Here is a 46,242-nt window from a genome sequence, read left to right as displayed (position 1 = left end):
GGGGTGTATTATTTTTTACCATAGTTTGAATAAGGTTGATGGTTTATAAAGATTTAAGGTGCATTTTGTTAATATGAAAAAAACAGATAGGGTTTAAATTGGGTTGTCCCACAATTTAGTATTAATTAACACTGGCCTTTTTTGCTGTAGCCACGGCTACTAGACTTTTTTTGTATGGCTCATTGAGGACGCTGCAATTTAACTGGGTAAGTTTTTAGTTTGTTTCAGAGGGTGATAATATCGGTAGGCTGTAACTCTGGCTCTGTCTTTGCGGTAAGGACTGCCTGTATTTTGTTGCAAATAGTGGCATTGTGCTGTTGGGCTGGGTCTCCAGGACGGAGGGTAGACATCTGGTGTCAAAAGGCTAGGTTCGATTTGACCTTATAGTACAATGGTAGAGGATTCGAGAGGGATCAAACCAACCCGGTTGAGGTATATGGATAAAATACGTGTTTTTTTGCTAGGCCTACCTCGCAGACAAAAAAGGCTGATTCAGGTCTTTGCAGACATTGTCCTGGTTTGGGTTGCGCTCTGGTTGGCGTTTATAGTAAGGCTAGGCATTGATGAGATGGTCAACCCCTTAAAAATACATCTCTGGCTGTTCCTCTGCGCTCCTCTCGTTGCAATTCCACTTTTCATCCGTTTTGGTATGTACCGGGCCGTCATGCGCTATTTTGGTAATGATGCGCTTATTGCCATTATCAAGGCTGTCAGTCTTTCATCACTCATTTTGGCAGTCATTGTCTATTGGTACAGCAACCACTCGGCCGTAGTCCCTCGCTCCATCATCTTCAATTACTGGTGGTTAAGCCTCGTCATCATCGGCGGCCTACGCCTCTGCATGCGCCAATATTTTATGGGCGACTGGTTCACCGCAGCCCAACACGTGCCGTTTACCAATCGCGACGATGGTCTGACCAAGGTCGCCATTTATGGTGCTGGCGTTGCAGGCAACCAGCTGGTTGCGGCGCTGCGCATGGGGCGGGTAATGCGTCCTGTGGCTTTTGTCGATGATGATCCGAGTATCGCGGATCGCTCCATTTCCGGTTTGCAGGTTTACAAGCCCAAACACATCCAGCAGATGATTGAAGTAACCGGTGCCCAGGAGATTCTCTTGGCATTGCCGTCGTCGACTCGTGCGCGACGTCGGGAAATTCTCAACCTGCTTGAGGGCTTTCCGCTCCATGTGCGTAGTGTTCCGAACTTCACCGATTTGGCCAGCGGGCGGGTGAAGGTCGACGATATTCAGGAAGTTGATATCGCAGACTTGCTGGGGCGCGACGCTGTACCTGCTCAGCCTGACTTGCTGGCCCGTTGTATCAAGGGCAAGACGGTTCTGGTGACCGGCGCAGGTGGTTCGATCGGGGCCGAACTCTGCCGGCAGATTTTTTCGTTGGGGCCGACCACGCTCCTGTTGTTCGATCACAGTGAGTTCAATCTCTACAACATCCTGTCGGAACTCGAGCAGCGTCTCTCCCGCGAGTCGTCGCCTGTTCGGTTGCTGCCCATTCTTGGCTCGATTCGCAATCCGCATAAGCTGCTGGATGTGATGAAGACCTGGAATGTCGATACGGTTTATCACGCGGCGGCTTACAAGCATGTGCCGATGGTCGAGCACAATATCGCCGAAGGCGTGCTGAACAACGTGATGGGAACGCTCAACACTGCTCAGGCCGCATTACAGGCCGGGGTCGCCAATTTCGTGCTGATTTCCACCGACAAGGCGGTGCGCCCAACCAATGTGATGGGGAGCACCAAACGTCTCGCTGAGTTGACCCTGCAGGCTCTAAGTCGTGAAATCGCCCCGGTGTTGTTTGGGGACAAAGCCAACGTATCGCGTGTCAACAAAACCCGTTTCACCATGGTGCGTTTTGGCAATGTGCTGGGGTCTTCAGGCTCGGTAATTCCGTTGTTTCATAGCCAGATCAAATCTGGCGGCCCACTGACCGTTACCCATCCAAAGATCACTCGTTACTTCATGACCATCCCCGAGGCGGCGCAACTGGTGATTCAGGCCGGTTCCATGGGGCAGGGCGGCGATGTGTTCGTGTTGGACATGGGCGAGCCGGTGAGGATTGTCGAGCTGGCCGAGAAGATGATTCACCTCTCCGGGTTGAGTATTCGTTCGGAGAGGAACCCCCAGGGCGACATCGCCATCGAGTTCACGGGCTTGCGCCCGGGCGAAAAGCTTTACGAAGAGTTACTGATTGGCGACAACGTTTCTGCCACTCAGCATCCGATGATCATGAGCGCCAATGAGGATCATCTGCCTTGGGACTTGCTGAAAGCCAAGCTGGCGGAATTGCTGGCGGCCGTTGAGCAGGATGACTATTCCAGGGTTCGACAACTGCTGCGCGAGACTGTCAGCGGTTACACCCCGGATGGCGATATTGTCGACTGGATTTACCAGCAGCGTCGCCTCGAACCCTGAATTTACATACGTTGTAACCCAGTCACTTTTGACTTGCCCGTGGCACCGCCTAGGTTTGGAGAGCAGCTTTGGAAAAGCTGCTTTTCCTAATCGATGTCATGGAGTGTCACTTATGCGTATCGCTTATTTCCCTTCTCTGGTCTTCGCTCTGATGGCCAGTCTTTCTTCCATTACCTACGCAGCACCTGCGGTCAATACCGAGGCCAAGGCTCCGGCAGCGGCGCAGGTGGCCTCTTCGGAGCAAGCAGGCAGGATTGATTTGAACACTGCCGATGCAGCGGCCTTGCAGCGTGAGCTGTCCGGCGTTGGTGCGGTCAAGGCGCAGGCGATTGTTAAATATCGTGAGAGCAATGGACCTTTTACCTCGGTGGACGAACTGCTCGAGGTCAAGGGCATCGGCAAGGCGATTCTGGAAAGCAACCGGGAAAAGTTGAAGGTCAACTGACGCTTCAATTCATGCGCAAGGCCGATCAGTGATCGGCCTTGCGTTTTTCGGGTTCTAGCGCGCAAAACACCATAAGCAGGATTGCGCCATTCAATGTTGTCTATCGCTTCGATAGAATTATGATCGTAATATTTTATTGAATTATGACTATAATCAAATCGCTTCCCAAGCAGCGTATCAATTCCTTGTCTTTCCCTTCTCAAGCACTTTTCTGGAGAGCCGTTATGAACTCGATTTCCCCCAAGGGGCTGGCACTTGTCACCGGTGCTTCATCTGGCATCGGTGCGGTTTATGCCGAGCGGTTGGCCGCTCGTGGTTACGATTTGTTGCTGGTTGCGCGAGATGAGCAGCGCCTGCAGACCGCGGCTACCCGGCTGCGGGCCGAGCACAAGGTGCAGGTTGAAGTGTTGAAAGCCGATCTGACGCTCAAGGCTGATGTGCTGAAGGTCGAGCAGCGTTTGCGTTCCGACTCGAGTATCAGTCTGTTGCTGAACAATGCCGGTATCGCTGCCGACGGAAGTCTGGCCGTTGCCGACACGGATCAGTTGGAGGCGATGATCCAGCTCAATGTGATCGCGGTCACTCGTCTGGCTGCCGCTGCTGCCGCCAGCTTTTCGGCAGCGGGAAGAGGGGCGATCATCAATATCGCTTCGGTGGTGGCGCTGATTCCCGAGCGTTTTAATGCGACCTACAGTGCGACCAAGGCCTATGTCCTGAGCCTGACTCAGTCGCTTGCTGCGGAACTGGACGGTAAAGGCGTGCAGGTCCAGGCGGTATTGCCCGGGGTAACCCGCACTGAGATCTGGGAGCGCTCGGGCATCGACGCCCAGGGGATTCCAGCTGAAATGGTTATGGATGCCACCGAGATGGTGGATGCGGCTCTGGCCGGTTTTGATCAGGGTGAGTTGATCACCATCCCCTCGCTACCCGACTCGGCTGATTGGGACGACTTCGTGGCTGCGCGTTTTGCCCTGGGGCCCAACCTGTCGAAAAGCAGCGCGGCTGCTCGCTACAAATAACCGTGTCGAGGTCGGAGGGTGGTGCGGTTCACTCCGCCTGCCCATCCTGCTTTTTCAGATGCTCGCGTGTTACCTCCAGTATCCGTTTGGCCAGGTCGGGGTTCTCGACACTGCGTGACAGCACCAGGGCCCCGACCAGGGTCGACATGATCACCAGGCTCTGGTCGGCGGCATTTTCTCCTTCGAGATTGGCCTCTACCTGCGCGAGTCGGGCATTGAGCACTGCATCGGTGGTGGGACTGGCTTGCCCGCGCAGGCCCAGTTCCGAAGACATGGTGGGCAGCGGGCAGCCTTGACCGGGAGAGGTCTGATGCCACTCGGACAGGTAGCTGTCGATAAAGGCCTGCAGTGGCTGTTCCTGGGCAAACAGTGTGGCGCAGTGGGCATCAAGTTCTGTGGCCGCAGCCTGCAGGGCTTTTTCGACCAGATCATCCTTGGATTTGAAATGCGAGTAGAAACCGCCATGGGTCAGGCCCAGGGCTTTCATCAGTGGTTGCAGGCCTGTCGCACCGATACCGTCGCGCCGAAAGCGCTCGGCGGCTTCCTTGATGATGCGTTGATGGGTTTGGGCTTTATGGTCTTGCGAGTAACGCATCGGGGAAGTCTCCACAGCTAGGGAGTCATCTTACCCAAGGTTGACGGGAGGGGGATTGCACTTTTAACCCCAGAAACCTCATTTTCCCTACTGAATGACTAGAAAGTCATGGTTTGCCGGCGAGCCCAGTATCAGTTGGCATGAATAGTGATCATTGGATATCCATAGATTGTTCAACAATCGCAAGGCGATATTCATGAGCAACGTATTGTCCCTGGCTGACCAGATAACCCTGGAGTTACGTGCCGATATCATCGGCGGTCGCCTGTTGCCGGGCATGGCCCTGGTGGAAGGCGATCTGGTGTCCACCTACAACGCCTCGCGCAACACCATCCGCGAGGCCTTGCATCGTCTGGGGCAGGAAGGCCTGACGCGCTACGCACGCAACAAGGGCGTCACGGTGCGACAGTTGGGGATCGATGAAGTGCGTGACCTGTTCCAGGTGCGTCGTACCCTGGAGTTACAGGCCATTGCCTCCAGCAAACCGTTGCGCGACTACCAGTCCGATCGAATGCTCGAGGCTATCGAGGCCAGCGAACTCGCCCGTGAGCGCGAGGACTGGCGCTCGGTAGGTACCCACAGCCTGGCGTTTCATCAACACATCGTCGGGCTGATGCGTAGCCCCTTGTTCGACGAGTTCTTCACCAACGTCGTGGCGCAGCTGCGCCTGGTGTTCTGTGCCGCCCCTGACGAGCAGCATTTCCAGTCCCCCTGGTTGGCTCGGGACCGGCAGATCCATGACTTGCTCGCCGATGGCGACAAGCAGGCCGCCGGCGAGACCCTGGCGGTTTACCTGGACGATTCCGAACGGCTGTTGCTCGACATTCTCAGCCACTCTTCCCGCCACTGATCGAGGGTTTCAACCATGTACAAGGACTATCCCGCGGCTTATCAGGTCAGCAAAGGCTCGGCCCTGCAGGTGGACACGGCCTTTTATGAGCGGGTCCGCGACAGCAAGGACCAACGCACCTTGATCGAGCAATTCGAGGTACCGATCCGCACCGCGCGGGCCTGGCATGTGCCGGCCGGACATGTGTTCCGGGTGACCACGCCGGCCGGCCCACAGGTCGGGGACTTCAACGTTTGGAGTGCCAACGACCCGCGGGAGCGTTTGTGGGCGGCGCGTACCCGGCAGTTGCAGGGCGCGCATGTCAGTACTCATGATCGGTTGTGGTCGAACCTGCCGTTCCTGCGGCCGCTGGTGACCATTACCGATGACAGCCTGGCCGGTTACGGTATCGACGAGCATGGCGGGCGTTTGCACGACCTGCTCGGCACGCGCTGCGATCCCTACGTGAACCGCATGCTCACCGGGGAGGACTTCCATCACCATTGCCACTCCAACCTCACGCGCGCGGTCCTGCCCCACGGCCTGACCGAGTTCGATGTGCACGACGTGCTGAACATCTTCCAGTGCACCGGGCTCAATCACGACGACATGTATTTCATGAAGGCCTGTCCTGCGCAGAAGGGCGATTACCTGGAGTTCTTTGCCGAAATCGATCTGTTGTGTGCGCTGTCGACCTGCCCGGGCGGCGACCTGTCGTTGCCCATGTGGGGGCCGGAGGCCCAGGACCCGCTCAGTGTCTGCCGGCCATTGGGCGTGGAAATCTATCGGCTCGACGAGGCGTTGCTCGAAGGCTGGAGCCAGCCAGAGCGGGCTGCCTACAAAGGCTTGCATGGCCTGCAGATCACCAAGGCAGCCTGGGAGAAATAATGCCGTTGAGGAAATAAAAAGCCCCGCCATTGTGTGAAGGGCGGGGCTGTTCGATCGGGTTATCCAGTCAGCGGTCCTGCGCGTCCTTGGCGTCCGCTTCCGCGTTGCGCTCAGCAACGCGCTTGCGTTGCTCATCGGTCAGTTCCACCTTGTTGGCGGTGTCGCGCAACATCATCAGACCGCCGACGATCGAGCCGATTGCAACGATCAGAATCAACCAGGCATACCAGGGCATAGGGCTCTCCTTGAGGGCATACCGGCGGGCGAGGAGTTTCGCCCGTCAAGCTGCCATACCACTTCGAGTTACAGCGTTTCGCAGTGGTTCCATTGTAGGCCCGATCTGCCCCGGTAACCTCTCTTGCATCAATCTTCCGTGCGGCTACGCAAGCCAATTACAGAGGCATGCTACTCACTCAGAGCCCGGTCAGCATCGCATCCGCTGGCGCATTGGCACGCAGTTGTGCGGTCAGTTGGAAGTAGACGAAACCGGCGGCCATGAAACCGAGGAAGATCAGGCCGATCAGGCTGTTGAACCAGGCCATGGCCACCAGGCAGACCACGGCCAGCGCCAGGGCAATGGCCGGGACCAGCGGGTAGCCCGGGGCGCGAAAGGTGCGTTCCAGGTGCGGCTCGACTTTGCGCAGCTTGAACAGACTGAGCATGCTCATGATGTACATCACGATGGCGCCGAATACGGCCATGGTGATCATCGCCGCGGTCAGGGTCATGCCGCCCAGGTTGATCAGGCCATCGCTGTAGATGGCGGCGATGCCGATCAGGCCGCCGGCGATGATGGCGCGGTGTGGCGTCTGGAAGCGCGACAGCTTGGCCAGCGACGCCGGCAGATAGCCGGCGCGGGCGAGGGCGAAGAACTGCCGCGAGTAGCCAAGAATGATGCCGTGGAAGCTCGCCACCAGGCCGAACAGGCCGATCCATACCAGCATGTGCAGCCAGCCGGAGTTGTCCCCGACCACGGCTTTCATGGCCTGGGGCAGCGGGTCGTTGATGTTCGACAGGGTGCGCCAGTCGCCCACGCCGCCGGCGAAGAACATCACGCCCATGGCCAGCAGCACCAGGGTCAGAATGCCGCTGATGTAGGCCTTGGGGATGGTGCGTTTCGGATCCTTGGCTTCCTCGGCGGCCATGGCTGCGCCTTCGATGGCGAGGAAGAACCAGATGGCGAATGGAATCGCCGCGAACATCCCGGCAATCGCCGGCGCGCTGAAGGTGTCCGAACCCGCCCAGCCGTTGAGGGCGAAGTTGCTGAAGCTGAAGGCCGGCGCGACCACGCCCATGAACACCAGCAGTTCCGCCACCGCCAGTACGCAGACCACCAGCTCGAAGGTGGCGGCGAGTTTGACCCCGAGAATGTTCAGCCCCATGAACACGATATAGGCGCCGACCGCCGCATGCTTCGGGTCCAGGGCCGGGAACTGCACATTCAGGTAGGCACCGATTGCCAGGGCGATGGCCGGTGGCGCGAAGACGAATTCGATCAGGGTCGCCAGCCCGGCGATCAGCCCGCCTTTTTCACCGAAGGCCCGGCGGCTGTAGGCAAAGGGCCCGCCGGCATGGGGAATGGCGGTGGTCAGCTCGGTGAAGCTGAAGATGAAACAGGTGTACATGGCCGCGACCATCAGTGAGGTCAGCAGAAAGCCCAGGGTGCCGGCGACACCCCAGCCATAACTCCAGCCGAAGTACTCCCCGGAGATCACCAGCCCGACCGCGATCCCCCATAAATGCAGCGTGCCCAGCGTTGGTTTGAGTTGTGTGTTCATGCGTGGCTCCCGGAACGGAAAGAAGTGCTCGAGGCTGCTCACTGCACCGCTCATGCCAGAGCGAAAACGGGCGTCGTAAAGCGCCAGAAGCTGTCGTATCGAGGATGTTTCCAGTTGTTTCTGGGCTGAAGGTGTCTGGATTGGTGCACAGCCGTGCAACAGAGAAGGGCGGCGTCCGGGCATGTTCCTTCATGGATTGTGCCTGCCGTTGCAGCAAGACTTCCCGCGATGGCTGCCGTCTCCTCCCCAGGCCACGCCGATGGCCGGTGTAAATCCCGCGTAAAGCCTTTCTTTACGCTTTCTTTATGCGCCGCCCACGCCCTCGATCTCGTTCCTTTACAGCCTCCCTGCGGACAATGCCCCACACGCGGCGATTGCCGTACGACGGAGAGATTCCATGAGCGTTCTGGACGGGGTGTCCCTGCTGCTGGCAGTGGGGCTGTTCATTTATCTGCTGGTTGCGCTGTTGCGCGCGGATCGGAACTAGGAGCGGCTATGCACAGTTATGACTATTGGCTGATCCTCGGCTTCTTTGCCTTGGTGCTGCTGCCCGCGCCTTTCCTGGGGCGGTTCTACTACAAGGTGATGGAGGGCCAGCGTACTTGGCTGACGCCGCTGTTGGGGCCGGTGGAGCGCGCCTGTTACCGGCTTTCGGGCGTCGATGCGCAGAGCGAACAGAGCTGGCAGAAGTACACCCTGGCCTTGCTTGCGTTCAACCTGGCCGGCTTTCTGTTGCTGTTCACGATTCTGTTGTTCCAGGACCATTTGCCGCTCAACCCGCAGAACCTGCCGGGGCAGGAGTGGACGCTGGCGTTCAACACCGCGGTCAGCTTCATGACCAACACCAACTGGCAGTCCTACAGCGGTGAAGCCTCGCTGAGCTACCTGAGCCAGATGATCGGCCTGACCGTGCAGAACTTTGTCAGCGCCGCCACCGGCCTGGCCGTGCTGGTTGCCCTGTGCCGCGGCATCGGCCGGCGCTCGGCGCAGACCCTGGGCAACTTCTGGGTCGACATGACCCGCGCCACCCTCTACGGCCTGCTGCCGCTGTGCCTGCTGCTGGCATTGTTCCTGGTCTGGCAGGGCGTACCACAAACCTTCGCCCAGTATGTCCACGCCGTGACCTTGCAAGGCGTCGATCAGGTGATTCCACTGGGCCCGGCCGCCAGCCAGATCGCCATCAAGCAACTGGGCACCAACGGCGGGGGCTTCTTTGGCGTCAACTCGGCGCATCCGTTCGAGAACCCGACGGCCTGGAGCAACCTGTTCGAGGTGGCCTCGATCATCCTGATCCCGGTCGCCCTGGTGTTCACCTTCGGCCACTACGTCAAGGACCTGCGCCAGAGCCGGGCGATCATCGCCTGCATGCTGGCGCTGTTCCTGATCGGCGGCGCGACTTCGCTGTGGGCCGAGTACCAGCCCAACCCGACCCTGAACAATGTCGCGGTCGAGCAGACCGCGCCGCTCGAGGGCAAGGAAGCGCGCTTCGGTACCACCGCCACCGTGCTCTGGTCGGTGACCACCACCGCGGCCTCCAACGGTTCGGTCAACGGCATGCATGACAGCCTCAGCCCGCTGAGCGGCATGGTCGCGCTGATCAACATGATGGTCGGCGAAGTGATCTTCGGCGGCGTCGGCGCGGGCCTCTACGGCATGTTGTTGAACGTGCTGATCGCGGTGTTCCTCGCCGGCCTGATGATCGGGCGCACCCCGGAATACCTGGGCAAGAAGCTGCAGGCCAAGGAAGTGCAGTTGCTGGTGGTGACGCTGATGGTGATGCCGGTCGGCGTGCTGGTACTGAGTGCTATCGCCGCGAGCCTGCCGGGGCCGGTGGCAGCGGTGAGCAACCCCGGTGCCCATGGTTTCAGCCAGTTGCTGTACGCCTACACCTCGGCCAGCGCCAACAACGGTTCGGCCTTTGCCGGCCTGGGCGCCAATACCCCGTTCCACAACCTGATGCTGGGCCTGGGCATGTTGATCGGCCGCTTCGGCTACATCCTGCCGGTGCTGGCCCTGGCTGGCAGCCTGGCGCTGAAAAAGACCGCGCCGATCGGCCAGAACAGCTTCCCGACCCATGGCCCGCTGTTCGTCACGCTGCTGACCATGACCATTTTGCTGGTGGGCGGGCTGACCTTTTTGCCGACCCTGGCGCTGGGCCCGATTGCCGACCACTTGAGCTTGGCTGCCTTTGGAATGAAGGGCTGAGGACTTAATGATGAATATGCCTGTTCCTGCCTCCAAGAAGGCTGTAACTGAAAAAATGCCCGGCGCTAAAACCGTGGCCTCGAAACACACGACCGACGAGCAGCAGAAAACCTCGATCGCAGCCCTGTGGCGTCCGGCGCTGGTACAGGCCTTCGTCAAGCTCGACCCGCGCCAGCTGCAACGTTCGCCGGTGATGCTGGTGGTCGAGCTGACCGCGATCCTGACCACAGTACTGTGCCTTGTGCCGGACACTGCGGTGCCGACCTTCGTCGCCGCACAGATCGCTCTCTGGCTGTGGTTCACCGTGCTGTTCGCCAACTTCGCCGAAGCGCTGGCCGAAGGGCGTGGCAAGGCCCGCGCCGACAGCCTCAAGGCCGGCAGCGAAGGCCTGAGTGCACGCCTGAAGAAAGCCGATGGCAGCTTCCAGGTGATCCCCGCCGCCAATCTGCGCAAAGGCGACGTGGTGCGAGTCGAAGCCGGGGAGATGATCCCCGGTGACGGTGAAGTCATCGAAGGCATTGCCGCGGTCAACGAAGCGGCGATCACCGGCGAGTCGGCGCCGGTCATTCGCGAGTCCGGCGGCGATCGCTCGGCCGTGACCGGCAATACGCGTCTGGTGTCCGACTGGTTGCTGGTGCGCATTACCAGCAATCCGGGCGAATCGACCCTCGACCGCATGATCGCCCTGGTGGAAGGCGCCAAGCGCCAGAAGACCCCCAACGAAGTGGCCCTGGACATCCTGCTGATCGGCCTGACCCTGATCTTTCTGATTGTGGTCGTGACCCTGCAGCCGTTCGCTCACTTCGCCAATGGCAGCCTGCCGCTGGTGTTCCTGGTGGCGTTGCTGGTGACCCTGATTCCGACCACCATCGGTGGCTTGCTGTCGGCCATCGGGATCGCCGGGATGGACCGCCTGGTACGGCTGAACGTGATCGCCAAATCCGGGCGCGCGGTGGAAGCGGCGGGTGACGTGCATGTGCTGTTGCTGGACAAGACCGGCACCATCACCTTCGGCAACCGTCGTTGCGCGGCCATCCACTCGGCGCCTGGGGTCAACCATCAGGAAATGGCCGAGGCCACCTTGCTGGCCTCGCTGGCGGACGACACGGCGGAAGGCAAGTCCATCGTCGAATACCTGCGCGGGCTTTATCCACAGCCCGAGCCGGGCGCCGATGCGCTGACCGCCGTGCCGTTCAGTGCTGAAACCCGGCTGTCTGGTGTCGACTATCAGGGGCGGGTCTATCGCAAGGGCGCGGTGGATTCGGTACTGGCTTTCGTCGGTCTGCAACGTGGCGACCTGGCTCCGGCGTTGTCCCGGGAAATCGACAAGATCGCCCAGAGTGGCGGCACGCCGTTGCTGGTGTGCGCCGAGGGCAAGCTGCTTGGCGCCATTCACCTCAAGGACGTGGTCAAGCCCGGTATCCGCGAGCGTTTCGCCGAGCTGCGCAAGCTGGGGATCCGCACTGTGATGGTGACCGGCGATAACCCGCTGACCGCCGCCGCCATTGCTGCGGAGGCCGGGGTGGACGACGTGCTGGCCGAAGCCACGCCGGAGAAAAAGCTGGCGCGCATTCGCCACGAACAGAACGACGGCCGCCTGGTCGCCATGTGCGGCGACGGCGCCAACGACGCCCCGGCGCTGGCCCAGGCCGACGTCGGCATGGCGATGAACGATGGCACCCAGGCGGCGCGCGAAGCGGCGAACATGGTCGACCTCGACAGCGATCCGACCAAGCTGCTGGACGTGGTGCAGATCGGCAAGGAACTGCTGGTGACCCGTGGCGCCCTGACCACCTTTTCCATTGCCAACGACATCGCCAAGTACTTTGCGATCCTGCCGGCGCTGTTCGCGGCGATTTATCCACAGCTCGGCGTGCTCAACGTCATGCAACTGAGCAGCCCGCAGAGCGCGATCCTCTCGGCGATCGTGTTCAACGCCCTGATCATTGTCGTGTTGATTCCGCTGGCCCTGCGCGGGGTGCGGGTGCAGGCGGCCAGCGCGGCCCATCTGCTGCGCCGCAACCTGCTGATCTATGGCCTGGGCGGGATCCTGGTGCCGTTCCTGGGCATCAAGTTGATCGACATGCTGCTGACGGCTTTGCACCTGGTGTAACCGCATCCCTGGAGGCGCGAGCCTACTGGCGAGGCGGTGTCACTGATGCACCGCCAGCAGGCCGGCTCCTGCAGCGTTTGGGGTGAACTTGTTAACCGAATCGAGGATTTGATGATGTCCACTGTATTGCGTCCGGCCCTGAGCCTGATTGTGTTGATGACCCTGATCACGGGCGTGGCCTATCCGCTGGTGGTCACCGGCGTGGCCCAGGTGGCGTTCCCGAAACAGGCCAATGGCAGCCTGGTGCTCGATGGCGTGGGTCAGGTCCGTGGTTCGGCCCTGATCGCCCAGGACTTCAGCGGCGACAGCTGGTTCCACCCGCGTCCATCGGCCGGGGCCTTTGCCACGGTGTCCAGCAGTGCGAGCAACCTGGCGCCGAGCAACCCGGCGCTGGCCACCCGTGTGATCGACGACGCCAACAAGCTGGTGGTACCAGGGCAGGGGCCGGTACCGCTGGCGTTGCTGACGACTTCGGGCAGCGGCCTGGATCCGCACTTGCCACCGGCGGCGATTAACTATCAACTGGCGCGGGTCGCGGCGGCGCGTAACCTGCCGGTCGCCACGCTGCAGCAACTGGTGGACGCTCATGTCGAGCAGCCTCTGGTCGGCCCGCCGGTGGTGAATGTGCTGGCCTTGAACATGGCGCTGGAAAAGCTCGCCCTGTAGCCAGCTGCTACAAGTCTGTATGTCGATGATTTGAGTCCAGAGAGAAAAATGCATGAGTGATTCCGGCCGCGCCGATGCCCTGTTAGCCGATCTGTCCCACGACGGCCGCGGCCGGCTCAAGGTTTTCCTCGGCGCCGCGCCGGGCGTCGGCAAGACCTACGCCATGTTGCAGGCGGCGCACACGCAATTGCGCCAGGGGGTGAAGGTTTTGGCCGGGGTGGTTGAAACCCATGGCCGGGCGGAAACCGAAGCCTTGCTCGGCGGTTTGCCGCAACAGCCGCTGGTGCGTTCCGAATACCGCGGGGTGATGCTCGAAGAGATGGACCTCGACGGTTTGCTCAAGGCCAGACCCAAGCTGGTATTGGTGGACGAGCTGGCCCACACCAACGCCCCAGGCAGCCGGCACGCCAAGCGCTGGCAGGATATCCAGGAGTTGCTGGCGGCCGGTATCGACGTCTTCACCACGGTCAACGTGCAGCACCTGGAAAGCCTCAACGATCAGGTTCGCGGCATTACCGGGGTGCAGGTCCGCGAAACCTTGCCCGACTGGGTGCTGCAGGAAGCCTACGAATTGCTGCTGGTGGACTTGCCACCACGAGAACTGCTGGAGCGCCTGCGCGAAGGCAAGGTGTATGTGCCGGAGCAGGCCCGCGCGGCGATCGATGCGTTCTTCACCCAGACCAACCTCACCGCGCTGCGCGAGTTGGCGATGCAGGCCGCGGCGGCGCAGGTCGACGACGACCTGGCCCAGGGTTATCGCAAGCTCGGGCAGGCCGCGCCAGCGGTGCGCGGGCGCTTGCTGGTAGGGGTCGACGGCGATGCCCAGGCCGAGCGCCTGGTGCGCCATGCCAGCCATGTCGCCCGGCGGCGGCATCTGCCCTGGAGCCTGGTGCATGTGGATAACGGCCGAGTTCCCGACGAGCAATCCCGCCAGCGCCTGCAAAGCGCCCAGCAACTGGCCGAGCGCCTCGGTGGCGAGGTGGTCCTGCTGCGGGCCGGCGAGGTGGCGAAAACCCTGATCCAGCATGCCGCGGAGCGGCGCGCCAGCCTGGTGCTGGTGGGGCAGTCACGCAAGGGCCTGCGTCGCCGTTTGTTCGGTGGCGGTCTGGCGGCGCGCCTGCTGCGCAACGCCCAGGGTCTGGAAATCAACGTGCTCGACAGCGAGGATGAACCCGGCCAGCCGCGCCTGCGGGTGGAACGTTCGCTGGTCTGGTTCGACTACGCCCTGGCGGTGTTGGCGACAATCCTGGCGTCGGGGCTGTCGTGGGCAGTGGCGAGTGTGCTGGCGTTGCCGAATATCTCCCTGGTGTTCCTCGCCGCGGTGCTGCTGGTGGCAGTACGCAGCAGTCTCGGGCCGGCGCTGGTGTGCGCGGCCCTGTCATTCCTGACATACGATTTCCTGTTCATTCCACCGACGTTCTCCTTCGCCATCCAGCGCGAGGAAGACGTGCTGACGCTGTTGTTCTTCCTATTGATGGCGGCCCTGACCGGCAACCTGGCGGCGCGCCAGCGTCGGCAATTGCAGGCATTGCGCGATACCCAGGAAGAAACCAGCGAGCTGCTGGACCTGTCGCGCAAACTCACCGCCGCTACCGACCGGCAGGCGGTGGTCAGTGCCGCGGCGCAGCATCTCAATGGCTGGAAGGAATTGCAGCTGTGCCTGCTCAATCGCGACGGGCAGGGTGGCTGGAAGGTCGAGACGGGCGGGCCCTTGCAGTTTTCCGAGTCCGAGCGGGCTGCCGCCGACTGGGCCTGGCAACACGATCAACCGGCGGGGATGGGCACCGGAACCCTGCCGTTCGGCCGTTGGTGGTGGTGGCCGTTATCCGTCGATGAAGGTCCGCTGGGCTTGCTCGGGGTCTGCCCGAAGGAGGGCGAGGAACTCAACGCTCAGCGTCGACGCCTGTTGAGCGCCTTGAGCCAGCCCCTGGCCCAGGCCTTGGCCCGGGCACAGTTGGCCGAGGACCTGGAAGCGGCGCGCCTGCACGGCGAAACCGAGCAGTTGCGCAGTGCGCTGCTGGCCTCGGTATCCCATGACTTGCGCACGCCGCTGACCTCGATGCGCGGCAGCATCGACAGCCTGCTGGCACTGGGGGAGGCGATCCCCCTGGAAGACCGGCGCGAACTGCTCGAAGGCACGCGCGATGAGGCCGAGCGCCTGGATCGCTACATTCAGAATCTGCTGGACATGACCCGTCTCGGGCATGGGTCATTGAAGTTGGCGCGGGACTGGGTGGCGCCAGCCGATATCGTTGGCAGCGCGCTGAATCGCCTGCGGGTGGTGCTGGCGCCGCTGCGGGTCAGCACCGACCTGCCGGCCGAACTGCCGTTGCTTTTCGTGCATGCGGCGCTGATCGAACAGGCGCTGATCAATGTCCTGGAAAACGCCGCGCGTTTTTCGCCAGCCAACGGCCGCTTGCAACTGAGCGTCGGGACCAGCGACACCGAGTTGCTGTTTGCCGTGAGCGACGAAGGGCCGGGTATTCCGGTGGAGGATCGCCCACGGATTTTCGACATGTTCTACACCGCCGCCCGCGGCGATCGTGGCGGGCAGGGTACCGGCCTGGGGCTGGCGATCTGTCAGGGCATGGTCGGTGCCCATGGTGGGCGCATCACGGTGGGCGAGGGGATCGAGGGGCGTGGCACCTGCATCACCCTGTGCCTGCCGCTGCAGGCGCAACCCGAGCTTGAAGGAGAGGCCTGAGTGCCGGTAAAAAGCTTCAACCCAACGAGGCCAGGAGGGCCGCCCATGTTCTTTACAATCTACAGCGACGCCTGCGCTACTCTTGCGCCACTTATTTGCCTTGAACCGAAACCATGAGCCAGACCGCGACCATCCTGGTCATCGATGACGAACCGCAGATCCGCAAATTCCTGCGCATCAGCCTGGTGTCCCAGGGCTACAAGGTGCTTGAAGCCGGCACCGGCAACGAAGGCCTGGCCCAGGCGGCGTTGAACAAGCCGGACCTGCTGGTACTCGACCTCGGCCTGCCGGACATGGACGGCCAGCAGGTGCTGCGCGAGTTTCGCGAGTGGTCGGGTGTACCGGTGCTGGTGTTGTCGGTGCGGGCCAGCGAAGGGCAGAAGGTCGAAGCGCTGGACGGTGGCGCCAACGACTATGTGACCAAGCCCTTTGGCATCCAGGAGTTCCTGGCGCGTATTCGTGCCTTGTTGCGCCAGGCGCCCGTCGGCGAAGCGCAGGAAGCGGCCTTGAATTTCGGCCCGCTGACCGTGGACCTGGCGTATCGCCGGGTATTGCTCGACGGTGCCGAAGTGGCGCTGACGCGCAAGGAATACGCTGTGTTGGCGCAACTGGCGCGGCACCCGGGCCGGGTGATCACCCAGCAGCAACTGCTCAAGGATATCTGGGGGCCGACGCACACTGAGGACAGTCACTACCTGCGTATCGTGGTCGGCCATCTGCGGCAGAAGCTGGCGGACGATCCGACCCGGCCGCGCTTTATCGTGACCGAGGCCGGCGTGGGCTACCGGTTGCTGGGGGCGGAGGAGTGAGCGGGCTCGTGGCCCTCTTTCAATTCAGCTCGTTCTCGTAGCGGTCCAGGGTGTCGCTGGCAATCTCCCGTCCCAGTGCGATCAGCTCCGGAGCCTTGTAGAACTCGAAGAAGCGGCACACCCGCTTGGGCACGTTGATCAGGATGTCCGGCGGGTAGCCGGCGATCTTGTACTGCGCCAGCGAGGTCTGCATCACCTCGAAGCTCTGGTTGATCAGGTCCAGCAGGGACGCGGGGCCGACGTTATCGATAATGAACGAGCCGGTGGCCGATTTCGGGGCGCCGTCGGTTTCCGGAGCCGCGGCCGGTTGCTGGGCCTCGGGCTCGGCGGATTCGATCCAGGGGTTGCCGATGTCGGCCGCCTCGCTGCGCAGGGCTTCCTGTTCGAGCAGCAGCAGTTGTTCGGCTTGCTTGCGGCGAAAGGGCAGGTGCGAGCCCAGGGAGTTGATCAGGCTGTCGAAGCGGCTCTTGAAGGCGGCGGGGCGCTGGATCACCGGCAACTGGTAACGACGCTGGTTGGTCGAGTTGAGGTTGACGGCGATGATCAGGTCGCAGTGGCTGGAGACCACCGGGACGATCGGTAGCGGGTTGAGCAGGCCGCCGTCCACCAGCATGCGGTTGCCTTGCATGACCGGGGTGAACAGGCTGGGGATCGCCGCCGAAGCCCGCATGGCCTGGTGCAGGCAGCCTTCCTGGAACCAGATTTCCTGCTGGTTGGTCAGGTCGGTGGCCACAGCGGTGTAAGGGATGCGCAGGTCTTCGATATTGATTTCGCCGACGATCTTGCGGATCTGGCCGAATACTTTCTCTCCGCGTATCGCCCCCAGGCGAAAGCTGACGTCTACCAGCCGCAGCACATCCAGATAGTCCAGGCTTTCGATCCAGCTGCGGTAGTCGTCCAGTTTGCCGGCGGCGTAGATGCCACCGACCACCGCCCCCATGGAACAACCTGCGACACAGGCAATGTCGTAACCACGTCTTTCGATTTCTTCAATCACCCCGATGTGGGCGTAACCCCGGGCACCACCAGAGCCCAGGACCAGTGCGACACGCTTCTTCATGACCCGATCCTTCGCCAGACAGGTTTCCACAATGCACCCATCGAGGGTTTCGGTTCAATCACTGATGCCTGCCCGGGCCTTGGGCAAAGGGATTTTTCCACTGTCTTGCCGCATGAGGTTATGCTCGCGCGACTATATTTTCCCTTGACGGGCCAAGGCACTTTTAGCGGCGGCGATCGTCTTAGGTTCACGATTGTTTTTTTGTTCAAGACTGTTTCCCCCCTACTTTGAGGTGTCATTGATGAAAGCCTGGATCTGTCTGCCGTTGATTGCATTGGTACTTGGTGGTTGTGCTGGCAAGACCGCCTATCGCGACAGCTGCGGTACGCAACTGGATGCGGCCTGGCATGAACTGGATCTGGCCAAGGCCGAAGGTTTTGCGGGAACGGTCAGTTATTCCAAAGCCCTGTCGCTGCTGACCGGGGCCAAGACCCAGCAGCAATTCGAAGCCTTCGAGGGCTGCACCAGAAAAGCCGAGAAGGCCCGTTTCTATATTCGTGAGTCGCGCGCCGGCCGCTGATCGCAAGGTCGCCGTTTGCCGCTAGACTGAAGAGCGCTCTTCAGTTTCCGTCTCGCAGGCGCCTTGGTTGCGCCTGCCTGTCATGCCAGGGCCCGGCCGCAGTCTTTGTGCTGCGGGCCGGGCCATTCGTTTCGGGAGTCAATGATGTCTGCCTTGGTTGATCAGTTGGTGGCTCAGGTGTTGGGGCTGGAGGTGCGCTTGCTGGCGTGCCAGGCGCGTTTGCAGGCGGTGACCGACCCCGAGGCGCTGCATGATCTGCGTACCACGGTGCGCCGCTTGCGCAGCCTGTTGCGAGCGCTGCGCGGCTTGCCCGGTGTCGAGCAACTGGAAGCGGCCGCCTCGGCGGTCGGGCAATTGACGACACCGTTGCGCGACCGTGAGGTCCTGGCCGCGTATCTGCATCAGCATGACTACCATCAGGCCGCGGAGCGCCGCACCACGGGCCTGGCGGACGAGTATCGGACGGTGGCGGCGGGCGCCGAACTCAAGCAATTGCTGCTGGTGCTGGATGCCTTCCCGCGCTTTCTGCGGGCGGCGCAACGTCAGGAACTGTTGCGCGGTTTGCGCAAGCGCATCGAAAAGCGCCTGGCCAAGCAATGGAAGGCGCTGGACCAGGCCCTGCATGATCCGGCTCATGACCGGCACCGTTTACGCCTGCTGATCAAACGTGTGCGCTACGCCGCCGAGGCTTACCCCGAACTTGCCGGACTGTCGCCCAAGGCGGTCTCGCACTTGAAGGCTGCGCAGGGCGCGCTGGGCGACTGGCATGATTGCTGGCAATGGCTGGCCCAGGCCGAACGGCAGGCGGACCTGTTGCCTTGTGTTCCGGTCTGGCACGCCACCATGCACAAGGCCGAAGCCCGTGCCGATCGGGTACTCGACAAGCTGAGCGCGGCCTGCTTCCGGAGCTGAAAGGCGTCTGGCGGCTTATCTGTCAGTCTTTTTGGCGGGAATAAGTGCTTTACCCTTGTGCGCTGCTGGTTAAGATCCTCGAATCTTTCCTTTGACCAGAGGTGCTCATGGGCTTTTCCGATTTGCTCGATGCTGTCCGCCAACATCCGTTGGAGCTGTCGATTCCAACCGAGTGGGCGCAGGGGCGGGCCAGTTTCGGCGGATTGGTAGCGGCTTTGCAGTATGAAGCCATGCGCGCAAAAGTCCCCGCCGAGCGTCCGGTGCGTTCGTTGGCGATCACCTTTGTCGGTCCGGTCACCCCCGATGTGCCGGTCAGCTTTGAAGTTGAGGTGCTGCGCGAGGGCAAGGCCGTCAGCCAAGTGCTGGGGCGTGCGGTGCAGGACGGTCAGGTAGTGACTCTGGTGCAGGGCAGTTTTGGTGCCTCTCGGCCGTCCGAAGTGACGGTTGTCGCCGAGGAAGCGCCTGCCATGAAACATTGGGACGAATGCCCGGAGCTGCCTTACGTCAAGGACGTGACGCCGGAGTTCATGCGCCATCTGGCAATGCGCTGGAGCATCGGTGGCATGCCGTTCACCGGCAACAAGTCGCGAGACATGGGCGGCTGGGTGCGCCTGCGTGGCGACGTGAAGGAAGAACCCCTGACCGAAGCGCATATCCTTGCATTGGTGGACGCCTGGCCGCCGGCCCTGTTGCCGCATCTGACCAGTGTCGTTCCCGGCAGCACCCTGACCTGGACCATTGAATTCGTGCAGCCGCTGCTGGCGCTGAGCACCCTGGACTGGTGCAAGTACCGGGTGCATATCGAGCATGCCCGTGATGGTTATGGCCATGCGGCCGCGGCACTCTGGAGCGCGGAAGGTCAGTTGATCGCACTCAGCCGGCAGACGGTAACCATCTTCGGCTGACACCCTCTCAATGCCGGTGGCGTTCGCGCCAGGCACGCCACCAGGCGCCGCTGAGAACGAAGCGTGGAAAGGTCACGAATTGTTCCACCAGCAGGCGCTGGACTGCATCTTTACGGTCACTGAACGGTTCGGCGGCTTGCGCCTCCAGGCTGTGGCCGTGGCGCTGCAGGCCCAAGGCTGCAATCAGGCCAACCACGCCGATGGCGACGTTGGTGAAGCTCAAGCCGAATACCCCTGAAACCAGCAACAGGAAGCCGACGATGAACAGCGGCACCGCAATCAGGTGCAACACTAGGTTGGTCGGGTTGCGGTGGTTATGCGGGTAGGAGCGCCATTGCCAGGCGGGGAGGTTGGGGTGACATTTACCCATGACGGTGATCCTTGATTCGTAGAAAGCTATGTATCAAGGATAGGTCTCGCGTGGGGCTTCGGCGAATCAAGGCTGGCTATGGGGGCGATAGCTTGGCAAGGGTTTCGCCGCGGCAGGGAGGCTGATCCTGCCGCAACGAAACTCGCGGTTTTAAAGTTTCAACTGACCGATGGCCTTGCTCAACTCTCCGGCCAGGGTCGCCAGTTCGTTGCTGGTGGTCGCCGAGTCGACGGTCTGTTGCACGGTGTTTTCGGTGACGTCGCGAATACTCACCACGGCGCGATTCATTTCTTCCGCCACCTGGCTTTGCTGCTCGGCCGCCACTGCAATCTGGGTATTGCTTTCACGCATCTGCGCTACGGCTGCGGTGATTTCCGCCAGCGCTGCGCCGGCTTCCTGTGCCTGCTGCACGCAATCGTCTGCCTTGAACGAGCTTTCCTGCATGAAGTCCACCGCGTCGCGGGTGCCGGCCTGCAGGGCGGAGACCATCCGGGTGATTTCGTCGGTGGAGGTCTGCACCCGTTTGGCGAGGTTGCGTACTTCATCGGCGACCACCGCGAACCCCCGGCCCATTTCACCGGCGCGCGCCGCTTCGATCGCGGCGTTGAGCGCCAGCAGGTTGGTCTGTTCGGCGATGCTGTGGATCACGTTGACCACGCCATTGATCTTCTGACTGTCCTCGGCCAGGCGCTGGATCATCTCGGCGGTCTGTTGCACACCGGTGGAGAGCCCGGAGATGGATTTCTGTACGCGGCCCACCACTTCCTGGCCGCTGCCAGCGAGGGCGTCGGCGGCCTGGGAGCGATCCCGGGTGGCACCGGCGTGCTGGGCGATGTGATAGACGGTGGCGGACATTTCGTTGATCGCCGTCGCGGCCTGATCGGTTTCGCTTTGCTGGCCCAGCATGCCGTGACGCACGTCGTTCATGCTCGACGCCAGGCGCGCGGCGCCGATATCCAGTTGCCGGGCGGTGTTGGCGACGGTGTTGACCACCCGCTGGTAACCGGCCTGCATCGCGTTGAAGGCATTGGCCATCTGGCCGACCTCGTCGGTGCACGACAACGGCACGCGCGCCGACAGGTCGCCGGTTTTCTCCACATGCAGCATCACATCCTTGAGGGTGTTCAGTTGGCTGAGCAGGAAACGGATCAACAGTTGCGAAGCACCGAGCATCGCCAGCATCAGAATGAACACGGCCACCGCGTATTGGCTGAAGCGTTCGCTGAACACCTGTTGCAGGCTTGGCCCATGAGCAAGCACCGCAACCCGTTGGTTATCGGCCCGGGACAGCACGTACGCGCCGATCAGCGGGTTTTCGCCGAACAGCGGCATTTCATCGAAGGCCACCCACCCATTGGCGTTGCTCAACTCTGGCAGGGAGCGTTGGTCGAGGCTGGGGATCTGGCCGGCAGCGAAGCCCAGCAGGTTTTCAGCATTGGGTAGCGCTTGTCCGGAGGGCCATGCACCGAGCAGGTTGGCCTGGGCCCTGGCGTTGTTTTGTGAGGCCTGGCTACGCGCGTGTTGCTCCAGCTGGACGGCGTACAGGACCAGTAGCAGGGTGGTCACGAAGGCGACTGCATTGACCGCCCAGAACTTGTATTTCAGTGAGATATTGCTGAGCCAGGCACCCATGGAAGGTCTTCTCTGATTAAGCGGAACAGTATTGGCAAGGTGCCATTATTGTGCCGCTATGCAGAGCGTCAAATCTTGATATGCGTCAAGCAATCTCGGGCAAGGCGAAGAAGGCTCGGGCGCTGGCGGTACTGTGGGTTGCCAGCTCTTCCTGGCTCTCACCGCGATGCAGGGCCACCTCGCGCAATACCTCTGTCAGGTAGGCCGGTTCGTTGCGACCGTTCTTCGGTTTGGGGCGCAGGCTGCGCGGCAATAGATAGGGGGCGTCGCTTTCGAGCATCAGGCGGCCGCGGGGAATCTCTCGTACCAGAGGGTGCAAGTGAGTGCCGCGGCGTTCGTCGCAGATCCACCCGGTGATGCCAATGTGCAGATCGAGGTCCAGGTAGTTGAACAGCGCGCGCTGTTCACCGGTGAAGCAATGCACCACCGCAGCCGGCAAGCGGTCTCGGAAATCGCGGACTATTTCCAGCAGGCGCTGGCTGGCGTCGCGCTCATGGAGGAAGACCGGCAGTTGCAGTTCAACGGCCAGGGCCAAGTGTTCCTCCAGTACTTTTTCCTGTTGCGGGCGAGGGGAGAAGTCCCGATTGAAGTCCAGGCCGCATTCGCCCACGGCTTTGACGCTGCTTTCCTTGAGCAGGTTGCGCAGGCGCTGGGCACTGTCGGCATTCCAGTCGCTGGCGCAATGCGGATGAATACCGGCGGTAGAGAACAGTTGGCGGCCGCTTTCGTCCAGTTGCCGCGACAGCTCGAGCGCCTGTTCGCTGCCTTCGACGCTGGTGCCGGTGAGCACCAATTGGCAGACACCGGCGGCATAGGCTCGGTCCAGTACTGCGCGATGTTTTTCGGCGAAACTCGGGTTGGTCAGGTTGACGCCGATATCGATGAGTTGCATGGTGCTATCTCCGCCTGCGGCCGGAAAGCATATCAGAGCTGTAGATTTATAAGAAAAGCCAAGAACTACAACGAGTTGGAGCTGTCTCTTGATGCCGGGAGAAAGGCCGCGGTTGGTTTGCCCGCCGAGGTTGTGCCAGTCTTTCGCATCTTGTCGGCGCTCTAGGCGCTCTGTTTCTGTCGCCCGATTTTTCGCCAGTGCTCGAAAACTCGGACAGTATTCTTCCCGGAGAGCGGATGACGCGACCCTCGGTTTTGCTAGCGTTGTGCTTGTCGTTGCTGCTGCCCTTGCCGGCGGTCGCGCGCTTGGCCGGCCCTCCGGAAGCCGCCGTAGCGGGCAAGGTCCACGACCTGGCGGAAATTCGTAGCAGCCGAGTCCTGCGGGTGCTGGTCAACCAGAGTCGCAACAGCTCCGGTGAAGTCCAGGGCCAGGCCATCGGCGTCGAATACCACCGCCTGCGCGCCTTTGAGCAGTACCTCAATGGTCATGCCCGCGACGGGCAGGAAATCAGCCTCAAGATCATCCCCAAAGCCAAGGATCAACTGCTCGGTGCGTTGCAGCGCGGTGAGGGCGACCTGGTCGCTCCGGGAGAGTTGCTGGAGGCGCTACCAGGGCAAGCGGTGAGCCCCAGTGAACCGGTTGCCAGCAACGTGCCGATGCTGCTGGTGGGAATCAAGGGTGAGCGGCGTTACACCCGACCCGAACAACTCTCTGGCAAGACCCTGGCGCTGACCACCGGCAGCGCCGCCGGGGAGGCGGTGAGCCAGATCAATCAGAAGCTGGCGCTGCATAAGCTGGCGCCGATCAAGGTCGAGTGGGTCGATCCGAGCCTGGCAGTCGAAGATGTCCTGGAAATGGTCCAGGGCGGGATCTTTCACCTGACCATCGTCGAGAAACCCATTGCCGAGCGCTGGGGCAAGGTCCTGCCGAAGCTGCGTTTCGATCGGCAACTGGTCATCAGCGAGCCAGGCGAGGAGCACTGGTTCGTGCGGCGCGACGCCTCGATGCTGCGGGCGAGCATCGATCGTTTCCTGAAGGTCTACAAGGCGCCGGCGGATCAGGACGTTGCCTTCTTGCGTATCTATCGGCGCCTGTATCAGGTGCATAACCCTTTGACCCGGGCCGACCGCCAGCGCCTGGAAAAGCTGCGCCCGGTATTACAGAAGCATGCCGATGCGCAGAGCATGGACTGGTTGAACCTGGCGGCCCTGGCCTTCAAGGAGTCGTCGTTGCAACCCACTGCCAGGAGCGGCAGCGGCCCGACCGGCCTGATGCAGATCACCCCGTCAGCCGCCCAGCGGGTAGGGGTCAATAACATTCAGACTCTTGATAACAATGTGTTGGCCGGAGCCAAGTACCTGGCATTGATCCGGCGCAAGTTCTTTTCCAGCCCCAAGCTCAACGAACGCGAGCGCATGGCGTTCGTCTTGGCGGCCTACAACATGGGGCCGGAGCGTGTGCAGGGGATGCGCACCGAAGCCCGGCGGCGCGGGCTGAACCCCAATCAGTGGTTTTTCCAGGTCGAGCGCATTGCCATGGAACAGGTCGGAATGGGCGCCGTCAGCTATGTTAATAGCGTCAACAAATACTATTTGGCGTTTGACCGGGAACGCGAATCGTTGGAGCCGCAAGCGCGTAAGGTCGTCTCACGAAAATAATCGAAAAAATAGATTGTTATCTTGCTATTTTTGCACTTTTAACATGAATTTTTATGATTAATATAGCGACCCAATACCCAACACCACAAAGGACTACACAGCATGAGCACACTGATCAAAACCGTACTGAGCACCCGTGCAGGCTATGGCCTGACGGTCCTGCGAGTTTTTGTCGGCATCATTTTCGCCGCACACGGCGCGCAAAAGCTTTTTGGCCTGTTTGGCGGTTACGGATTGGCAGGGACGGCACAGTGGATGGAGAGCATCGGCCTGGCGCCGGGGCATTTGATGGCGTTGCTGGCGGGCGGTACCGAGTTCTTTGGCGGTCTGGCGCTGATTATCGGTCTGTTGGCACGTCCTGCCGCACTGGGGTTGAGCTTCACCTTGCTGGTGGCGATTTTCTCCGTACACATCAGCAATGGCCTGTTCATGGCGAACAATGGTTATGAGTTCGCCCTGGCTCTGCTCGGCGGCACCATTGCGGTTCTGATCGAAGGCGCGGGCAAATTGTCACTCGATGCCGCGATTACCAAGTAACTTCCGGCAAACACTCAAAGGCCCGCTTGTAGCGGGCCTTTTTCGTTGCTGATTTCGTTGTGGGGGATTCTTGACACTACCCGGTCGGCTTCTCTAGGATTGTTGCCCATGCGCCGATTTAAACAGCTACTTGCGGGGCGCCAGGTGATTCGGAATATCACCGATAGAAGCTCTACAGGCTTCGAAATACCGCTAAAGCGCTGGTTCGGTGTTGCCTCTCACCTGCCCGGCAGAAAATTGAGGCAGAGACACGACACGATGAATGCACTCCACCCTCCCGTACGTCTTGCGCCAATCACGGCGAATCTTGTTCAGCGCAATCCAAAAATTCTTCTTGGCGGTACACACCAGCCGACACTGCTGCGTTATCTCGATGGCTGGCCACGTCGCAGCACAGGCCCTTCAGCCTTTCTGATCCAGTTCATTGAAGATGGCGAGTCCCTGGCACGTTTTGCCAACGACAGTTTTGACCTTGCGGTGATACAGGCCCCCAGTGCGGAAAATGCCGCCGAAGTCATCCGACATCTGACCCGCGTGGCTCGACAGGGGCTGATCACCCGCAGGTAAGTAGCGTAGGGGATCAATCCGGCTGTCGAGGTGGGTGTTTCCTGAGGTTTCTGAATCCTGGCTGAAGGCTCCATCGATATCAGGGCTTCAAACGACGGAGTTGCGTTTGGCCAGCTCCGCCAGTGCTACCAGATTGGAAACGTTGAACCGTTTTAGCAGCCTGACCTTGTAGGTACTCACCGTCTTGTGGCTGATCAGCAGCGCATCCGCGATTTTCTGATTATTCAGGCCGCTTGCCAGCAGTTTCAGGACGGTGATTTCCCGGTCGGTCAGTTGGGCAATCAAGACACTTTCCTGGCAGGCGGCGTTTGTATTCTGTTGCAAGGTGCTGATCGTATCTTCGGGGAAGTAGCTATACCCCGATAGGATGGCTTTTACCGCATTAGCCAGTTCGTTCAGGTTATCGTTCTTGCACAGGAAGCCGGCTGCACCGGCCTGCAAACAGCGCAAGGCGAAATTCTTGGAGTTGCTGGAGGTCAGCACCAGCGTCTTTATCGGCAGTCCAGCGGACTTTATGTGGGAAATAACGGAAAACCCGTCGAGGTTGGGTATGTTCAAGTCCAGGATGAGCAGGTCCGGAAGATGCTTGCGTACCAACTGGACAGCGTCCGCGCCATTGTCCGCTTCGGCGACGATGTTGTGTTCATGAGGCTCCAGAACGGTTCTTATTGCGAGTCGAATCAACGGATGGTCGTCGACGATGATGATACTTCCCATGCAAGGCATCTCGATATTTAGGGGGAGGGTGCTTTTCGTATTTTATCCGAGCACTCTGAAAACTAAATCAGACGAATCTGATAGTTGTCATTGAGTGTCTAAGTTATGGTTGAGCACAGTTTTAATCTGGAAAAGACTAGCTCTCCATGCACGTTATTATCTTTAGACCAGCCCAGCTTAAAGGCTCCTGGTTATTTAATCTGCTTTTGCGTCTTGATCGTTTCATTTATTGGTTTGCCCCTTCTCTGGCTATGTTGACGGGGGCAGCTGGCATCGCATTGTGTTTTCTAGCCTGGCAGCAGCAACTGATATTGACAGGGGTAGGTGGAGCACTCCTGATACTGATGGCAGCAGGAATAACCATGCTCTGGTCGAATTATGAGTGGTGGCTGTTTAAGCTCAGCCCGCAGAAAGGGTTGAATATTCCTCTTAAGTAAAATCTGAGCTGAAATATTGATGCAGTAATTTTATCTGTCATGTTTTTAAAATATTTCAATGTGACTCTCGTCGCTGTGTGATTCGGCGGCTTGTCGATGGTATCGGATAGTTCTACTTGAGGATCGGAAATGTCTGGTTTCCGGTTAGGTGTTGTAAGGTGTATTTTTTGCTCCTTGCGATATATATAACGGAGCCTGAGCCAGTGATGCTGCTACGAACTATTTCCATTAAAAATGCAGAGCAGGAAGTGCTGAACGGTGCGGTACTCTGTAGCTTTGCAATTCCTATGCTGAGCCATAATTTTCTTGCTTATAGCTTGAATGAGGGGGCTGAAGTTGGAGAGTCGCGAGTTTATCTGGCGATGCTAAATAAGGCGGGGAAGAGTTATTCACTGAGCTCGATTGAGGCCGAGGAAGATTGGCGTCAGGTTATTCAAGTCTTCAAGGATATAGTCACCCATGCGAGCCTGCCTGAGGGGCGACAGCAAGGTGCCGGAAGTAGTACCGATATTCCTTACCATCTGATTGACCTTAAGGATTGTGTGATACCGACAGGAAACCTATCGGATCATCGTTCACTCACCATCAAGAAAAATCTGGTGATGAAGCTTATCTCGTCAGAAGCCTCGGTTGCTTGCCTGCCGGCAATTGACAGCGCTGAACTCGGAGTTCCTGCGCTCGATGCCTCTATTTTGATGACTTCTCAATCTACTCCTGCTGCACAGGCTGTCGCGGAGTGTATAGAAGATGAGGTTTCTGATTCGAATGAGCATTGCTCGCCAGGAAGCGTTGAGGATCTTGGAGGCGATGCACTCGATGGTGCTCCATCCGGGTTCGCTTCGATTGGAAATCCAGAAGAGCTCTCTCAAAAAACAGAAGAAGCTGAGACTGAAGTAGAGAAGGTTCTTACTGATGTTTCATTATTTACCGAGAGTTTTCAACACGATATGACTGAAATGCTGACTGCGAATACCGAAAAATATGTCGACTCCTCTGAAAGTGATGCTCCCTTGTCTGGCCATTTGACGCCTGAGGTTGTCGCTGACCACTCTGCCAACTCGGAGGCCGACATTGGACGCCTGTCCCAAGGTATACAGAGCACATTGGCTGGCTTGGCGGAGGTGGTTCGCGATTTGGCCTCGGAGGAAGAGATGAAGTTAATCCAGAGTGATGAGTTCGGCCTGTCGATATCTGACAGTGTTCCAACTTTGATGGATAGGCAGGTTCAGGCTACCGCAGATATTGATCAATCCGCTCAAGTTGCTGGGGATGTAACACGGGATGAGGTGGCTGATTGCCCAATTCCCTTAGAGATCTCATTGGATGAAGCACAGTTTCTGATGGCGACGCTTCCTGAGGCTGAAACTGCGCTTCAGGGGGCGGATACCGATCATCTACTTCTTGATGTGGAAAGCACTTTGTCGAATCTTGCACTTATGGCGCAGGAGTTGACGCAGCAAAAATTGGTTGCGGTGAAACAACAGGAAGCTTTGGAGCTTTTGAAGGAACAGTTGCAAGAGCGAGAGCGTAAACTTCATGAAAAAGATGAGCACCTGCGCCAGCTACAAAGTCAGCTTCAGCAAGAGAAGATCGCGATCGATAAGTCCGCTGAGCATAATTCCCGAGTGATTGCGGAACGCAGTGCTGCGCTTCAACAGCTGGCTGAAAGTGTTGAGTCCAGAGAGCGAAGTGTTGCCCGGCGCTCTGAACTAATGCAGCTTGAGCAGCAACGTCTTGATGAGATTTCCGCTAAGCAAAGTATCCGCGCAGCCGAACTGGAAAAGAGAGACATCGGAATCCAGCAAAAAAATGCAGAGCTGGTAGAAAGGTTAACGCAGTTGTCCAGCACCCGTAAGAAACTCAGCAATATTGTAAAAGGCTTCAATGAGACGGTGACCTTCAATAATAGCCTGCATAGCATATCCAGTACATTGCTCAGCGATGATGAGTAAAGCGCTTCTGCTGGAATTACAGTTCTCTTTTTTAGTGTATTGGGTATTTCAATAAAGCCGTATTTGACCTGTGTGAAAAGGCGGATAGTGCAGTCAGACGGTGCAAACTGGAGAGGACTGATGGGGCGTATCCGGGTTTAGATATGTGCATTCTGATGTGGATTCGCACGTGGGTTTGATGCCCTATTGACCAAGCGCGACCGCTTTTTCGTACAACGCCCAAGCGGTAGTGTTATCGGCCTGTTCATTCTGGATAGGGTATCCCCGTGAGGAGGTGTGCTGCAGGTGGGTTTATCTCGCCTAGCATTGGTTCTCAAGGTCTCGATTCAACCATAATGCTGAACTGCTCATAAGGCTCTGCATGGGGGATTTAACCAATTGAGTACCAAGCTCATTACGCAGGAAGGTTTCGAGGCTCTGAAAAACGAGCTGGATTACCTGTGGCGGGAGAAGCGTCCGGATGTGACGCAGAAAGTCACCTGGGCGGCCTCCCTGGGGGACAGGAGTGAAAATGCGGACTATCAATACAACAAGAAACTCCTGAGGGAAATTGACCGTCGGGTTCGCTACTTGCGCAAGCGACTCGAAGACATGAAGGTCGTGTCGTATTCGCCGGAGCAGGAGGGCCGGGTGTTCTTCGGCGCCTGGGTCGATATCGAGAACGAAGAGGGCGAAACCAAGCGCTTCCGTATCGTCGGTTATGACGAGATATACGGGCAGAAGGATTACATCTCCATCGATTCGCCCATGGCCCGGGCACTCTTGAAGAAAGAAGTCGGCGACGAGGCGATAGTGCAGACGCCCGGCGGAGAAATGTGCTGGTGGATCAATCAGATCGAATACGTGAAATGACCTGCCTGCGAGGGGCTTACCCCTCGCGAAGTACTGTCAGCGGGCTGGCATTCAATGCCCGGCGCGTTCCATAGACACCGGCACCTCCGATCAGCAGAGCTCCGATAATGGGCAGGAGCAGCAGCCAGGGATGTGGATGCCAGGGCAGGTCGAAGGCAAAGCGATAGAGCACCAGGCTCACCAATTCCGATCCCAATGCGGCCAGTAGCCCGCTGACGGCTCCCAGCAGCCCGAACTCGATACGCCGGGCCTTGACCAGTAATTGTCGTTCCGCCCCCAGCGCCCGTAGCAGGGCGCCCTGACGAATACGCTCGTCCAGGGTGGCCTGCAGTCCGGAAAACAGCACGGCCATGCCGGCGGCGAGTACGAACAACAGCACGTATTCCACGGCCAGGGTGACCTGGGCCAGGATGCTGCGCAGTTGTTCGAGCAAGGCCTCCACTTGCAGGATGGTCACTGCCGGGAAGGCCCTGGACAGCTCGACCACCTGCTGGTCGTGGCCCGCAGCCAGATAGAAGCTGGTCAGGTAAGTGGCAGGCAAATCCCGCAGCGTGCCCGGCTGAAAGATCATGAAAAAGTTGGGCTGGAAATTGTCCCAGTTGATTTCCCGCAGGCTGGTCACCCTGGCCTCGCGATTGACTCCGCCGACGCTGAACGTCATCTGGTCGCCAAGTTTGAGTTTCAGGCTTTCGGCCACTTGGGCCTCGACCGAGACGCCAGGCAAATCCCCTTCGGGCTGTTGCGCCCACCACGAGCCGCTGGTGATCTTATTGCCTTCTGGCAGATCCGCGGCCCAGGTCAGGCTCAAGTCCCGCTGTACGGCGCGGTCGCCACTGGAGTCCTTGCTGACGATTTCCCGGACCGGTTCGCCGTTGATGCTGATCAGCCGCCCTGGTACTACCGGGTACAGCGGCGCGGAAGGGGCGGAAAGCGCCACCAGCTTGTCGGTGAAGGCCTGCTTGTCCGCGGGCAGGATATTCAGGGCGAAATAGTTCGGCGCGTTTTTGGGCAACTGGTTTTGCCAGGTGTCGAGCAGTTCTCCACGCAACAGCGCAATCAGGGCCATCGATAGCAGGATCAAGCCGAAGGCCAGGGATTGTCCGGCAGCGGCCAAGGGATGCCGCAGTAACTGGCCCAAACCCAGGCGCCATGGCAGCGACGCCTTGGCCAGCAAGCGACGCAGACTCTGCAGGGCCAGCAGCAGTAATCCACCCAGAACCAGGGCGGCAATGACGCCGCCACCGAGCAAGGCGAAGGTCAAGAGCAGATCCAGGCTCAGGCGCCACATGATCAGGCCCAGGGCCAGCAGGGCGGCGCCATAAACCATCCAGGTGCTTGGGGGGATCGGCAGCAGGTCACGACGCAACACCCGCAAGGGCGGGACACGCCCCAGCGCCGCCAAGGGCGGCAGGGCGAACCCCCCAAGCGCCACCAGGCCGGTACCGATACCGGCGACGGCGGGGAGCAATCCGCCGGGAGGCACATCGGTTGGTAGCAGGTCATGCAGCAGATAAAACAGCCCAAGCTGGGCGAGCCAGCCGAGCAGCGCACCGACGATGCTGGCCAGGATGCCGAGCAGGGCCAGTTGCAAGGTGAACAGCAGCATGGTTTCCCGGCGGGACAAGCCCAGGCAGCGCAGCAGCGCGCTGGCGTCGAAGCGGCGGGAGGCGAAGCGCGCGGCGGACAGGGCAACTGCCACGCCTGCCAGCAGCACCGCCACCAGGCTGGCCATGTTCAAGTAGCGTTCCGCCTTGCCCAGGGCTCCGCCGATCTGGCGGTTGCCATCTCGGGCATCCTGCAGGCGCTGATTGGCCGCCAGGCCAGGCTTGATCAATTGGCGATAGGTTTCCAGGGCGCTTCCCGGGCCGCGCCAGAGTTCCTTGTAACTGACCCGGCTGCCGGGTTGCACCACGCCGGTGGCGTTCAGGTCGCTCAGGTTGATCAGTACCCTGGGTGTCAGGCTATAGAAGTTGCCGGCGCGATCCGGTTCGTAAGTCAGTACCCGGCTCAGGCGCAGGGTTTTCATCCCGACGTCGATGCTGTCGCCGATTTTCAGGTCCAGCGCGGTCAACAATCGGGCTTCGACCCAGGCTTCGCCTGGTTGTGGACCGCCGCCGATTTCTTCCGCCGCGTAAGGGGCCGGGGCACTTTTCAGTTGACCGCGCAGCGGGTAGGCGTCGTCCGCGGCCTTGATACTGGACAGCTGGATGCCATTGTCGGTGGCGATCACACTGGAGAACTCCACCACCTGCGCATGTTGCAGGCCCAGTTCCCGGCCGCTTTGGATCTGTTCGGGCCTTGCCGGAGAGCTGCTTTCCAGCAGCAGGTCCGCGCCGAGAAACTCCGTGGCGCGCAGCAGCATCGCGCCGTTGAGGCGCGCGCCGAAATAGCCGATGGCAGTGCTGGCGGCTACCGCCACTACCAGGGCGAAGAACAATACCCGCAGTTCTCCGGCGCGGGCGTCGCGCAGAAGTTGGCGAACGGCAAGGCTGAACAGGCGCAACAGCGGCAGGCGTGCCATCAAGGCTCCAGGGGGGCGACCAGCAGGCCGGCTTCAAGGCGGATCAGGCGCCGGCAACGATGGGCCAGGCGTTCATCGTGAGTGACCAGGACCAGCGTCGTGCCGCTTTCCTTGTTCAGATCGAACAGCAGGTCGCTGATGCGCTCACCGGTGTGGCTGTCGAGGTTGCCGGTCGGCTCGTCGGCGAACAGCACGTCAGGCTCGGCGGCGAAGGCGCGGGCGATGGCTACCCGCTGTTGTTCGCCACCGGAGAGCTGGCGAGGCGAGTGGCTCAGGCGTTGCCCGAGCCCGACGCGCTGGAGCAGTTCGGTCGCACGCTCGCGGGCATCCCGGCGGCCATCCAGCTCCAGGGGCAACATCACGTTCTCCAGGGCATTGAGGCTGTCGAGCAGTTGGAACGACTGGAAGACGAAGCCCACATGCTCGGCGCGGATTCGGGCGCGCTGGTCTTCGTCCAATGTGCCCAGGCTGCGACCGGCCAGGGTGACCTCGCCGCTGCTGGGCAGGTCGAGACCGGCCAGCAGGCCGAGCAGGGTGGATTTTCCGGAGCCGGAACTGCCGACGATGGCCAGGCTGTCGCCTTTGTTCAGTTCCAGGCTGAGTTCGTGCAGGATGGTCAGTTCACCTTCCGCGCTGGGAACCACTTTGCTAAGGTTCCGCGCAGTGAGAATGCTTGCGCCCATGGAGAATCCGATGCGTGTGTGGTTTTTGAGTGCTGGCCTGGCCTTGATGTGCATGGCCCAGAACGCAGCGGCGGGTACAGTCCTGATCGTTGGCGATAGTATCAGCGCGGCTTTCGGCCTGGATACCCGGCAGGGGTGGGTGGCATTGCTCGAGCAGCGGCTCAAGAGCGAAGGTTTCGACGATGAGGTGGTCAATGCTTCCATCAGCGGCGACACCAGTGCAGGTGGCCAGGCGCGGCTGCCGGCGCTGCTTGCAGAGCACAAGCCGGAGCTGGTGATTCTCGAATTGGGCGGCAACGATGGCCTGCGCGGGCAACTGCCCACGCAATTGCAACAAAATCTTGCTTCGATGATCGACAGCTCCAAGGCCAGTGGTGCCAAGGTGCTGTTGCTTGGCATGCAGCTGCCACCCAATTACGGCGTGCGCTACACCCAGGCGTTTGCCGAGGTGTACAGCAAGCTCGCGAATGAAAAAAACGTGGCGCTGGTGCCGTTTTTTCTGGAAGGGGTCGGCGGTAATCCCGAGCTGATGCAGGCTGATGGCATCCACCCTGCGGTCGCTGCTCAGGGCAAGTTGCTGGAAAATGTCTGGCCGACGCTAAAACCGCTGCTTTGACGCTTTTCTACCGGCAGTGTTTCGGCTAATGTGGCGCCCCCGATTTGGAGCCCCCGATGCCGCGTCCCGCCTGGTCCCTGTTTGCCTACCAACTGATCGAGCCTGACGAACAGCTCGACCTGTTCGCCTGCCAGGAAGTCCGGGTGCATCTGGTGACGCGTCAGCTGGAGTTGGGCGGCTCAGCCGATCGCACGTTGTGCGGCACCTTGCTGCCTGCGCAACCGCGCTGGTCGAGTGTCGACCGGACCATTTTCCAGGACCAGCGCCTGTGTCCGTTGTGCCGGGCGATCCTCGAATCGCAAAAGCGCGGCACGCCGCCGATCTGGCCAGAGTTGCGTTTCGAACTGTAAGGCAGCAAGTTCTCGCCCGGCCCCCTTCTTGCGTTGATGCAGCTGTCGCTCCCGCAGCCACGGGGGCGGGTGTACAATCACTTTTTTACTCGTTGATCATGCGAAGGATTTTCCGGATGTTGCCGCGCTTTCCTGTCGTCACCCGTTGCCTGACGCTTGCCGCCTTCTGTGTGGCTGGCCCCGTTGCCGCATTGGAACTGCCTCTACCTCCACCGGGCGAAGATATCGTCGGTCAGGTACAGGTGATCAAGGCCAAGTACGAAGACACCTTTGCCGACCTGGGCACGACCTACGACCTGGGCTATTACGAGATGGTCGCGGCCAACCCGGGAGTCGATCCCTGGTTGCCGGGCGCAGGCACCGAAGTGGTGTTGCCGACGCGCTTCATCCTGCCGCCGGGACCTCGTGAAGGCATCGTGATCAACCTCGCCGAATATCGCCTCTACTACTACCCGAAAGGGCGGAACGTGGTGTACACCTTCCCCCTGGGTATCGGCCGGGAAGGTTGGGGGTCGCCGATCGCCCATACCAGCATCGTCGCCAAGACTCCGAATCCGACCTGGACGCCGCCTGCCTCGATCAAGGCCGAGCACGCTGCTGACGGTGACCCACTGCCGAACGTGGTGCCGGCGGGGCCGGACAACCCGTTGGGACCATTCAAGTTTACCCTGGGCACGCCGGGCTACCTGATCCACGGTTCGAACAAGAAGTTCGGTATCGGCATGCGAACCAGCCACGGCTGCTTCCGGATGTTCAACAACAACGTCCTGGAAATGGCCAGCATGGTGCCGGTGGGGACATCGGTGCGCATCCTCAACGATCCGTACAAGTTCGGTATCAGCGCTGGCAAAGTTTATCTGGAGGCTCATACGCCGCTCGATGACAAGGGCAATCCGTCGGTCGTGGACAAACACACCGCGGTGATCAACGCCTTGCTCAAGCGTGAAGACCTGGCCAATAACCTGCGGATGAATTGGGATGTAGTGCGCGACGTGGTGGCGGCCGAAGATGGTTTGCCAGTAGAGATCGCCATACCGACCAATGCACCGGTGGTATCGGCGGTGCCTATCGATATGCAGCAGTAACGGCTGGAACAGCAACCCGTCGATGCTTCAGGGTGTCGACGGGTTTTTTATTGCCACAAGAAAATCCGGGCAATAAAAAAGCCGACCCAATAAATGGGTCGGCTCGATAACAATCCCGAGGGATTATTACTTGCGGCTAGCTTTTTCCAGCATACGCAGAGCGCGCTCGTTAGCTTCGTCAGCAGTCTGTTGTGCTTTTTGAGCAGCAGCCAGAGCTTCATCAGCTTTACGGTAGGCTTCGTCTGCACGAGCCTGGGCACGAGCTGCTGCGTCTTCAGTTGCAGTCAGACGAGCTTCGGTTTCTTTGGATACGCTGCTGCAACCGGTAGCCAGAACTGCGGCCAGAGCCAGAGCAGAGAATTTCAGAACGTTGTTCATCGTGTTCCCCTTCAAGGACTTTCTATTAAGTAGCTATCTCATCCGAGTGATGAAATGGCCGGCGTACATACTACCCATTACTTGTAGTAAGTAAACTGACGTAGCGCAAGAAGCAAAAAAAATTCTAGGCGTTGAATCTTTTTCGAGCAACTTTTTATCGATCTGTATAAAAAATACGCAACCTTGTCACCCTGTTGGGAGCTTGCGCTTGTTAAGCGCATCTGCCGCAGAGTCCCTTTGCATGGCGCTCGCGGAGTGTAGGCTAAAGTCTATCTATATCGATTCGTCTACACTTTTGTTCAGAATCTGTGGGGCGCCTCACGCATCTTTGTCCATGTTGAGGTGACTTTAAATGGGTGGGCTCGTCTTAAATCTCAACATCCGGCGATGTTCAGGTTGTTGATCATCAGGTGGTTGGATCGAGTGCTTTGCATGTATCCGGGAACAGGTCCGGGGGAAGCATCGACACTAAACTGGCCTGATGCCGGTAGCTTGAATGCAAGCGTCCCTTGAGCATTGGTGCCAATGGTGCCTACTATTTGATACGTGCTCGGTCATGCGAGAGCGGCAGGCTCTGCTCGGTGTCCAGACAGGCACGGGGTGGCGTAGTTGTTCCTTCGCCGGAAAAACATCGGTAAGGTAGGGGTCAGAATCCAAGACCCGCGAGGAGTAGTGATGAGCGAGGCGTTGTCCATCCACCATGACCAGGCTGGTCATCAATTCGAGACCAATGTGGACGGTCATCGTGCCTACCTGACCTATATGGACCTGGGTAAGCAGACCCTGGATATTTATCGGACGTTCGTGCCTAACGCGCTGCGCGGCCGTGGTATTGCTGCGGCACTGACCGAGCAGGCGTTGGAATATGCTGATCGCATGGGGTACACGGTGATTCCGTCGTGCTCATATGTGGAGCGCTACATGGAGCGCCATCAGCGCCACGCCGCGAAACTCTGAGCGGGGACACCAAAAAAAACGCCGGGCTTGGCCCGGCGTTTTTGTGTCTGCGATACGGGATCAGGTGCGAACCCGTTTAGGCAGGACGTCCTTGAGCTTGGCGTGCATGCTGCGCAAGGTTTTCTCGGTGCTTTCCCAATCGATGCAGGCATCGGTGATCGACACGCCGTATTGCAGTTCGGCCAGGTCCTTGGGAATGGCCTGGCAGCCCCAGTTCAGATGGCTTTCGACCATCAGACCGATGATCGACTGGTTGCCTTCGAGAATCTGGTTGGCCACGTTCTCCATTACCAGTGGCTGCAAGGCCGGATCCTTGTTGGAGTTGGCGTGGCTGCAGTCGACCATGATGTTCGGCTTGATCTTCGCCTTGTTCAGCGCCTGCTCGCAGAGGGCGACACTGACCGAGTCATAGTTCGGCTTGCCATTGCCTCCGCGCAGAACCACGTGACCGTAGGCATTGCCCTTGGTGGTGACGATGGATACGCCACCTTCCTGGTTGATGCCGAGGAAACGGTGAGGGCTGGAAACCGATTGCAGGGCATTGATGGCAACGGTCAGGCCGCCGTCGGTGCCGTTCTTGAAACCTACTGCCGAAGACAGGCCGGAAGCCATCTCGCGGTGGGTCTGGGATTCGGTGGTACGCGCACCGATCGCCGACCAGCTGATCAGGTCCTGCAGGTATTGCGGGGAGATCGGGTCCAGCGCTTCGGTGGCGGTCGGCAGGCCCATCTCGGCCAGGTCCAGCAGCAGCTGGCGACCGATGTGCAGACCGTCCTGGATCTTGAACGAGTCGTCCAGGTACGGGTCGTTGATCAAGCCTTTCCAGCCAACGGTGGTCCGTGGTTTCTCGAAGTACACGCGCATCACCAGGTAAAGGGTGTCGGAGACTTCGGCGGCCAGGACTTTCAGGCGCTCGGCATACTCGTGGGCAGCCTTGATGTCGTGGATCGAGCAAGGGCCGATGACGACGAACAGACGGTGGTCGGTGCCGTCGAGAATATTGCGGATCACTTCGCGACCCTTGGTCACGGTGCGCAGGGCGGCGTCGCTCAGCGGAATGTCGCGCTTGAGCTGGTCGGGAGTGATCAGGGTTTCGTTGGAGGCGACGTTAAGGTCGTTGATCGGTAAATCAGCCATCGTGTTACTCGTCAGGTCACGGGTGCCGGCCGCCAGCGATCCCCGCGCGGCGGTGCACAGCGGATTTAAGCGCGTCGGGGAGCCGAACCTTAGCGCGTTACACCGGGGCTCGACAATGGGCAGAGACGGGTTTAATCCAGCGCTGGCTGCATAAAAGCCTGATGAACCCGGTCGTGGGAGAACTCGGCGGCGTGCTGTTCGACCCATTGCTGGGCCAGGGTTTCGATCTGTCGCTGCTCGGCCTGGGGCTCATGCAGGTGGCAGTAGTGGGCGATCTGGCACACCTGCTCACTCATTCGGGCACGGAACAGGGTCTGTTCGTCGATGAAGGCGATCCCCACCAGGTAGCCACGCTTGCGTCGCAGGCACCAGGCCACATAGCCGTTGTAGCGGGCGTTTTCACCCAGAGTGGGCATGCAGATTTCCAGTGCAGTGCCGCGGCGCCAGGCGCGGTGATAATTGCAAGCCATGCCGCCGAGGCTGATAGTGTGCAACCGTTGACGCGAAATGCATGCGTGCTTACGTAAGGTCAACTCAACCGGAACATCGTCAGGATGAGGAATGAAACGTCCCATGAACGCGGACTCCGAGTGTCGGCTATGTGACATTGTTTCCCCCAGTATAGTGGTCGAATTGGAGCTGACTGATTTCGATATCGATCAGCGGCTGTTGGCGATGAGCGGTGTTTCGCTGGTGATATTCACCAGCGTCGGCTGCGCCAGTTGTCGCTGGGCCCGGCAGCAGTTGCCCGGCTTCGATCTGCCGATCGAGCGGTTGTGCTGGATCGATGCGGGAAACAATGGCGGCGCGGTCGAGCGTTATCAGGTGTTTCACTTGCCGGCACTGTTCGTGGTGCGCGACGGTGAGTTTTATGGGGCCTTGCAGTCGCGCCTGACACCTGGCGAGCTCGGCGAGCGACTGGCACAGGCGCTGAATCGAATTCCAGAGGAGTTGCCTTGATGGAAGCAGTCCACACGCCGCGAATCGGCATTATCGGTGCCGGAGCGATCGGTGGTTTCTACGGGATGCTGCTGGCGCGAGCCGGCCTGGATGTGCATTTCCTGCTGCGCAGCGAATTCGCCGCGGTCACCGAGCGGGGTTTGCAACTGCATAGCGCGGTGCATGGTGAGCTGACCCTGAACCCGGTCCAGGCCTATGCCAGTGCCGAAGACATGCCGCCCTGCGATTGGCTGCTGGTGGGAGCCAAGACCACCAGCAACGCCGAGTTGGCTCCGGCGATTCTTTGTGCGGCGGCTCCCGGCGCCAAGGTGCTGTTACTGCAGAATGGCCTGGATGTGGAGGACGGCTTGCGCGACCTGCTTCCCGACTCGCTGCATCTGTTGGGCGGCCTGTGTTTTATCTGCGTGCACCGTGCCGGGCCCGGGGTGATCGAGCATCAGGCGCTGGGCGCGGTGAACCTGGGGTATCACAGTGGCCCGGCCGCGCAGGACGAATCGCAGCGCCAGGCAATAGTGGAAGAGGGCGCCGCGCTATTCCGCAAGGCCAGTATTGATTCCCAGGCCATGGCCAACCTGCAGCAGGCGCGCTGGCAGAAACTGGTGTGGAACGTGCCGTACAACGGATTGTCGGTATTGCTCAACGCCAGCACCACGCCGCTGATGGCCGATGCCGACAGCCGCGAGCTGATTCAGGCCTTGATGCGTGAAGTGGTGCAAGGCGCCCTGGCCTGTGGTCACAGCATGCCGGACGGCTATGCTGAGCACTTGTTCAAGGTGACCGAAAGCATGCCGGACTATTGGCCGAGCATGTACCACGACTACCGGCACAAGCGAGCGCTGGAGTTGTCGGCCATCTACGCCGCGCCATTGGCCGCGGCCAGGGCAGCGGGATGCGAACTGCCGAAAATGGAAGCCTTGTATCGGGCGTTGAGTTTTATCGACCGGCATAACGTTTGATCGCAGCATCGGGGGGAAGCGATATGGCAAAGGGCTTGGGCGGTAAACTGGTGGTGGCGATTTCGTCACGGGCCCTGTTCGATCTCAGCGAAAGCCATAAGGTCTATCTGGCCGAGGGGGTCGAGGCCTACCGCAAGTATCAGATCGATCACGAGGAGGAATCCCTCGAACCGGGCGATGCTTTTCCCTTGGTGAAAAAACTCTTGAGCCTCAATGCCAGCCTCGGCCGGGCGCGGGTCGAGGTGGTGCTGGTGTCGCGTAACAGTGCCGACACGGGGCTGCGGGTCTTCAACTCGATCCAGCATTACGGCCTGGATATTTCCCGGGCCGCTTTTGTCGGTGGCCGTAGCCCTTATCCCTATCTCGCGGCTTTCGGCTGCGACCTGTTTCTTTCCACCCACGCCGAAGATGTGCGTAGTGCACTGGACGCCGGGTTCGCCGCGGCGACCATTCTTTCCGGTGGCGCCCGGCGCGCCGCCAGCGCCGAACTGCGGATCGCCTTCGACGGCGACGCCGTGCTGTTTTCCGATGAGTCGGAGCGGGTCTATCAGCTCGGTGGCCTGGAAGCCTTCCAGGCCAAGGAGCGCGAGTCCGCCCGCGAGCCGTTGCGCGGGGGGCCGTTCAAAGGCTTCCTCGCCGCGCTCAATCTGTTGCAGCGCGAATTCCCCGACGATGATTGTCCGATCCGTACCGCCCTGGTGACGGCACGTTCGGCACCGGCCCATGAGCGGGTTATTCGGACCTTGCGCGAATGGGACATCCGCCTGGACGAATCGTTGTTCCTGGGCGGCCTGGAGAAGGCTGCCTTTCTCGAAGCCTTCGCCGCCGATGTGTTCTTCGACGATCAGGCGGGCCATTGCGAACTGGCTCGCGAAGTGGTCGCCACCGGCCATGTACCCCATGGCATCAGCAACGAAACCAAGGTTTAGCTCAATGTTCACGGGCTTGTGCGGGACGTCGTAGTCGCCTTGGCACTGCTAAGCTGAATCAATCTCCGCCATATTGGCAGTCGAGGAGGTCATATGATTCGTTCGATGCTGTATGCCACTGACCTCGGTCTGTATGCGCCCTATGTGATGCAACATGCCCTGGAGCTGGCTCGAACATTCAATGCCGACTTGCACGTGGTTCATGCGGTGGAGCCCATGGGGCTGTTTGCCGAATCGGTGTTGCAGAGTTATCTCGACGAGCAAGCCCTGAATGAGTTTCACAGTCAGGGCCTGAGCACGGTGATGGCGAATATCGAGCAACGGGTACTCGACAGCTTTCGTGAAGAGTTGGGGGAGGGCATGCAGGATCTCGCGCTGATTCAGTCGGTCCGGGTCTTTCAGGGGGACCCCTCGCAAGTCATTCTCGAACAGGCGTCGAAACTCTCTGTGGATTTGTTGATCGTAGGAAGTCACAGCCATGGGGCGGGTGGTGAAACCCCATTGGGCAGGACGGCCGCCAGGGTACTGCAACTGGCCAAGGTTCCGGTTTACCTGGTGCCCTTGGTGCAGCGTCGACGGTTCGGAGATATCTGACGCGGCTATTGGAATTTTCTTAAGAAAAGTTCTAGATTTATTCTTCGAACCATTAATATAGTTATATACCGTCGCTGATGCCCGTGGCGTCTACCTGCTTTGAGGGATTCATATGAAGCTTCAACAATTGCGCTACATCTGGGAAGTGGCGCACCACGACCTCAACGTCTCTGCTACAGCCCAAAGCCTTTATACGTCGCAACCGGGTATCAGCAAGCAGATTCGCCTGCTCGAGGACGAGCTGGGGGTCGAGGTATTCGCTCGTAGCGGCAAGCACCTGACTCGCGTCACCCCGGCTGGCGAACGCATCATCACTACCGCTGGCGAGATCCTGCGCAAGGTCGAAAGCATCAAGCAGATCGCCCAGGAATTCTCCAACGAGAAGAAGGGCACCCTGTCGATCGCCACCACCCACACCCAGGCCCGTTATGCCTTGCCGCCGGTGATCAGCAGCTTCATCAAGCAGTACCCGGATGTGGCGTTGCACATGCATCAGGGTTCGCCGATGCAGATCGCCGAAATGGCCGCCGATGGCACCGTCGACTTCGCCATCGCCACCGAAGCGCTGGAGCTGTTCGGTGACCTGGTGATGATGCCGTGCTACCGCTGGAACCGCTGCGTGGTGGTACCGCAGGGCCACCCGCTGACCAAGCTGCCGAAGTTGACCCTGGAAACCCTCGCCGAATACCCGATCGTGACTTACGTGTTCGGTTTCACCGGCCGTTCCAAGCTCGACGAAGCCTTCAGCCATCGCGGCCTGACGCCGAAGGTGGTGTTCACCGCCGCCGACGCCGACGTGATCAAGACTTACGTACGCCTGGGCCTGGGTGTGGGCATCGTCGCCAAGATGGCAGTCGATACCAAGCTTGATAGCGATCTGGTGGTACTGGATGCCAGCGAGCTGTTCGAGTCGAGCATCACCAAGATCGGTTTCCGCCGTGGCACTTTCCTGCGTGGTTTCATGTGTGACTTCATCGAGAAGTTCGCGCCGCACCTGACGCGCGAAGTGATGGCCAAGGCCATTCAGTGCCACAACAAGCAGGAACTCGAAGAGCTGTTCGACGGCGTCGAACTGCCTGTCCACTAAGTCGGGCTTACTTGACCTCGGTGACAGCGAACTGTTGCCGAGCGCCTGCGACGACGATCTCCAGCTCATCCCCCTCGAACTTGCCCAGCAGGCCTTTGCCCAGCGGTGAACGAGGGGTGATGACGGTCACCGGTTGCCCCACCACCTCGACCTTCAGTCCCGCCCCATCCGGCGCCAGGAACAGCCATTGTTCGTGGCCGTTTTCGTCTTCGAGGCCCAGCAGCGCACCGACCTGGATACCAACCTGCTCGTCGTACGGGCGCAGGGTCAGGTTCTGGCAGAGCACCAGCGCCTGCCGGATTTCCTCGACGCGCCTGGCCTGGCCGGCGGCGAGATAGGACGCCTCCAGCCCCAGGGTGTCGTACTTGTTTTCGGCAATGTTCTCCTCGTGGGTCGCCGCCTCATAGGCGGTCTGCGCCGCACGCTGGGCGATCTCCAGATCGCCGCGGAGCTTGTCGAGAATCAGTTGGTGGACAGTAGGCTTGTGCATGGTCAGGTTCAGGCTCAATCGCAGAATTGCAGGACGTTGGCCCGGCTCTTTTCGCTCGGCGCCGTCTGGTCCTGTTGCAACCAGAACTGGCATTTCGGGTTGGACTGGTTGCGCAGGTTGCTGCGTGCATTATCCAGTGCCTGCTGTTGTTCGTTCTTGCGCAGGTTTTCCTGGTATTGCTCGAACATGCGGTTGGAGGCGGCCGACTCCGTGCTGGTCGGTTTTGTCAGCTGTTGCACGGCCTGGGCGACGGGCGCCAATTGCTGGTCGAACAGAAAACGCCAGGCCAGCCAGCAGGTCAGGGCGATTGCCAGAAAACCCAGCCACAATCCCAGGGCAATACTGCCGCTGAACTGAAGTGCGTTTACGCTGATACGTAATGATCGACGGGGTGTCGGGCGATAGGGCATGGCAGCCTCCTGGCAGGCGGTGTCGGCAAGCCGTGATTGTCGCACGAAGATTATCGGCATTGGCTCTTCTGTCTGTGGCGATTTATGCGGACAATCGGCGCTTTTGCCAAACGGAGCCCGGAATGAAAGCCTCCTGGGATATTTTCTGCAGCGTCGTCGACAACTACGGCGATATCGGCGTGACCTGGCGGCTGGCCCGGCAACTGGTGGCCGAGCATCAGTGCGCGGTGCGGTTGTGGGTGGATGACCTGCGGGCCTTCGAGCGTTTGTGTCCACCGATCGATGTCGCCTTGCCTCAGCAATGGCAGGAAGGCGTCGATGTGCGCCACTGGCCGGCCGAGTGGTCGCCGGTGGCGGCTGCGGATGTGGTGATCGCGGCCTTTGCCTGCCAGTTGCCACCGGCTTATATGGAGGCGATGGCCGAGCGTGAACATACCCCTTTGTGGCTGAACCTCGATTACCTCAGCGCCGAGGCCTGGGTGACCGGCTGCCACGGCCTGCCCTCGGTGAAGTTCAAGGGCGTGCAGAAGTACTTCTTTTTCCCTGGCTTTCAGGCCGGCACCGGTGGCTTGCTGCGCGAGGCGGGGTTGTTGGAGCGACGCAGGGCGTTTCAGCAGGATCCGCGGGCTCGGCAACATTTCCTTGAAGGACTGGGCGTCTTTGCCGCACCCGACGCCCGCCTGATGTCGCTATTCGCCTATGAGAACGCCGGTCTGGCCAGTTGGCTGGACGCGCTGGCTGCCGACTCGCGGGCTACCCATCTGCTGGTTCCCGAAGGTCGGATCCTTGGTGACGTGCAACACTGGCTGGGTGTCGAGGCACTGGCGGCGGGTGCGGTGCAGGTCCGTGGGGCGTTGACGATGCAGGTGCTGCCATTCGTCCGACAGGAGGAATACGACCAGCTCCTGTGGGCCTGCGATTTCAACGCGGTACGCGGCGAGGACTCGTTCGTGCGCGCACAGTGGGCCGGCCGGCCGATGCTCTGGCACATTTATCAACAGGACGAAGACATCCACCTGGACAAGCTCGATGCCTTTCTCGAGCTTTATACACAGGGGCTGTCGCCAGAGGCCAAGGCGGCGCTGATCGACCTGTGGCGGGCCTGGAATGCCGGGGGCGAGATGGCACAGGCCTGGAAAAAACTGCTGGAACACTGGCCGGAAGTGACCGCTCACGCCGAAAAGTGGTGTCTGGTACAGGGCTCACAGCCCGATCTTGCTGCGGCGCTGGTGCAGTTTTACCTAAATTGGATATGATACGCGGCCTAGATTTTTGTAAATCCCATCCAAATTCGGATATTCGCAATGAAAACTGGTAAAGAACTCAAACCCGGTACCGTGATCCGTATCGACAACGATCCTTGGCTGGTTCAGAAAGCTGAATTCACCAAGTCCGGTCGTAACAGCGCGATCATGAAGACCAAACTGAAGAACCTGCTGACCGGTTACAAGACCGAAACCGTTTACGGTGCGGACGACAAACTGGACGACGTGATCCTGGATCGCAAAGAAGCGACCCTGTCGTTCATCAGCGGCGACACCTACACGTTCATGGACACCACCGACTACACCATGTACGAGCTGAACGCCGAAGACATCGAAGCCGTTCTGCCGTTCATCGAAGAAGGCATGACCGACGTTTGCGAAGCCGTGTTCTTCGAAGACCGTCTGGTTTCCGTTGACCTGCCGACCACCATCGTGCGCCAGGTTGACTACACCGAAGGTTCCGCTCGCGGCGACACTTCGGGCAAGGTGATGAAGCCTGCCAAACTGAAGAACGGTACCGAGCTGTCGGTTGCTGACTTCATCGAAATCGGCGACATGATCGAGATCGATACTCGCGAAGGCGGTTCCTACAAAGGCCGCGCCAAGGTTTAAGCTTCTGCTTGAATTCTCGCGTACAAAAAAGCCCGACCATCGAGTCGGGCTTTTTTGTGGCCGAAGATCAGTGACAGCCTTACTTCAGGTGTTGCTTGAGCTCTTCACTGGCCTGCAGCAGCGCCGAGCGCACTGCGGGTACCTGGCTGACCACGTTGAGCAGGCCATAGTCATGGATCATCCCGTTGTAGCGCACCGAGGTCACGGTCACGCCGGCTTCGTCCAGCTTGCGGGCATAGGCTTCGCCTTCGTCGCGCAGCACATCGGCACCGGCCGTCTGGATCAGCGCGGGCGGCAGGCCCTTGAGCTGGGCGCTGGTGGCGCGCAGCGGCGAGGCGTAGATCTCGTTACGCTGCCGGGCGTCGGTGGTGTAGTTGTCCCAGAACCACTTCATCATGTTTTTGCTGAGGAAGTGCCCCTCGGCATACTGGTTGTACGACGCCGTCTCGAAATTCGCGTCGGTCACCGGCCACAGCAGTAGCTGGAACCGGATCGCCGGCGTGCCCTTGTCCTTGGCCATCAGGCTGACCACGGCCGCCATGTTGCCGCCGACGCTGTTGCCGGCAACCGCCAGGCGCTTGCCGTCGACGTTGATTTCCTGGCCATGCTCGGCCACCCACTGGGTTGCCGCGTAAGCCTGATTGATCGCCACCGGGTAATGAGCTTCCGGAGACGGCGTGTAATTGACGAACACCGCCGCCGCCCCGGAGCCCACCACCAGATCCCGCACCAGCCGTTCATGGGTCGGGAAGTCGCCCAGCACCCAGCCGCCGCCGTGGAAAAACATGAACACCGGCAACGTGCCTTTCACCCCGGCCGGCCTGACGATGGTCAGGCTGATGTCTTGGCCGTCGACCTTGATGGTCTTCTGGCTGACATCCGCCTTGGGCAGCGTCAGCTTGACCCCGGCCTGGGCACCGACCAGCACGGCCCGGGCCTCTTTTGGCGTCATCTGTTCCATCGGCTTGCCGCTGCCGGCGTTCAAGGCGTCGAGGAACGCCTGGGTGTTGTGTTCGACCCCGCCTTCGGCGAAGGCCGTGTTGATGGACAGGGCGAGAAGGCTACCGGTCAAGACCTTGCTGAAAGTGTTCATGTTCGTCTCCTGGGCGGTGCGGGCGCTGGTGCGCAGCTGGGTTAGACAGTCACGTGCAGACGTACGTCGACGTTGCCGCGGGTGGCGTTGGAGTAAGGGCAGACCTGGTGAGCCGCTTCGACCAGGGATTGCGCATCGCTCTGTTCAAGGCCTGGCAGGCTGATGTGCAGGTCGATGTCCAGGCCGAAGCCGCCAGGAATCTGGCCGATGCCGACATGGGCGGTGATCGAGGCGTTGTCCGGGATCTTGCGTTTGCTCTGGCTGGCGACGAATTTCAGGGCGCCGATAAAGCAGGCGGAGTAGCCGGCGGCGAAGAGTTGTTCAGGGTTGGTCGCCTGGCCGCCGGCACCACCGAGCTCTTTGGGGGTGGAGAGTTTGACGTCGAGGATGTTGTCGCTGGAGACGGCGCGACCATCACGGCCACCGGTTGCGGTTGCGACTGCGGTATAGAGAGTTTGCATGGTGTGAGCCTCTTGGGTTTCGAAGTTTTGCGCTAAATGTTTGCGCGCTAAGTAAGTGCGAAATAAATGTATCGCTCAAATATTTTGTGCGCAAGATAATTTTTTGAAAAAACTCGGAAATGCTTGCCAGAAGCCCATATCTTTTAGCTAAGCGAATGATTTAAA

Annotated in this window: 48 protein-coding genes; 31 read left to right on the top strand and 17 right to left on the bottom strand. The window is 60.0% G+C overall.

From position 1 onward, the window contains the following. The first annotated feature begins 436 nt into the window (after positions 1 to 436). From J4D28_RS13435 to J4D28_RS13425, 3 genes are all read left to right on the top strand, one after another. Positions 437 to 2,431, top strand: a complete 1,995-nt coding sequence (locus J4D28_RS13435; RefSeq protein ID WP_009050161.1) for a nucleoside-diphosphate sugar epimerase/dehydratase — start codon at positions 437 to 439, stop codon at positions 2,429 to 2,431. A 112-nt stretch (positions 2,432 to 2,543) separates the two neighbouring features. Further along, positions 2,544 to 2,876, top strand: coding sequence for a helix-hairpin-helix domain-containing protein (locus J4D28_RS13430; protein ID WP_009050160.1), 333 nt, complete (start codon positions 2,544 to 2,546; stop codon positions 2,874 to 2,876). A 224-nt stretch (positions 2,877 to 3,100) separates the two neighbouring features. Next, complete coding sequence (locus tag J4D28_RS13425; RefSeq protein WP_103331009.1) at positions 3,101 to 3,895, top strand: SDR family oxidoreductase; 795 nt, start codon at positions 3,101 to 3,103, stop codon at positions 3,893 to 3,895. 28 nt (positions 3,896 to 3,923) lie between these two features. Here the strand turns inward: J4D28_RS13425 and J4D28_RS13420 are convergent, their stop codons facing one another. After that, a complete protein-coding gene (locus J4D28_RS13420) occupies positions 3,924 to 4,490 on the bottom strand; it encodes a TetR/AcrR family transcriptional regulator (RefSeq protein ID WP_103331008.1) in 567 nt (188 codons plus the stop codon). A 196-nt stretch (positions 4,491 to 4,686) separates the two neighbouring features. Between J4D28_RS13420 and J4D28_RS13415 the strand changes: the two genes are divergently transcribed. After that, positions 4,687 to 5,340, top strand: a complete 654-nt coding sequence (locus tag J4D28_RS13415) for a GntR family transcriptional regulator (protein WP_103331013.1) — start codon at positions 4,687 to 4,689, stop codon at positions 5,338 to 5,340. A gap of 15 nt (positions 5,341 to 5,355) precedes the next feature. After that, positions 5,356 to 6,207, top strand: coding sequence for a DUF1989 domain-containing protein (locus J4D28_RS13410; RefSeq protein WP_103331007.1), 852 nt, complete (start codon positions 5,356 to 5,358; stop codon positions 6,205 to 6,207). Between the two features lie 67 nt (positions 6,208 to 6,274). Here the strand turns inward: J4D28_RS13410 and J4D28_RS13405 are convergent, their stop codons facing one another. Then, a complete protein-coding gene (locus J4D28_RS13405; RefSeq protein ID WP_009050155.1) occupies positions 6,275 to 6,442 on the bottom strand; it encodes a DUF2897 family protein in 168 nt (55 codons plus the stop codon). A gap of 178 nt (positions 6,443 to 6,620) precedes the next feature. Further along, positions 6,621 to 7,985, bottom strand: coding sequence for an ethanolamine permease (gene eat / locus J4D28_RS13400; RefSeq protein WP_103331012.1), 1,365 nt, complete (start codon positions 7,983 to 7,985; stop codon positions 6,621 to 6,623). 397 nt (positions 7,986 to 8,382) lie between these two features. Between eat and kdpF the strand changes: the two genes are divergently transcribed. The 6 genes from kdpF (at position 8,383) to J4D28_RS13370 (ending at position 16,482) form a co-directional block, all read left to right on the top strand. After that, entirely contained in the window at positions 8,383 to 8,472 is a 90-nt protein-coding gene (gene kdpF / locus J4D28_RS13395) for a K(+)-transporting ATPase subunit F (RefSeq protein WP_007899818.1), read from the top strand. Between the two features lie 8 nt (positions 8,473 to 8,480). Further along, positions 8,481 to 10,190: a potassium-transporting ATPase subunit KdpA gene (gene kdpA / locus J4D28_RS13390; protein WP_009050153.1), complete on the top strand. Its 1,710-nt coding sequence runs from the start codon at positions 8,481 to 8,483 to the stop codon at positions 10,188 to 10,190. Positions 10,191 to 10,245: 55 nt separating this feature from the next. After that, positions 10,246 to 12,303, top strand: a complete 2,058-nt coding sequence (kdpB, locus tag J4D28_RS13385) for a potassium-transporting ATPase subunit KdpB (RefSeq protein WP_016704353.1) — start codon at positions 10,246 to 10,248, stop codon at positions 12,301 to 12,303. A 114-nt stretch (positions 12,304 to 12,417) separates the two neighbouring features. Continuing rightward, the gene (kdpC, locus tag J4D28_RS13380) at positions 12,418 to 12,969 is read left to right on the top strand and encodes a potassium-transporting ATPase subunit KdpC (protein ID WP_029527096.1); all 552 of its coding nucleotides are present in this window, start codon (positions 12,418 to 12,420) and stop codon (positions 12,967 to 12,969) included. A gap of 52 nt (positions 12,970 to 13,021) precedes the next feature. Beyond that, positions 13,022 to 15,673: a sensor histidine kinase KdpD gene (locus J4D28_RS13375; RefSeq protein WP_103331006.1), complete on the top strand. Its 2,652-nt coding sequence runs from the start codon at positions 13,022 to 13,024 to the stop codon at positions 15,671 to 15,673. A 113-nt stretch (positions 15,674 to 15,786) separates the two neighbouring features. Continuing rightward, entirely contained in the window at positions 15,787 to 16,482 is a 696-nt protein-coding gene (locus tag J4D28_RS13370; RefSeq protein WP_009050149.1) for a response regulator, read from the top strand. A 19-nt stretch (positions 16,483 to 16,501) separates the two neighbouring features. Here J4D28_RS13370 and J4D28_RS13365 read toward each other — a convergent pair whose 3' ends face one another. Beyond that, the gene (locus J4D28_RS13365) at positions 16,502 to 17,542 is read right to left on the bottom strand and encodes a patatin-like phospholipase family protein (RefSeq protein ID WP_007931359.1); all 1,041 of its coding nucleotides are present in this window, start codon (positions 17,540 to 17,542) and stop codon (positions 16,502 to 16,504) included. A gap of 241 nt (positions 17,543 to 17,783) precedes the next feature. Between J4D28_RS13365 and J4D28_RS13360 the strand changes: the two genes are divergently transcribed. The 3 genes from J4D28_RS13360 (at position 17,784) to J4D28_RS13350 (ending at position 19,879) form a co-directional block, all read left to right on the top strand. Then, positions 17,784 to 18,062, top strand: a complete 279-nt coding sequence (locus J4D28_RS13360) for a hypothetical protein (protein ID WP_009050148.1) — start codon at positions 17,784 to 17,786, stop codon at positions 18,060 to 18,062. A 144-nt stretch (positions 18,063 to 18,206) separates the two neighbouring features. Then, complete coding sequence (locus tag J4D28_RS13355; protein ID WP_103331005.1) at positions 18,207 to 18,974, top strand: CHAD domain-containing protein; 768 nt, start codon at positions 18,207 to 18,209, stop codon at positions 18,972 to 18,974. Positions 18,975 to 19,081: 107 nt separating this feature from the next. Then, positions 19,082 to 19,879 (top strand): acyl-CoA thioesterase II, encoded by a 798-nt coding sequence (locus J4D28_RS13350; protein ID WP_041987659.1) that lies wholly within the window; start codon positions 19,082 to 19,084, stop codon positions 19,877 to 19,879. 7 nt (positions 19,880 to 19,886) lie between these two features. Here J4D28_RS13350 and J4D28_RS13345 read toward each other — a convergent pair whose 3' ends face one another. The 3 genes from J4D28_RS13345 to J4D28_RS13335 all read right to left on the bottom strand — a co-directional run bounded on the left by J4D28_RS13345 (position 19,887) and on the right by J4D28_RS13335 (position 22,773). Further along, positions 19,887 to 20,249, bottom strand: coding sequence for an Mpo1-like protein (locus J4D28_RS13345; protein WP_103331004.1), 363 nt, complete (start codon positions 20,247 to 20,249; stop codon positions 19,887 to 19,889). 150 nt (positions 20,250 to 20,399) lie between these two features. Beyond that, positions 20,400 to 21,881, bottom strand: a complete 1,482-nt coding sequence (locus tag J4D28_RS13340; protein WP_101283071.1) for a methyl-accepting chemotaxis protein — start codon at positions 21,879 to 21,881, stop codon at positions 20,400 to 20,402. An 85-nt stretch (positions 21,882 to 21,966) separates the two neighbouring features. Beyond that, the gene (locus J4D28_RS13335; RefSeq protein ID WP_009050143.1) at positions 21,967 to 22,773 is read right to left on the bottom strand and encodes a TatD family hydrolase; all 807 of its coding nucleotides are present in this window, start codon (positions 22,771 to 22,773) and stop codon (positions 21,967 to 21,969) included. Positions 22,774 to 23,009: 236 nt separating this feature from the next. Here J4D28_RS13335 and J4D28_RS13330 point away from each other — a divergent pair, with 236 nt between their 5' ends. The 3 genes from J4D28_RS13330 to J4D28_RS13320 all read left to right on the top strand — a co-directional run bounded on the left by J4D28_RS13330 (position 23,010) and on the right by J4D28_RS13320 (position 25,535). Continuing rightward, the gene (locus tag J4D28_RS13330) at positions 23,010 to 24,431 is read left to right on the top strand and encodes a transglycosylase SLT domain-containing protein (RefSeq protein WP_016704344.1); all 1,422 of its coding nucleotides are present in this window, start codon (positions 23,010 to 23,012) and stop codon (positions 24,429 to 24,431) included. A gap of 102 nt (positions 24,432 to 24,533) precedes the next feature. After that, a complete protein-coding gene (locus tag J4D28_RS13325; protein ID WP_009050141.1) occupies positions 24,534 to 24,968 on the top strand; it encodes a DoxX family protein in 435 nt (144 codons plus the stop codon). 258 nt (positions 24,969 to 25,226) lie between these two features. Further along, positions 25,227 to 25,535, top strand: coding sequence for a hypothetical protein (locus J4D28_RS13320; protein WP_009050140.1), 309 nt, complete (start codon positions 25,227 to 25,229; stop codon positions 25,533 to 25,535). 87 nt (positions 25,536 to 25,622) lie between these two features. Here J4D28_RS13320 and J4D28_RS13315 read toward each other — a convergent pair whose 3' ends face one another. Next, positions 25,623 to 26,252 carry a response regulator transcription factor gene (locus J4D28_RS13315; protein WP_007931372.1) on the bottom strand — a complete coding sequence of 210 codons (630 nt, stop codon included), beginning with the start codon at positions 26,250 to 26,252 and terminating at the stop codon, positions 25,623 to 25,625. Between the two features lie 146 nt (positions 26,253 to 26,398). Here J4D28_RS13315 and J4D28_RS13310 point away from each other — a divergent pair, with 146 nt between their 5' ends. The 3 genes from J4D28_RS13310 to greB all read left to right on the top strand — a co-directional run bounded on the left by J4D28_RS13310 (position 26,399) and on the right by greB (position 29,493). Continuing rightward, complete coding sequence (locus tag J4D28_RS13310; protein ID WP_016704342.1) at positions 26,399 to 26,689, top strand: hypothetical protein; 291 nt, start codon at positions 26,399 to 26,401, stop codon at positions 26,687 to 26,689. Between the two features lie 206 nt (positions 26,690 to 26,895). Continuing rightward, positions 26,896 to 28,641 (top strand): hypothetical protein, encoded by a 1,746-nt coding sequence (locus J4D28_RS13305; RefSeq protein ID WP_103331003.1) that lies wholly within the window; start codon positions 26,896 to 26,898, stop codon positions 28,639 to 28,641. A 378-nt stretch (positions 28,642 to 29,019) separates the two neighbouring features. After that, positions 29,020 to 29,493, top strand: coding sequence for a transcription elongation factor GreB (greB, locus tag J4D28_RS13300; protein ID WP_009044968.1), 474 nt, complete (start codon positions 29,020 to 29,022; stop codon positions 29,491 to 29,493). Between the two features lie 16 nt (positions 29,494 to 29,509). Here the strand turns inward: greB and J4D28_RS13295 are convergent, their stop codons facing one another. Both J4D28_RS13295 and J4D28_RS13290 read right to left on the bottom strand, forming a co-directional pair. Then, complete coding sequence (locus tag J4D28_RS13295) at positions 29,510 to 32,014, bottom strand: ABC transporter permease (protein WP_009050137.1); 2,505 nt, start codon at positions 32,012 to 32,014, stop codon at positions 29,510 to 29,512. Further along, complete coding sequence (locus J4D28_RS13290; RefSeq protein WP_009050136.1) at positions 32,014 to 32,697, bottom strand: ABC transporter ATP-binding protein; 684 nt, start codon at positions 32,695 to 32,697, stop codon at positions 32,014 to 32,016. The genes J4D28_RS13295 and J4D28_RS13290 overlap by 1 nt, the downstream gene beginning before the upstream one ends. Positions 32,698 to 32,707: 10 nt before the next feature. Here J4D28_RS13290 and J4D28_RS13285 point away from each other — a divergent pair, with 10 nt between their 5' ends. From J4D28_RS13285 to J4D28_RS13275, 3 genes are all read left to right on the top strand, one after another. Then, a complete protein-coding gene (locus J4D28_RS13285) occupies positions 32,708 to 33,313 on the top strand; it encodes an arylesterase (RefSeq protein WP_009050135.1) in 606 nt (201 codons plus the stop codon). Positions 33,314 to 33,369: 56 nt separating this feature from the next. Then, complete coding sequence (locus J4D28_RS13280; RefSeq protein WP_007931378.1) at positions 33,370 to 33,663, top strand: hypothetical protein; 294 nt, start codon at positions 33,370 to 33,372, stop codon at positions 33,661 to 33,663. 116 nt (positions 33,664 to 33,779) lie between these two features. Beyond that, positions 33,780 to 34,748: a L,D-transpeptidase family protein gene (locus J4D28_RS13275; RefSeq protein ID WP_009044964.1), complete on the top strand. Its 969-nt coding sequence runs from the start codon at positions 33,780 to 33,782 to the stop codon at positions 34,746 to 34,748. Positions 34,749 to 34,874: 126 nt separating this feature from the next. On the opposite strand, the gene oprI is transcribed toward J4D28_RS13275, so the two are convergent. Beyond that, on the bottom strand, positions 34,875 to 35,126 hold the full coding sequence (gene oprI, locus J4D28_RS13270; RefSeq protein ID WP_003448337.1) for an outer membrane lipoprotei OprI: 252 nt from the start codon (positions 35,124 to 35,126) through the stop codon (positions 34,875 to 34,877). Between the two features lie 675 nt (positions 35,127 to 35,801). Here oprI and J4D28_RS13265 point away from each other — a divergent pair. Continuing rightward, on the top strand, positions 35,802 to 36,083 hold the full coding sequence (locus J4D28_RS13265) for a GNAT family N-acetyltransferase (protein WP_007931380.1): 282 nt from the start codon (positions 35,802 to 35,804) through the stop codon (positions 36,081 to 36,083). 60 nt (positions 36,084 to 36,143) lie between these two features. On the opposite strand, the gene J4D28_RS13260 is transcribed toward J4D28_RS13265, so the two are convergent. Beyond that, entirely contained in the window at positions 36,144 to 37,220 is a 1,077-nt protein-coding gene (locus tag J4D28_RS13260) for a 3-deoxy-7-phosphoheptulonate synthase (protein WP_009044963.1), read from the bottom strand. 131 nt (positions 37,221 to 37,351) lie between these two features. Next, positions 37,352 to 37,795 (bottom strand): PilZ domain-containing protein, encoded by a 444-nt coding sequence (locus tag J4D28_RS13255; protein WP_009050134.1) that lies wholly within the window; start codon positions 37,793 to 37,795, stop codon positions 37,352 to 37,354. Between J4D28_RS13255 and J4D28_RS13250 the strand changes: the two genes are divergently transcribed. From J4D28_RS13250 to cysB, 5 genes are all read left to right on the top strand, one after another. After that, entirely contained in the window at positions 37,794 to 38,180 is a 387-nt protein-coding gene (locus J4D28_RS13250; protein ID WP_009050133.1) for a co-chaperone YbbN, read from the top strand. The two genes, J4D28_RS13255 and J4D28_RS13250, sit on opposite strands and share 2 nt — an antisense overlap. Further along, the gene (locus J4D28_RS13245) at positions 38,180 to 39,136 is read left to right on the top strand and encodes a putative 2-dehydropantoate 2-reductase (protein ID WP_009050132.1); all 957 of its coding nucleotides are present in this window, start codon (positions 38,180 to 38,182) and stop codon (positions 39,134 to 39,136) included. Before J4D28_RS13250 ends, J4D28_RS13245 begins: the two co-directional genes overlap by 1 nt. A 23-nt stretch (positions 39,137 to 39,159) precedes the next feature. After that, the gene (locus J4D28_RS13240) at positions 39,160 to 40,065 is read left to right on the top strand and encodes a 5'-nucleotidase (protein ID WP_016704334.1); all 906 of its coding nucleotides are present in this window, start codon (positions 39,160 to 39,162) and stop codon (positions 40,063 to 40,065) included. A 93-nt stretch (positions 40,066 to 40,158) separates the two neighbouring features. After that, the gene (locus J4D28_RS13235) at positions 40,159 to 40,659 is read left to right on the top strand and encodes a universal stress protein (protein ID WP_009050130.1); all 501 of its coding nucleotides are present in this window, start codon (positions 40,159 to 40,161) and stop codon (positions 40,657 to 40,659) included. A 112-nt stretch (positions 40,660 to 40,771) separates the two neighbouring features. After that, the gene (gene cysB, locus J4D28_RS13230) at positions 40,772 to 41,746 is read left to right on the top strand and encodes an HTH-type transcriptional regulator CysB (RefSeq protein WP_007931387.1); all 975 of its coding nucleotides are present in this window, start codon (positions 40,772 to 40,774) and stop codon (positions 41,744 to 41,746) included. Between the two features lie 7 nt (positions 41,747 to 41,753). Here cysB and J4D28_RS13225 read toward each other — a convergent pair whose 3' ends face one another. Both J4D28_RS13225 and J4D28_RS13220 read right to left on the bottom strand, forming a co-directional pair. Further along, on the bottom strand, positions 41,754 to 42,236 hold the full coding sequence (locus tag J4D28_RS13225; RefSeq protein ID WP_103331011.1) for a transcription elongation factor GreAB: 483 nt from the start codon (positions 42,234 to 42,236) through the stop codon (positions 41,754 to 41,756). Between the two features lie 14 nt (positions 42,237 to 42,250). Further along, on the bottom strand, positions 42,251 to 42,646 hold the full coding sequence (locus tag J4D28_RS13220) for a hypothetical protein (RefSeq protein ID WP_103331002.1): 396 nt from the start codon (positions 42,644 to 42,646) through the stop codon (positions 42,251 to 42,253). A 122-nt stretch (positions 42,647 to 42,768) separates the two neighbouring features. Here J4D28_RS13220 and earP point away from each other — a divergent pair, with 122 nt between their 5' ends. Further along, positions 42,769 to 43,902 (top strand): elongation factor P maturation arginine rhamnosyltransferase EarP, encoded by a 1,134-nt coding sequence (gene earP / locus J4D28_RS13215; RefSeq protein WP_103331001.1) that lies wholly within the window; start codon positions 42,769 to 42,771, stop codon positions 43,900 to 43,902. Between the two features lie 48 nt (positions 43,903 to 43,950). Further along, a complete protein-coding gene (locus J4D28_RS13210) occupies positions 43,951 to 44,523 on the top strand; it encodes an elongation factor P (protein ID WP_007931398.1) in 573 nt (190 codons plus the stop codon). Positions 44,524 to 44,602: 79 nt separating this feature from the next. On the opposite strand, the gene J4D28_RS13205 is transcribed toward J4D28_RS13210, so the two are convergent. Together J4D28_RS13205 and J4D28_RS13200 are read right to left on the bottom strand one after the other, a co-directional pair. Continuing rightward, on the bottom strand, positions 44,603 to 45,616 hold the full coding sequence (locus J4D28_RS13205) for an alpha/beta hydrolase (protein ID WP_009050126.1): 1,014 nt from the start codon (positions 45,614 to 45,616) through the stop codon (positions 44,603 to 44,605). 41 nt (positions 45,617 to 45,657) lie between these two features. Next, positions 45,658 to 46,077, bottom strand: a complete 420-nt coding sequence (locus J4D28_RS13200; RefSeq protein WP_009044954.1) for an organic hydroperoxide resistance protein — start codon at positions 46,075 to 46,077, stop codon at positions 45,658 to 45,660. Positions 46,078 to 46,242 lie beyond the last annotated feature (165 nt).

The organism is Pseudomonas sp. GW531-T4, from assembly GCF_017349615.1.
GTDB lineage: Bacteria > Pseudomonadota > Gammaproteobacteria > Pseudomonadales > Pseudomonadaceae > Aquipseudomonas > Aquipseudomonas chlororaphis_I.
This window is presented reverse-complemented; position numbering and strand designations above follow the sequence as displayed.

Excerpts from the sequence above, each read along its gene's own strand:
- J4D28_RS13325 (WP_009050141.1), top strand. The coding sequence starts at position 24,534 with ATGAGCACACTGATCAAAACCGTACTGAGCACCCGTGCAGGCTATGGC.
- J4D28_RS13315 (WP_007931372.1), bottom strand. The coding sequence starts at position 26,252 with ATGGGAAGTATCATCATCGTCGACGACCATCCGTTGATTCGACTCGCA.
- J4D28_RS13200 (WP_009044954.1), bottom strand. The coding sequence starts at position 46,077 with ATGCAAACTCTCTATACCGCAGTCGCAACCGCAACCGGTGGCCGTGAT.
- J4D28_RS13275 (WP_009044964.1), top strand. The coding sequence starts at position 33,780 with ATGTTGCCGCGCTTTCCTGTCGTCACCCGTTGCCTGACGCTTGCCGCC.
- kdpF (WP_007899818.1), top strand. The coding sequence starts at position 8,383 with ATGAGCGTTCTGGACGGGGTGTCCCTGCTGCTGGCAGTGGGGCTGTTC.
- J4D28_RS13355 (WP_103331005.1), top strand. The coding sequence starts at position 18,207 with ATGTCTGCCTTGGTTGATCAGTTGGTGGCTCAGGTGTTGGGGCTGGAG.
- earP (WP_103331001.1), top strand. The coding sequence starts at position 42,769 with ATGAAAGCCTCCTGGGATATTTTCTGCAGCGTCGTCGACAACTACGGC.
- J4D28_RS13420 (WP_103331008.1), bottom strand. The coding sequence starts at position 4,490 with ATGCGTTACTCGCAAGACCATAAAGCCCAAACCCATCAACGCATCATC.
- J4D28_RS13255 (WP_009050134.1), bottom strand. The coding sequence starts at position 37,795 with ATGGGACGTTTCATTCCTCATCCTGACGATGTTCCGGTTGAGTTGACC.
- J4D28_RS13405 (WP_009050155.1), bottom strand. The coding sequence starts at position 6,442 with ATGCCCTGGTATGCCTGGTTGATTCTGATCGTTGCAATCGGCTCGATC.
- J4D28_RS13410 (WP_103331007.1), top strand. The coding sequence starts at position 5,356 with ATGTACAAGGACTATCCCGCGGCTTATCAGGTCAGCAAAGGCTCGGCC.
- J4D28_RS13370 (WP_009050149.1), top strand. The coding sequence starts at position 15,787 with ATGAGCCAGACCGCGACCATCCTGGTCATCGATGACGAACCGCAGATC.
- J4D28_RS13345 (WP_103331004.1), bottom strand. The coding sequence starts at position 20,249 with ATGGGTAAATGTCACCCCAACCTCCCCGCCTGGCAATGGCGCTCCTAC.
- J4D28_RS13340 (WP_101283071.1), bottom strand. The coding sequence starts at position 21,881 with ATGGGTGCCTGGCTCAGCAATATCTCACTGAAATACAAGTTCTGGGCG.
- J4D28_RS13205 (WP_009050126.1), bottom strand. The coding sequence starts at position 45,616 with ATGAACACTTTCAGCAAGGTCTTGACCGGTAGCCTTCTCGCCCTGTCC.
- kdpA (WP_009050153.1), top strand. The coding sequence starts at position 8,481 with ATGCACAGTTATGACTATTGGCTGATCCTCGGCTTCTTTGCCTTGGTG.
- J4D28_RS13280 (WP_007931378.1), top strand. The coding sequence starts at position 33,370 with ATGCCGCGTCCCGCCTGGTCCCTGTTTGCCTACCAACTGATCGAGCCT.
- J4D28_RS13305 (WP_103331003.1), top strand. The coding sequence starts at position 26,896 with ATGCTGCTACGAACTATTTCCATTAAAAATGCAGAGCAGGAAGTGCTG.
- J4D28_RS13210 (WP_007931398.1), top strand. The coding sequence starts at position 43,951 with ATGAAAACTGGTAAAGAACTCAAACCCGGTACCGTGATCCGTATCGAC.
- J4D28_RS13375 (WP_103331006.1), top strand. The coding sequence starts at position 13,022 with ATGAGTGATTCCGGCCGCGCCGATGCCCTGTTAGCCGATCTGTCCCAC.
- J4D28_RS13365 (WP_007931359.1), bottom strand. The coding sequence starts at position 17,542 with ATGAAGAAGCGTGTCGCACTGGTCCTGGGCTCTGGTGGTGCCCGGGGT.
- J4D28_RS13220 (WP_103331002.1), bottom strand. The coding sequence starts at position 42,646 with ATGCCCTATCGCCCGACACCCCGTCGATCATTACGTATCAGCGTAAAC.
- J4D28_RS13415 (WP_103331013.1), top strand. The coding sequence starts at position 4,687 with ATGAGCAACGTATTGTCCCTGGCTGACCAGATAACCCTGGAGTTACGT.
- J4D28_RS13225 (WP_103331011.1), bottom strand. The coding sequence starts at position 42,236 with ATGCACAAGCCTACTGTCCACCAACTGATTCTCGACAAGCTCCGCGGC.
- oprI (WP_003448337.1), bottom strand. The coding sequence starts at position 35,126 with ATGAACAACGTTCTGAAATTCTCTGCTCTGGCTCTGGCCGCAGTTCTG.
- J4D28_RS13350 (WP_041987659.1), top strand. The coding sequence starts at position 19,082 with ATGGGCTTTTCCGATTTGCTCGATGCTGTCCGCCAACATCCGTTGGAG.
- J4D28_RS13330 (WP_016704344.1), top strand. The coding sequence starts at position 23,010 with ATGACGCGACCCTCGGTTTTGCTAGCGTTGTGCTTGTCGTTGCTGCTG.
- J4D28_RS13260 (WP_009044963.1), bottom strand. The coding sequence starts at position 37,220 with ATGGCTGATTTACCGATCAACGACCTTAACGTCGCCTCCAACGAAACC.
- J4D28_RS13435 (WP_009050161.1), top strand. The coding sequence starts at position 437 with ATGGATAAAATACGTGTTTTTTTGCTAGGCCTACCTCGCAGACAAAAA.
- J4D28_RS13360 (WP_009050148.1), top strand. The coding sequence starts at position 17,784 with ATGAAAGCCTGGATCTGTCTGCCGTTGATTGCATTGGTACTTGGTGGT.
- J4D28_RS13245 (WP_009050132.1), top strand. The coding sequence starts at position 38,180 with ATGGAAGCAGTCCACACGCCGCGAATCGGCATTATCGGTGCCGGAGCG.
- J4D28_RS13295 (WP_009050137.1), bottom strand. The coding sequence starts at position 32,014 with ATGGCACGCCTGCCGCTGTTGCGCCTGTTCAGCCTTGCCGTTCGCCAA.
- J4D28_RS13235 (WP_009050130.1), top strand. The coding sequence starts at position 40,159 with ATGATTCGTTCGATGCTGTATGCCACTGACCTCGGTCTGTATGCGCCC.
- J4D28_RS13240 (WP_016704334.1), top strand. The coding sequence starts at position 39,160 with ATGGCAAAGGGCTTGGGCGGTAAACTGGTGGTGGCGATTTCGTCACGG.
- eat (WP_103331012.1), bottom strand. The coding sequence starts at position 7,985 with ATGAACACACAACTCAAACCAACGCTGGGCACGCTGCATTTATGGGGG.
- cysB (WP_007931387.1), top strand. The coding sequence starts at position 40,772 with ATGAAGCTTCAACAATTGCGCTACATCTGGGAAGTGGCGCACCACGAC.
- J4D28_RS13430 (WP_009050160.1), top strand. The coding sequence starts at position 2,544 with ATGCGTATCGCTTATTTCCCTTCTCTGGTCTTCGCTCTGATGGCCAGT.
- J4D28_RS13425 (WP_103331009.1), top strand. The coding sequence starts at position 3,101 with ATGAACTCGATTTCCCCCAAGGGGCTGGCACTTGTCACCGGTGCTTCA.
- kdpB (WP_016704353.1), top strand. The coding sequence starts at position 10,246 with ATGCCCGGCGCTAAAACCGTGGCCTCGAAACACACGACCGACGAGCAG.
- J4D28_RS13335 (WP_009050143.1), bottom strand. The coding sequence starts at position 22,773 with ATGCAACTCATCGATATCGGCGTCAACCTGACCAACCCGAGTTTCGCC.
- J4D28_RS13250 (WP_009050133.1), top strand. The coding sequence starts at position 37,794 with ATGAACGCGGACTCCGAGTGTCGGCTATGTGACATTGTTTCCCCCAGT.
- J4D28_RS13320 (WP_009050140.1), top strand. The coding sequence starts at position 25,227 with ATGAATGCACTCCACCCTCCCGTACGTCTTGCGCCAATCACGGCGAAT.
- J4D28_RS13265 (WP_007931380.1), top strand. The coding sequence starts at position 35,802 with ATGAGCGAGGCGTTGTCCATCCACCATGACCAGGCTGGTCATCAATTC.
- J4D28_RS13290 (WP_009050136.1), bottom strand. The coding sequence starts at position 32,697 with ATGGGCGCAAGCATTCTCACTGCGCGGAACCTTAGCAAAGTGGTTCCC.
- J4D28_RS13285 (WP_009050135.1), top strand. The coding sequence starts at position 32,708 with ATGCGTGTGTGGTTTTTGAGTGCTGGCCTGGCCTTGATGTGCATGGCC.
- kdpC (WP_029527096.1), top strand. The coding sequence starts at position 12,418 with ATGTCCACTGTATTGCGTCCGGCCCTGAGCCTGATTGTGTTGATGACC.
- J4D28_RS13310 (WP_016704342.1), top strand. The coding sequence starts at position 26,399 with ATGCACGTTATTATCTTTAGACCAGCCCAGCTTAAAGGCTCCTGGTTA.